The sequence below is a fragment of the Streptomyces sp. NPDC088817 genome (assembly GCF_044750345.1).
Classification (GTDB): Bacteria; Actinomycetota; Actinomycetes; order Streptomycetales; family Streptomycetaceae; genus Streptomyces.
Genome location: NZ_JBIVJN010000005.1, coordinates 336,995 through 393,792 on the forward strand (window position 1 = coordinate 336,995; position 56,798 = coordinate 393,792).

Genomic DNA, 56,798 nt, shown 5'->3' on the forward strand with positions numbered 1-56,798 from the left:
CCGCCGCGTCATGGTGCCCCCCACCACGGTCGTCGAAGAGGATCGCCACCACCACGCACGCGACGGCTACAGCGACGGCTACGGCCTCTGAGCCGCGTACCGGGCAGCTCCCGCGACCACGGCACATGACGGACAGTCGGTGACAGGCCCCAACATTCCCCTCCGCCCGCCCCCTCGTCGTGTTGTGTGAACATCGTGAAGACTTTCCGCCGTCGAAGTCGTCACGACGGGACACGACGGGGGGGGTGGCACGGCGGCGCCAGGGCCCTTCGGCGGTCAGCCCGCCGCGTGCTCGTCCATCCCGGCCAGGACGAGCGGCAGCCGGTCCGTCGCGCCCTCGGCGAGGCGGACCGGAACGCCCCAGTCCTGCTGGTGCACATGGCAGGCGGGGTACTCGTTCGCGGGGTCGTCGTCGCACGAGGCCGCCATCGCGGAGACGTGCAGGACACCCTCCGCGACGGCGGGGTTCAGCTCCAGCTCGCGGCACAGGTCGGTGTCCGCGCCCTCGCCCTTCAGCAGCAGCTCGGGCGGGGTCGAGGAGACCAGCAGCCGGGTCGAGGGCCCGTACCGGGTGTCGAGCTTCTGACCCGCCGGGGCCTGGAAGATCACGTCGAGGCGGAGGCTGCCGGGGGCGACCTCCGTGGCGGAGCGCTGGGTCCGGTGGGCGACCGCCTCGACCCGCACCGCCTCCTCCGGAAGACGCAGCCGGGTCAGCCGGTGCCGCGCCGACTCCACCACCACGATGTCGTCGCCGACGAGCACCGCGTCGCTGGGCTCGCGCAGATCGGTGGCGAGCGTCGTGACCTCGCCGGTCGCCGGGTCGTAGCGGCGCAGGGCGTGGTTGTAGGTGTCGCTGACGGCGACCGAGCCGTCGGGGAGCGCCGTGACACCCAACGGGTGCTGGAGAAGCGCCTGTTCGGCAGAGCCGTCCCGGTGCCCGAAGTCGAACAGACCCGTGCCTACGGCGGTGTGGACGTGCCCTTCGAGGTCCACCCAGCGCAGGGCGGACGTCTCGGAGTCGGCGAGCCACAGCCGGTCGGGCGTGGCCGCGAGACCGGAGGGCTGCGCGAACCAGGCCTCGGCGCCGGGCCCGTCGACGAGCCCCTCGTTCGTGGTCCCGGCCGTGACGGCGACGGTCCTGTCCTCCGGGTCGTAGGCCCAGAGCTGGTGCACGCCGGCCATGGCGATCCACACCTTGCCGTCCCACCAGGCCACGTCCCAGGGCGAGGACAGCTTCACGTCCAGGGCGGGGCCGGACGTGGTCTCGCCCTGCATCCACTGCTGTCCGGTGCCGGCCAGCGTCGTGGTCACGCCCGTCTCCGGGTCGAAGCGCCGCAGGGCGTGGTTGACCGTGTCGGCGACCACGACGGTGCCGTCCGGCAGGAGCGCGAGCCCCTGCGGCTCCTGGAACCGGGCCCGGTCCGGGCCGCCGTCGGTCATGCCCCGGCCGCCCTGGCCGATCCGCCGCACCACGGTCTCGCCGTCCTCCGCCAGCTCCACCAGCTGGTGCCGGGTGGTGTCGCTGACCAGGAAGTTCCCGGAGGGCAGCAGTAGCGCCTTGCCCGGGAAGCGCAGGGTGGTGGGCTCGGGCTCCGGCGGCACGTACGGCCCTCCCCCATTGCTTGAAGAGCATGGGAGGTACCCCCAGCCGCGGCGCAGGGTGCCCTTCGCCTCGTGCTCGGCCTCCAGCTCTTCCACCAGCCGCTCGATCGCGTGCGCGTGCCCCTCGCCGGCGTGCTGCGCGACGACGTAGCCCTCCGGGTCGATGACGACGAGCGTCGGCCAGGCCCGTACCGCGTACTGCTTCCAGGTGGCGAGCTCCGGGTCGTCGAGCACCGGGTGCTCCACCCCGTACCGCTCCACCGCGTCGACCACCGCCTGGTGCTCCGCCTCGTGCACGAACTTCGGCGAGTGCACCCCGACGACCACGACCGTGTCCCGGTGCCTCTCCTCCAGCTCGCGCAGCTCGTCCAGGACGTGCAGGCAGTTCACGCAGCAAAACGTCCAGAAATCCACAACGACGCACTTGCCGCGCAGGTCGGCGAGCGTGAGGTTCTTCCCGCCCGTGTTGAGCCAGCCGCCCTTGCCGATCAGTTCGGGGGCGCGTACGCGGGCGCGTCGGGGTGCCGTGTCGTTCATGGGACCAAGGGTGCCACCCGGCGGCGGTGGCCCACGCGGCACGGTGCCGTACGGGGCTTGTCGGACCGCCGGCGGCGTCGCGGGGGCGGAGCCGGGGAAGCGGTGAGGACATGAGATTCCTCGTACGCGACCGGATTTTCGGCATCGGTGACGACTACTGGATCGAGGACGAACACGGCCGCAAGGTCTTCCTCGTCGACGGCAAGGCGATGCGGCTGCGGGACACCTTCGAGCTGAAGGACAGCCATGGCCGGGTCCTGATCAACATCCACCAGAAGATGCTCGCGCTGCGGGACACGATGGTGATCGAGCGGGGCGGGGAGGCCCTGGCGAAGATCAGGCGCAAGCGGCTGTCGCTGCTGCGCAACCACTACCGGGTGTCCATGGTCGACGGCACCGAGCTCGACGTCAGCGGCAAGATCCTCGACCGGGAGTTCGCCGTGGAGTACGACGGCGACCTGCTCGCGGTGATCTCCCGGCGCTGGCTGAGCGTCGTGGAGACCTACGGCGTGGACATCGTGCGCGAGGACGCCGACCCCACGCTGCTGATCGCGGTGGCGGTATGCGTGATCCACCTGGCGGAAAAGGAACGCGAGGAACACTAGACGCCGAGGAGGCCGCCGAACGCCAGGACCTGTCCCGGCACCGAGGAGAACCCCGGGCGCCGGGATCCGTCCCGGCGCCGCGGAGAGTCCCAGGCGCCAGGTTCCGTCCCGGCGCCGCGGAAAAGTCCCGCCGCTAGACGTCGTCCTGGCGCCGAGGCGGTTTCAGGCCGAGGACGCGGTCCTTCAGGGCCGGGAACTGGTCGCGGGTGGACTGCACCCTCGTCGGGTCGAGGTCGACCGTGAGGATCTCCTCGTCGGGGCCGGCCTCGGCCAGTACCTCGCCCCAGGGATCCACCACGATCGAGTGACCTGCCTGTGGAACTCCGGCGTGCGTCCCGGCCGTTCCACAGGCGAGCACGAACGCCTGGTCCTCCACCGCCCGCGCCCGGGCCAGCAGCGTCCAGTGCGCACGCCGGCGCTCGGGCCAGCCCGCCGGGACCACCAGGGTCTGCGCACCCGCGTCGACGAGCCCTCGGAAGAGTTCGGGGAAACGGAGGTCGTAACAGGTCGCGAGACCCAGCGTGGTGTCCGGCAGAGGGACCGTCACCAGTTCCCGCCCCGCGCTCATCAGCACGGCCTCGCCCTTGTCGAAGCCGAAGCGGTGGATCTTGCGGTAGACGGCGGCCAGCTCGCCGGAGGGGGAGAAGACCAGGGAGGTGTTGTAGAGAGCGTCCGCGCCCGAGGCCGGGTCACCGTCGGACGCGCCGCGTTCGGGGATGGAGCCGGCGTGCAGCCACACACCCGCGTCGCTCGCCGCCTTGGCCATCGCCTCGTAGGTGGGACCCTCCAGCGGTTCGGCCTCGCGTTCGAACTCCTCGAAGGAGAAGGCCCCGGTGGTCCACAGCTCCGGGAGGACCACGAGGTCGGCCCCGGCCTGCTCGCACACCAGTGCGGCCACCCGCCGACGCCGCGAATCGACCGATTCGCCCTCATCCACGGCAATCTGGATCAGCGAAGCGCGCACACTACCACCGTCCTGGCACTCGAGTCGTCCCGACGGGCCTACGATCGTCACACGAAAGCACTGCCGGGCTGCCTCACAGCAGCGTAACTTGGGGGTACCCCCTGCTCGTAGCGGAGCGAGGACCTGGGGGAGTTCCAAGACAGCCGCCGACCGCAGCCACCTCCCACTGGCAATGCCACCACATCCTGCCCGTGTACCGACCGCCGAGGGGTCCCGTTCCGTGAGTCTGCATCCCACCCTCCAGCCCTACGCCGATGCCTGGACCCACTCCGTCGAGGCGATATCGGAGCTGATGCAGCCCCTGGTGGAAGCCGATTGGAACCGGCGCACCCCGTGCCCCGGCTGGTCGGTACGCGACGTGGTCTCGCACATCATCGGCATGGACTGCGAGATGCTGGGCGACCCGCGGCCCATCCACGCCCTGCCGCGCGACCTGTTCCACGTCACCAACGAGCACCAGCGCTACATGGAGATGCAGGTCGACGTCCGCCGCCACCACACGTCGCCGGAGATGACCTCCGAGCTGGAGTACACGATCATCCGCCGCAACCGCCAGCTGCGGAACGAGTCCCGCGACCCCGGCACCAAGGTGCGCGGCCCGCTCAGCGCGGAGATCACCCTCGAAGACGCCATGCGCTACCGGGCCTTCGACATCTGGGTGCACGAGCAGGATCTGCGCGTGGCCCTCGGCCGCCCCGGCAACCTCGACTCGCCGGGCGCCCTCGTCGCCCGGGACCATCTGCTGGCCGCCCTCCCGGACGTGGTCGCGGTCAAGGCGGACGCCCCGCGCAGCTCGGCGATCGTCTTCGACGTGCACGGCCCGGTGGAGTTCCTGCGCACGATCCGCGTCGACATCCAGGGCCGCGGCACCCTGGAGACGTCCCCCGCCCTCGGCCCGGCGGCGACCCTGGCGCTCGACTGGGAGACCTACGTACGCCTGGCCTGCGGCCGGACCACCCCGGAGGCGGTGGCGGACCGAGTGAAGACGGAGGGCGACCTGGACCTGGCGGAGGCGATCCTGCGGAACTTCGTGGTGACCGCCTAGGACCCGGTCGTGGCCGCACGGACGTGCGTCCCCGGGGCCGGCCCGGATCCCCCCTGCTCCAGGAGAGCCGGGGGGAGGCGCCCTTCGGGCTCCCACGCCCAGCCCGCCTCGCGGCGGCTCGACGCACCGTCACGCCGGCACGTGCACCGTCTCCACCCGGCTGGCGACCAGCCGCTCCCGCTCCCGGCGGGCCGCCTTCCTGCGCAGCCGCAGGATCTGGCTCACGCCCAGCGCCTGGAGCACGAACACCACCGAGAAGGCGATCCGGTAGTCGTCCCCGGTCGCGTCCAGCAGCACCCCGACCGCGAACAGCGTCGTCATCGAGGCCACGAAGCCACCCATGTTGGTGATGCCCGACGCCGTCCCCTGTCGCTCCGCCGGATTCGCCGGGCGCGCGAAGTCGAACCCGATCATCGAGGCCGGCCCGCACGCGCCGAGCACCAGGCACAGCACGACCAGCAGCCACACCGGCGCCCGTCCGCCGGGATACGCCAGCGTCACGGCCCACATGACCGAGGTCGCCGCCACCGTGCCGAGCGCGAGCGGCAGCCGTGCCGCGTGGTGCCGGGCGACGATCTGCCCGTAGACGAGTCCGACGGCCATGTTGGACACCACGACGAGCGTGAGCAGTTCCCCGGCGTCCGCCCGCGACATGCCCTGCGCCTCGACCAGGAACGGCAGCCCCCACAGCAGCAGGAACACCATCGCCGGGAACTGCGTGGTGAAGTGCACCCACAGTCCGAGCCGCGTCCCGGGCTCCCGCCAGGCCGCGGCGATCTGCCGGCGTACGTAGGCGGCGCCCTGGTGGGGCAGCGGCTCCGGTTCGTGGCCCTCGGGGTGGTCCTTGAGGAACAGCACCAGCAGGACCAGCACCACCGCTCCGGCCAGCGCGCTGCCCGCGAAGGCCGCGGTCCAGCCCACCCCGTGCAGCAGCCGGGCCAGCACCAGCGTGGACACCAGGTTGCCGGCCATGCCGACCAGTCCGGCCAGCTGGGCGACGAGCGGACCGCGCCGGACGGGGAACCACCGGGTGCCCAGCCGCAGCACGCTGATGAACGTCATGGCGTCCCCGCAGCCGAGCAGCGCCCGCGAGGCGAGCGCGGTGCCGTACGACGGGGAGAACGCGAAGCCGAGCTGGCCGGCCGTGAAGAGCACCGCGCCGATGGCCAGCACCTTCTTGGTGCCGAGCCGGTCGACGAGCAGGCCGACCGGTATCTGCATGCCCGCGTAGACGAGGAGCTGGAGGATGGAGAACGTCGACAGCGCCGATGCGCCCACGTGGAAGCGGTCGGCCGCGTCGAGGCCGGCGACGCCCAGGGACGTGCGGAAGATGACGGCGACGAAGTAGACGGCGACGCCGATGCCCCACACGGCGACCGCGCGCCGGCCGCCGGGCGGATCGCCGGGCAGCGCGGCAGGCGAGGAGACCGACGAGGACGAGGCGCTCACCGGACCTCACCCCGGGCGAGGTGGGAGAACCAGTTGACGTGCCGGTGCACGACGGCGACGGCCGCCTCCGCGTCCCCCGAGCGCAGCGCGTCCAGGATCTGCTCGTGCTCGGCGAGCGTCTTGGCGAGCCGGTCGGGGTGGGAGTGCATGACGGCGACGCCCATGCGCAGCTGCCGGTCGCGCAACTGGTCGTAGAGCCGGGACAGGATCTCGTTGCCGCCGCTGCGGACGATCTCGGCGTGGAAGCAGCGGTCGGTGACGGCGGCCGCGGCGAAGTCACCGGCGGCGGCCTCCTCCTTCTGCTTCAGCAGCAGTTCCTCGAGCCGCTCGATGAGCCCCGGCGGCGCGGGTACGGCCTTCCTGGCCGCGTGCTCCTCGACCAGTTGCCGGGTCTCGACCACGTCGGCGATCTCCTGTGCGGAGACCGGCAGGACGAGGGCGCCCTTCTTCGGGTAGAGCCTGATGAGCCCCTCGACCTCGAGCCGCAGCAGGGCCTCGCGCACGGGCGTGCGCGACACCCCGACGGCCTCGGCCAGCTCACCCTCGGTCAGCAGGGTGCCGCCCTGGTAACTGCGGTCCAGGACGGCTTGTTTGACATGCGTGTACACGCGGTCGGCGGCGGGGGGCTGTTTCACGGCCATGCTCATGCCCACAGCATAGATACAACACGTACGCAAGGTCCGGCCCATCCAGCATGCGGACCATACGGGCCCGACGGGAAATCCACCCCGGAAACCGCACAACCTTCCGCGGCACCTGCGAGTCAGACTGGTGCGGCCCCACCTTGTGGGCTCTCAACTCTGCCGCACCGCAGAGGAATTCGACATAATCGGGGTACCTCACTTGAAAACCGGCATCCAGGGCATCCGTATCCGCAGAGCCGCCGCAGTCGCCGTGACCGCGAGCGCCGTGCTCGCCGCCGGGGCCCTCACCGCGGCACCCGCGCAGGCCGTCGCCACGCCGTCGATCGTGGCCAAGGGCGGCTTCGTGATGGACGACGCGACCGGCAAGACCCTCTACGGCAAGACCGCGGACACCAAGCGCTCCACCGGCTCCACCACGAAGATCATGACCGCCAAGGTCGTGCTGGCCCAGCCGAACCTGAACCTCGACGCCAAGGTCACCATCCAGAAGGCGTACAGCGACTACGTCGTCAAGAACAACGCCTCCCAGGCCCACCTGATCGTCGGCGACAAGGTGACCGTCCGCCAGCTGCTGTACGGCCTGATGCTGCCCTCGGGCTGCGACGCCGCCTACGCGCTGGCCGACAAGTACGGTTCGGGCTCGACGCGCGACGCGCGCGTGAAGTCGTTCATCGGCAAGATGAACAGCACCGCCAAGAGCCTCGGCATGACGAACACGCACTTCGACTCGTTCGACGGCATCGGCAAGGGCAACAACTACTCGACGCCGCGCGACCTGACGAAGCTGGCGCGCAACGCGATGAAGAGCGCCAACTTCCGCGCGGTCGTGAAGACGAAGTCGTACACGGCCAAGACCGTCACCAAGACGGGCAGCATCCGCACGATGGGCACGTGGACGAACACGAACACGCTGCTCAGCAGCTACAGCGGGGCGATCGGCGTGAAGACGGGCTCCGGCCCGCAGGCCGGCGCCTGCCTCGTCTTCGCCGCCACCAGGAACGGCAGGACCGTCATCGGCACCGTCCTGGCCTCGTCCACGTACGCCCAGCGCGCCACGGACGCGACGAAGCTCCTGAACTACGGCTTCGCCCAGAAGGCCTGACCGCCGCTCACCGTCCTCACCGCCGAAAGGGCCCGCCGCTGAGACCAGCGGCGGGCCCTTCTCCTGTGCCGTGAGCCGTCAGGCCCAGGTGATCAGCTTCTTCGGCTGTTCCAGGACGGCGGCCACGTCGGCCAGGAACTTGGAGCCGAGTTCGCCGTCGACCAGGCGGTGGTCGAAGCTCAGGGCCAGCGTGGTGACCTGGCGGGGCTTGACCTTGCCCTTGTGGACCCACGGCTGGAGCTTGATCGCGCCGACCGCGAGGATCGCCGACTCGCCGGGGTTGAGGATCGGCGTGCCGGTGTCGACGCCGAAGACGCCGACGTTGGTGATCGTCACCGTGCCGCCCTGCATGGCCGCCGGGGACGTCTTGCCCTCGCGGGCCGTGGCCACCAGCTCGCCGAGGCCCTGCGCGAGTTCGGGCAGCGTCTTGGCGTGGGCGTCCTTGATGTTCGGCACGATCAGGCCGCGCGGGGTCGCCGCCGCGATGCCCAGGTTGACGTAGTGCTTCAGGACGATCTCCTGAGCCGCCTCGTCCCAGGACGCGTTGATCTCCGGGTTGCGCCTGATGGCGACCAGCAGGGCCTTGGCGATCAGCAGCAGCGGGTTGACCCGCAGCCCCTGCATGTCCTTGTCCTGCTTGAGCTCGTCGACCAGCCTCATCGTGCGCGTCACGTCCACCGTCACGAACTCCGTGACGTGCGGGGCCGTGAACGCCGAGCCGACCATCGCCGCCGCCGTCGCCTTGCGGACGCCCTTGACGGGGACACGGGTCTCGCGCGCCCCGTCGTACCCCACGGCGGGGGCCGGAGCCGCGGCCACCGGCGCGGGTGCCGCCGCCGGTTCGGGGGCCGTGGGTGCGGCCGGTGCCGCCACCGCCGCGTGCACGTCCTCGCGGGTGATGATGCCGTCCGGGCCGGACGGCACGACCGTGGCGAGGTCCACGCCCAGGTCCTTGGCCAGCTTGCGCACCGGGGGCTTGGCCAGCGGGCGGGGTCCGGCGGGCGCCGCGGCGGCCGCGGTGCCGTGCCCGTTCAGCTCCGCCCTGGGTGCCGTCGCCGCCGGGGCGGCCGCGGCCTCCGGGCCCTTGCGCGGGCGGCGCTTGGTGGAGGACACCGAGACGCCGTAGCCCACGAGCACCGGCTGGCGGGCCTGCGGCTTCTCCTCCCCGTCCGTGCCCGGCTCGGGCTTCGGCTCGGCCGCCGGAGCGGCCTGCGCCGGGACCTCGGCCGGAGCCGCGCCCGCGACCTGCACCGCGATGATGGACGTGCCCACGTCCACCGTGGTGCCCTCGGCGAAGTGCAGCTCGCGCACCACCCCGTCGTAGGGGATGGGCAGTTCGACGGCCGCCTTGGCGGTCTCGACCTCGCAGACCACCTGTCCGTCGGTGACCGTGTCACCGGGCTGGACGTACCACTTGAGGATCTCCGCCTCGGTCAGACCCTCGCCGACATCCGGCATCTTGAACTCGCGCACGGACGCATCGGTCATCGTCGTCACGAACCTCTCCCTCAGTACGCCAGCGAGCGGTCGACGGCGTCGAGCACGCGGTCCAGGTCCGGCAGGTAGGACTCCTCCAGGCGGGCCGGCGGGTACGGCGCGTGATAGCCGCCGACCCGGAGCACCGGAGCCTCCAGGTGGTAGAAGCAGCGCTCGGTGATCCGGGCGGCGATCTCCGCGCCGGAGCCGAAGAACACCGGCGCCTCGTGGACCACGACCAGACGGCGCGTCCGCTCGACCGAGGCCTGGATGGCGTCGAAGTCGATCGGGGAGACCGAACGCAGGTCCAGGACCTCCAGGGACTTGCCCTCCTCGGCGGCCGCGGCGGCGACCTCCTGGCAGAGCTTCACCATCGGGCCGTAGGCCGCCAGGGTCAGGTCGGTGCCCTCGCGGACGACCTGCGCCTTGTGCAGCGGGGCGGGGATGGCCTCGGTGTCGACCTCGGCCTTGTCCCAGTAGCGCCGCTTGGGCTCGAAGTAGATCACCGGGTCGTCGCTCTGGATGGCCTGCTGCATCATCCAGTAGGCGTCCGACGCGTTGGAGGGGCTGACGATCTTCAGGCCCGCCACATGCGCGAACAGCGCCTCGGGGGACTCCGAGTGGTGCTCGACCGCGCCGATGCCGCCGCCGTAGGGGATGCGGACGACGACCGGCAGCTTGACCTTGCCCAGCGAGCGCGCGTGCATCTTCGCGAGCTGCGTGACGATCTGGTCGTACGCCGGGAAGACGAAGCCGTCGAACTGGATCTCGACCACCGGGCGGTAGCCGCGCAGGGCGAGGCCGATCGCGGTGCCGACGATGCCGGACTCGGCGAGCGGGGTGTCGATGACGCGGCTCTCGCCGAAGTCCTTCTGCAGGCCGTCCGTCACCCGGAACACGCCGCCGAGCTTGCCGACGTCCTCGCCCATGATGAGGACCTTGGGGTCGTTGTCCAGGGCACGGCGCAGCGACTCGTTGATCGCCTTGGCCAGGGCCATATTTTTGAAAGTCACGGTCTCCGCAGCCATGTTCAGACCCCCTCTGCGTCCGTGAACGACGCCTGGTAGGCGGCGAACTGGGCGCGCTCCTCGTCGACGAGCGCATGCCCGTCCGCGTACACGTTCTCGAAGATGGCGAAGAGGTCCGGGTCGGGCATGGCACGGACCGCTTCGCGCACTCGCCTGCCCAACGCCTCGCTCTCGGTCTCGAGTTCCGCGAAAAATCCCTCGTCCGCGTGGTTTGCGGCCTCCAGGTGGCGGCGAAGGCGCAGGATCGGGTCCTTCGCCTCCCAGGCCAGGCGCTCCTCGTCGCCCCGGTACCGGGTGGGGTCGTCGGAGGTGGTGTGGGCGCCCATGCGGTAGGTGTACGCCTCGACCAGGGTGGGGCCCTCGCCGTTGCGGGCGCGCTCCAGCGCCCACTTGGTGACCGCGAGGCAGGCCAGCACGTCGTTGCCGTCGACGCGGACGCCGGGGAAGCCGAAGCCGGCCGCCCGCTGGTAGAGCGGGACCCGCATCTGCTTCTCGGTCGGCTCGGAGATCGCCCACTGGTTGTTCTGGCAGAAGAACACCACGGGGGCGTTGTAGACCGCGGAGAAGGTGAACGCCTCGGCCACGTCGCCCTGGCTGGAGGCGCCGTCGCCGAAGTAGGCGATGACCGCGGAGTCGGCGCCGTCCTTGGCCACGCCCATCGCGTAGCCGGTGGCGTGCAGCGCCTGGGAGCCGATGACGATCGTGTAGAGGTGGAAGTTGTTGCCGTTGGGGTCCCAGCCGCCGTTGTTCACCCCGCGGAACATGCCGAGCAGGTTGGTCGGGTCCACCCCGCGGCACCAGGCGACGCCGTGCTCGCGGTAGGTCGGGAAGACGTAGTCGTCCTCGCGGGTGGCGCGGCCGGAGCCGATCTGGGCGGCCTCCTGGCCGAGCAGCGAGGCCCACAACCCCAGTTCGCCCTGGCGCTGCAGGGCGGTGGCCTCGGCGTCGAAGCGGCGGGTGAGCACCATGTCGCGGTACAGGCCGCGAAGCTCGTCGGCGGTGATGCCGGCGACGTACTTGTCGTACTCGGCGTTCTTGACGCGCTCGCCTTCGGGCGTCAGCAACTGCACGAGTTCGGGGTCGGCGCCCTTCTTGGCGCCGGTACGGCGCCTGGTGCCGGCGGCTTTCGTGCCGGTCGCGCCGGCCTTGCTTCCGGCGCTGCGTCGCGATGTGCGCGCGGCAGTGCTCTCCACGGTCACGTGTGCTCCTCCGTCGGTCCGGCCCCGGGGTTGCCGGTAGCCAGTGCGGCTCACCTGTTCCGGACCACCGGGCACGGGGTGGGTGCCACTCGGCCGGGAACAGGCGTGACAGGTGCCCCGGCGAGCGCCCTGCAGCAGTCACGTTACCCAGTGCTCCACATTTCTGTGAAACCCCTCCTGACCTGGGCGTTTCCTTGGATTTCCAAGTATTTGCGCTTGGACGTCCAAGTACTTCGCCGGGCAGTCGGGGCAGCCGCTGGTCACAGCCGTGCAAGGGGGCCGGAACACCGGCACGTTATCCCGGTCACCCCCGAGTCGGGAAGGGTCGGCGAATGGCCGGAACTGCTCTTGATGGATGACCCCGCCCGGGGGACGGCGGAAGGCGACCCGGCGGGGGCCGAACGGGACCCGCTCCCCGGCGACGAGGGGGGACTCCGGCGGGGGCGCATCGGCGCGCGACAGGCGGTCGCGGGGCGGCATCGCGACCTCATGTGACCGAAAGCGACTACTGACGACTGTCTGTGACAAGCCCCAGCTCACGGCCTCCGGCGGTGCCCTAGCATCTGGCGCGTGCCGCGCCCATGTGTACCACCCCCCGTGTCTCACGCGCCCCCTCTGAGCGCCCTGATGCGCCAGTACGCCGCCGGTTCGCCGCTCACCTGTGAGCCGGTCGACCAGGGCCTGCTCAACCGCGGCTACCGGCTGCGCACGACCCGCGGCCGATATTTCCTCAAGCACCACTTCGATCCGGACACAGCCGATCCCGCCGCCATCGCACGCCAGCACCGGGCGACCCAGCGGCTGGCCGACCTCGGCGTCCCGGTGGCGCCGCCGCTCAGCGGCCGCGACGGGCGCACGGTCGCCGTCGTGGGCGGCCACGCCTACGCCCTGCACCCCTGGATCGACGGCGGGCACCGGCACGGCGGCCAGCTCACCACCCAGCAGTGCACCCGCCTCGGAGCGCTGCTGGGAGCCGTGCACGCGTGCCTGGAACGCGTGATGCCGCCCAAGGGCCGCACCCGCCCCGCCGAGAGTCCCCATCCCGTGCGGAGCGCCGACCCCTCCGACACCTTCGCCCTGATCGACGACCTGCTCGCACACGTCCGCCGCCACCGGCCCGCGGACGCCTTCGACGAACTGGCCCGGCACCGGCTCCTGGAGCGCCGCGCGCTCCTGGAACGGCACGCGGACCGGCGTCCGCCCCCGGGCGGGCCCGTGGGCTGGGTGCACGGTGACTTCCACCCGTTCAACCTGCTCTACCAGGGGGACGCCCCCGCCGCGATCGTCGACTGGGACCGGCTCGGCGTACAGCCCCGGGCGGAGGAGGCGGTGCGCGCCGCCGCGATCTTCTTCGTCCGGCCCGCCGGCACCCTGGACCTGCCGAAGGTCAGGGCGTACGCGCGCGCGTACCGGCGGGCGGCCGGCGCCACCCCGTCCGAGCTGGCGGCGGCCGTGCGCCGCGTGTGGTGGGAGCGCCTGAACGACTTCTGGATGCTGCGCTGGCACTACGAGCGCGGCGACACCCGCGCCGACCCGCAGTTCCCGGCCGCCTCGGCGCTCGCGGTGTGGTGGACGCGGGAGTACGGCGCGGTGTGCGGCGCGTTCGCGGAGTGACGCGCGGAGCGGCCCGTGGACGACGTGCAGGGTGGCGTACGGGGTGGCGTGCGGGATGACATCGGGAGAACCGGAGAAACACCGCGCGCGTGGAGCCCGTACGGCCCCACGCGCGCGTGAAGGATGATCGGTCCCGGCGGGACTCAGGCGCCTCCGCCGACGTTCCCCGCGGTCCCCGCGGAGGTACCGGCGGCGTCGCCGCCACCGCCGTCCCCGGTGCCGTCGCCCGGAGCGCCGCCGCTCGTGTCCGGGGGCGGCGACACGGACCCGGGATCGGCCGGTTCGCTGGAGGGCTGCGGGTCGGGCTGCTGGTTGGAGGTCTGCTCGCCGGACGGTTCGGACGGGGTCCACGACGGCCGGGACGACGGCGTGTACCTGCCCCAGCCGCCCCCGCCCGAACCGTAGCCCCGGCCCGTCGACGTGTCCGACGGCTGCTCGTTCGACGTGTCCGTCGGGGAGGCGGAGGGCTGCTCGTCGTCGGTGGACTGCGTGTTCGACGGCGACTTGGTGGTGTCGACGTCGCCGCTGGTGTCGCCACCGGTGGTCTGCAGTGCCAGTGCCACGCCCGCGGCGATGGCGATCACCGCGAGGACGGCCAGGATCCACAGCTTGCCGCGGCCGCTGCCCTTGTTGCCGTGCCCCTCGAAGCCGCCGTCGTCGCCGTTGCCGTACCCGGCGGGCAGGATCGTCTGGGGGATCTGCGTGGTACCGGAGCCGAGGTCGGTCGGGTGCGGCATCACGGTCGTGCCCGCGAAGCCCGCCGCCGGGGTGTTCCGGCCTTCGTGCGCCTCGACCGGGCCGGTGTTCCAGGTGCCGGTGTGGCCGCCCTGGTCGTACAGCATCTGCAGGCCGTACTGGACCAGCCCGCTCATCTCCTCGGCCGTCTGGAAACGGTCGTCGGGCTCCTTGGCCAGCGAGCGCATGACCAGACCGTCGAGTTCCGGCGGGCAGGTGCCGCCGACGACCTGCGAGGGCGGCACCGGCATGTCCTGGACGTGCTGGTAGACCACCGACAGCGGGGTCTCGCCGGTGAACGGGGGCCGCAGCGCGAGGAGTTCGTACAGCAGGCAGCCCGTGGCGTACAGGTCGGAGCGGTAGTCGACGGCCTTGCCGAGGGCCTGCTCCGGGGAGAGGTACTGCGGAGTGCCCATGACCATGCCGGTCTGCGTCATCGTGGTGGACGCGCCGTGCAGGGCGCGGGCGATGCCGAAGTCCATCACCTTCACCGCGCCGTTGTCGGTGATGATGACGTTGGCCGGCTTGATGTCGCGGTGCACGATGCCGTGCTGGTGCGAGTAGGCCAGCGCCTCCAGGACGCCGGAGACGATGATCAGCGCCTGTTCCGGGCCGGGCGCCTCCGCGTTGAGCAGCAGATCGCGGATGGTGCGGCCCTCGACCAGCTCCATCACGATGTACGGGACGGCCTGGCCGTTCGCCTGGTCCTCGCCGGAGTCGTACACGGCGACGATCGAGTGGTGGTTGAGTCCGGCGACCGACTGGGCCTCACGTGTGAACCGGGCCTTGGAGACGGGGTCCTCGGCCAGGTCGGCGCGGAGCAGCTTGACCGCCACCGTCCGCCCGAGGCGCACGTCCTCGGCGGCGAACACCTCGGCCATACCGCCCCGGCCGAGTCTGTGCGTCAGCCGGTACCGGCCGTCGCCGACCACGCCGTCGTTTCCCCACATCTCCGGCGCGTCCGACATACCGCCGCCACTAGCCTCGGGGTCGGACGGGCCCTGGGCGCGATGCTGCTGTGCCATCAGTCCTCGCCGTCGTTTCTGCCCGCGGTGCGCGCGGTGTTGTCACGGTCTCCGTCGGCCACGCTACAGGCTCCGCGGGGGCCGCCGGTCCAGGATCGTCGCGGTGAGCACCGCCGGAACCGGCCCGAGACGGACCGGCCATGAAACCCCCTGCGGGTGCCGTGGTGCAAATTCCGTGCACCAGCGGTACGCCCGCTGTAACGCTTCCGCGACGCTTCTTTCGCGTACGGTCACGGAACGGGCACTGAGCTTGACGTGTCAGTGCCCTGGGGCAGACTTGGCCGGGAATGACTCATTCGATCAACGAGGGCGCCCGACGGCCTAGTGGGGGACGGGGAGACATGAGCCAGGACGGCGCACACGGCCAGTATCCGGGACGGGCACTGGCCGGCGGCCGCTACCAGCTGCGCGACCTGCTCGGCGAGGGTGGCATGGCCTCGGTGCACCTCGCCTACGACTCCGTGCTCGACCGTCAGGTCGCGGTCAAGACCCTCCACACCGAACTCGGCCGCGAACAGGCCTTCCGCGAGCGGTTCCGCCGCGAGGCCCAGGCAGTGGCGAAGCTCACGCACACCAACATCGTCTCGGTCTTCGACACCGGCGAGGACGATGTGGACGGCATGACGACGCCGTACATCGTCATGGAGTACGTCGAGGGCCGTCCCCTCAGCTCCGTGCTGGAGGAGGACATCCGGCAGTACGGCGCGATGCCCGCCGACAAGGCGCTGAAGATCACCGCGGACGTGCTCGCCGCGCTGGAGATCAGCCACGAGATGGGTCTGGTCCACCGCGACATCAAGCCGGGCAACGTGATGATGACCAAGCGCGGCGTGGTCAAGGTCATGGACTTCGGCATCGCCCGCGCCATGCAGTCCGGCGTGACCTCGATGACGCAGACCGGCATGGTCGTCGGCACCCCGCAGTACCTCTCGCCGGAACAGGCGCTCGGCCGGGGCGTGGACGCGCGGTCCGACCTGTACTCGGTCGGCATCATGCTGTTCCAACTGACCACCGGGCGGCTGCCGTTCGACGCGGACTCGCCCCTGGCCATCGCGTACGCGCATGTCCAGGAGGAGCCGGTGGCGCCCTCCTCCGTCAACCGCTCGCTCCCTCCGGCGGTGGACGCGCTGGTCGCCCGCGCGCTGCGGAAGAACCCCAACGAGCGCTTCCCCAGCGCGGAGTCCATGCGCGCCGAGTGCCTGCGCGTGGCGGCCTCCTTCCAGGCGGCCGCGCCCAGCATCGTCCCCGGCGCCCCGACGGCGAACGGCGCGGGCGTCGGCTCGGCCGTCTTCCCGCCCGTCGACCAGACCGGCCCGGTGCCCCACGGCCAGGTGCAGACGCCGTACCAGCCGGCCCCGACGCCCAATCCCTACAGCTCCGGCACCCCCGGCTACGGCTACCCGCAGCAGCCCGGCTACCAGACGCCCGTCTCCTCGCCGTACGCGCAGCAGGCGCCGACCCCGCCTCCCTACGGCGTCCCGACCCAGCACACGCCCCCGCCGGGCGGTGCCAGTAACACCAGGCCCGTGGTCATCGGATCGGTCGCCGTCGCCGCCATGGCGGTGCTCGGCCTGGTCGTCGCCCTGATCATGGACAGCGGCAGCGGCAGCGGTGGCGGAGGCGACGAGGCCAAGGGCGGGGGCGGCGCGAGCGCGTCCACCTCGGTGGTCGAGGGCCACCGCGGGCCGGACACCTCGAAGACGATCAAGGCCGACGAGTGCAAGGAGCCTCGGAAGTCGTACCAGGACGAGAACAAGATCAGGCTGCCGGACTTCCGGTACAAGAACCTCAGGTCGGTCAAGGAGTGCCTCCAGGCCGCGGGCTGGAAGCTGAAGACGGTCGCCGTCGACGAGAACACGTACGGCCAGGACACGGTCCTCAACCAGTTCCCCTCGGCCGACACGGACGTCGACCCGGAGAACATGCCGGTGATCCAGCTCGACGTCTCGACCGGCAACCCTCCGTCGTCCTGACCGGATCCCGCCGAGCACGGCGGGCGGTCCCACACGTCGAAGGCCCCGGCAGTCCTGTCCTGCTGCCGGGGCCTTTCCACGTCCGTGTCACCAGGACGAGTGCGGGTGCGGGTGGGTGCCTACAGGTACGGTCCGCCCGAGCGGCCGCCGGTACGGGGGTCGTCGCCGACCTCGGCTCCGATACCCGGCGGGAGGGCACGGCGCATCTGCTCCAGCTGGGCGCGGGCGGCCATCTGCTGCGCGAACAGGGTCGTCTGGATCCCGTGGAAGAGCCCTTCCAGCCAGCCCACCAACTGCGCCTGCGCGATGCGCAGTTCGGCGTCGCTGGGGGTTCCCTCGTCGGTGAACGGCAGGGAGAGCCGCTCCAGCTCCTCGACGAGTTCCGGCGCCAGGCCGTCCTCCAGCTCCTTGACCGAGCTCGCGTGGATCTCCTTCAGCCGGACCCGGCTGGCCTCGTCCAGAGGAGCCACGCGCACCTCTTCGAGAAGCTGCTTGATCATGCTGCCGATCCGCATGACCTTCGCGGGCTGCTCGACCTGCTCCGTCACCGGGGTCTCACGGGAGTCGTCGTCCCCGCCGCCGAGCGCCATGCCGTCCTGGCCCACGACCAGGATCTGCGGATTCTCCGGCGACCGTTCGTTCCTCGGCATCTCCATGACCCCATTGTCTCGCATCCGCACCCTCGACTTCTGTGGCGCCCCCCACGGAAAGCGGTCCACCGCGTGGCCGAACCCGGAATGCCGGATTGATCCACTGATGTGACCGTGGTCGCAGGAACGATCCGATTCGCCGGTCAGGCATCGTGAGGGGGTCCCCGACGTGACTCCAGGGCTGCGCGCTCCGCTGCGCGCGACGGTACTGCTGATCACGCTGGCCGCGGCCGTCCCGGCCGGTGGCTCCGCCCGGGCGACGGCCGCCGCGCCCGAAGTGACCGTCGGCTTTCCGTTCTCGTCGGTCCACGGGACCTCACCGTCCGCCGCGCCGCCGTCCCCGTCCTCACCCCATTCCGCCTCCGCCTCCGCTTCTCCGCCCTCGCCGTCCCCGCCGTCCTCGGACCCGTCGCGGGCCGGGAGCCGTCCGGGTGAGGGGCGGCTGCGACCGGGGCGGCCACATGATCGGCCGCCGGAGCACGAGGACGACGACACGGACGGACCGGGAGAGCACGACCACCGCGACGAGGACGTCGGGAGCGACAGCGCGACTCCGGAGGCGCCGAGCGTTTCGCCGTCGGGTCAGGAGGCCGCTCCCCTGCCGTCCGGAACGGAAAGCCCTGGCGACCTGCCCGTCGCGCAGGACGAGATCGACACCGGGCCCGTTCTGCGGTATCTGCCGCTGGGCAGCGGGCTGGTCCTGATCGGCCTCGGTCTCGGCCTGGCGTTCATCGCCCTGCGTATGCGCCGGAGCTAGTGCGCCACCAGGAGCACCTTGCCGATGTGGCCGCTCTCCTCCACGATCCGCTGGGCGGCCGCGGCGTCGCTCATCGGGAGCTCCTGGTCGATCACCGGCCGGACATGCCCGTCGGCGAACAGCGGCCAGACGTGTTCGCGCACGGCGGCGACGATGGCCGCCTTCTCGCCGAGCGGGCGGGCGCGCAGCGAGGTCGCGCTGATCGCGGCCCGCTTGCTGAGCAGGGTGCCGAGGTTCAGCTCGCCCTTGCTTCCGCCCTGCATACCGATGATCGCGAGCCGGCCGTTCACGGCGAGCGCCTGGACGTTGCGGTCCAGGTACTTGGCGCCCATGTTGTCGAGGATCACGTCGGCGCCGTCGCCGTCCGTGGCCCGCCGGATCTCCTCGACGAAGTCCTGCTCGCGGTAGTTGATCAGGATCTCGGCGCCCAGTTCGGCGCAGCGTTCGAGCTTCGCCCGGGTGCCTGCGGTCACGGCGACCCTCGCGTCCACGGCGCGGGCGAGCTGGATCGCCATGGTGCCGATGCCGCTGGAGCCGCCGTGCACGAGCAGGGTCTCGCCGGGGCGCAGCTGGGCGACCATGAAGACGTTGGACCAGACGGTGCAGACGACCTCCGGCAGCGCCGCGGCCTGCGAGAGACCGACGCCGTCGGGCACGGGCAGCAGCTGACCGGCCGGAACGGCGACCTTCTCGGCGTAGCCGCCGCCCGCGAGCAGCGCGCACACCTCGTCGCCGACGGCCCAGCCGGACACTCCGGAGCCGAGCGCCGCGATCCGCCCGGAGCACTCCAGGCCGGGGTAGGGGGAGGCACCGGGCGGCGGGTTGTAGGAGCCCTGCCGCTGGAGGATGTCGGCCCGGTTGACGGCGCTCGCCGCCACTTCGACCAGCACCTCGCCCTCGCCGGGCACGGGATCCGGTACCTCGTCCCACACCAACGCCTCGGGCCCACCGGGTTCGGGAATCGTGATCGCATGCATGAGCCCGACGCTACTGCTTCGCCCGTGATGCCGCCGTCAGTCAGTCCTGGGGAAGCGGCCGGGTGTCCGGGGTGACCTTCGTTCCCGGTGTGGCCCGGACGATGGTGATCAGACGGTCGGTCAGCTCCAGCGCCCGTACGGACGGGTCGTCGAAGCCCAGCACCCGGTGCCCGCGCAGCACGCTGACCACCAGGTCGTCCATGTCCCGCGGGTCCTGGCCCACCTCGGCCTTTATGACGGGCCGTTCGACGATGTCCAGGCCGCTGCCCTGCTGGATGAGGTCCTCCAGGACCATGCTCGCGGCCGGGCTGAGCACGGACAGCCCGAGCAGCCGCCCCGCCGCGCTCGCGCTGGTGACGACGGCGTCGGCCCCGGACTGCTTGAGCAGCGGCGCGTTCTCCTCCTCGCGCACCGCCGCGACGATCTTCGCCGCCCGGTTGATCTGCCGGGCGGTCAGCGTGACCAGCACGGCGGTGTCGTCCCGCTGGGTGGCGATGATGATCTGGCGTGCCCGCTGCACCTCGGCCCGCAGGAGCACCTCGCTGCGGGTGGCGTCCCCGACCACGCCCGCGTAGCCCTCCGCCGTGGCCGCGTCGACCACCTTGGCGCTGGGGTCGACCACGACGACCTGCTGCTTCTTCAGCCCGGCCGCACAGACGGTCTGGAGCGCCGACCTTCCCTTCGTGCCGAATCCGACGACGACGGTGTGATCGCGCAAAGTGGACCTCCAGCGATTCAGACGCCATTCCTCACGGGTTCGCTCGGTGAGGACTTCGAGCGTGGTGCCGACCAGGATGATCAGGAAGATCACACGCAGCGGGGTGATGACGAAGATATTGGTGAGGCGCGCGCTGTCGCTGACGGGGGTGATGTCCCCGTATCCGGTGGTGGAGAGGGTCACCGTCGCGTAGTACGCCGCGGCAATGAGATCCATCGGGGCTTCTTTGGCACTGTCCTGGTATCCCTCGCGGTCGACGTAGACGATCACGACCGTCAGGAGCAGCACCAGGACCGCCAGGGACAGCCGTTTGCCGACCTGACGTATCGGGCGCTCCACCACTTTTCGGGGGAGCTTCACCCGATGGGTCACGAGATGCTCGTCCGCCTGGCGGGCGATCGCGTCATGGCCCGGAAGTTTCACGTGAAACACACCCCGATTCCGGCGGCGGCCCAGGGCAGGTCGAGGAGTTCGGCCTCCACGCCCGGCCGGGCACCACCCGGTGGTACGACTGCGAGGGCATCGGCCGCCGCGACACCGCGCAGCATGGCGGGGCCGTTGTAGTGCAGCGGAACGGCGCGGTCGCCGCGCAGCACCACGGGCACGAGCCGGGTGTCGTCCGGATGCCCGTGCACCACGTCCGTCAGCGGCAGCGTGTACGGCTCCGGCGCCGGTCGCGCGGCCAGCGTGCGCAGCAGTGGCTCGGCGAGCGTCAGCAGACCCGAGACGGCCGCGAGCGGGTTGCCGGGCAGGCCGACGAGGTGCTGGTTCTCCTTGGTGCGGGCCAGAAGCATGGGATGGCCGGGTCGCACCCGGACGCCGTCCACCAGCAGTTCGGCGTCGATGCGGCGCAGGGTGGGGTGGATGTGGTCGACCGGTCCGGCGGCGGTTCCCCCGGTGGTGACGATCACGTCGGCCTTCGACCCGGTGATCGCCCTGTGCAGGGCCTTGGCGTCGTCACCGATCCGGCGTATGCCCGTGACCTCGGCGCCCAGCGCCCGCAGCCACGGCGGCAGCATCGGGCCGAGCGCGTCCCGGATCCGTCCGTCGTGCGGCAGGCCCCCGGTGAGCAGTTCGTCGCCGAGCACGAGGACGTCGACGCGGGGAAGGGGGACCGTGGTGAGGGTGTCGTACCCGGCGGCCGCGGCCAGCCCGAGCACCACCGGGGTCACCAAGGTGCCGACGGGCAGCAGCTGGTCCCCGCTGCGGCACTCCTGGCCGCGCGGGCGGATGTCCTTGCCGTGCCCGGACTCCTCGGTGGCGTAGAGCCGGCCCTTGGCGTCGATGTGGCCGTGTTCGCTGCGCAGCACGGCCGTGCTGTCCTGCGGGACGCGGGCACCGGTCGCGACGCGTACCGCCTCGCCGTCGGTCAGCGGCTCGGGCTCGTCGTGCCCGGCCAGGACGCCCTCGTCGCGTACGTCCCAGGGGCCGGGGCCGGCGACCGCCCAGCCGTCCATGGCGGAGGTGTCGAAGGAGGGCAGGTCGCACAGGGCGGTCAGGGGCGCGGCCAGGACCAGTCCCAGGGCGGCGTCGAGGGGCACCGGGACGGGAGCGCGACGGGCGCCTGCGCGGGCCGCTCGGGCGGCCGCCTCGCGGGCCCGCGGCCAGGCGATGGCCCGGTCGTGGACTTCCTGGGAGTGCGGGTGACCGGCCTCGGCGCTTCCGTGCTCCCCGCGGGAGGAGGAGACGGGGGTGCCGCCTCGGCTCGCCCGGCCCCGGGCGGGCTCAGGAGCACGCCGGCTGCTGCCTTCGTTCACCAGGGCGAGCGCCTCCTCCACGTCGAAATCCTCGGCGGCGTCGGTGTCCTCGGCGTGGCTGCCGACCCGCGCGCCACGGGCGGGCATCAGACGTCCGGGCGGGTGTCGGGCGTGGCGTCGGGCGCCACGTCGGGCTCGCCGGTGCCGCCGGTGGTCTCCTCCGCCCAGCGCAGGGCGAGGGCGGCGGCCTTGCGGGAGGCCTCGGCGACGGCCTCGGGGCCACCCTTGCCCTGCGCGGCCGCGTATCCGACGAGGAAGGTGGTCAGGGGTGCCGCGGGGCGGGCCACGCCGTGGGCGGCGTCGCGGGCGAGGTCGAGCAGGGCGCGGGTGTCGACGTCCAGCTCGATGCCCAACTCGTCCTTGACTGCGGAAATCCATTCATCCAACACGTGCCCATGCTCCCTGATGCGTGCCCTGGCGATGGCGATGTCGTCCCAGGTGTCGCAGTCGAAGGACGCGACGTCGTCGGGGACGCGGGTGAGGTCGAGCGCGGCGGTCAGCCGGCGCAGTGGCAGCCCGGTGAGGTCCCCGCCCCCGGCGGGGCCGTCGGACGCGGTGCGGGCGAGCGCGGCCAGCGCGCGGCGCAGCGCCTGCGCGCGGTACGCGGCCACGAGGGGCTGGTCGCGGCCGTCGGCGTCGGTGACCAGCACGCCGTCGGACCGGTCGGCCCGCAGGGCCGTCAGCAGCCGCCGTACCGTGTCGCGTTCGAGGAACGGCAGGTCGGCGGAGAGGACGACGACGTGGTCCGCTGTGGTGTGGCGCAGCCCGGCGTCGAGCGCGGCGAGCGGTCCGGCGCCTGCCGGTTCCTCGCGTGCCCAGCGCACCGGCCGCGCGGTGGGGCGGGGGTCGGCGACCACCACCGTCGTGTCCGCGTCGGAGCAGGCGTCGAGCACACGGTCGAGCAGGGCGCGGCCGCCGACGCGCAGGCCGGGTTTGTCCGCGCCGCCGAGCCGCCGGGCGGCTCCCCCGGCGAGCACGACGGCGTCGTGGGCGAGGGGCTCGTAGGAGGTCACCCCCCGAGTATGCGTCCCGCCCGCGATCAAGGGGAACGCGGGCGGGACACTGTCGTCACAGCGTGCGCAGGAGCACCGCCGGCTGTTCCACGCAGTCGGCCACATACCGCAGGAAACCGCCCGCCGTACCGCCGTCGCACACCCGGTGGTCGAAGGTCAGCGAGAGCTGCACGACCTGCCGCACCGCCAGCTCGCCCTCGTGCACCCACGGCTTGGGGACGATGCGGCCGACGCCGAGCATGGCGGCCTCCGGGTGGTTGATGATCGGCGTGGAGCCGTCGACGCCGAACACGCCGTAGTTGTTCAGCGTGAAGGTCCCGCCGGTGAGTTCGGCCGGGGTGAGGCCGCCGGCGCGGGCCACCTCGGTCAGCCGGGCGAACTCGGCGGTCAGCGACTCCGCGTCACGCGTGTGCGCGTCCCGCACGACCGGGACGACGAGTCCGCGTTCGGTCTGCGCGGCGAAGCCCAGGTGCACGGCGTCCAGCCGGACGATCTCCTTGGCCTCCAGGTCCACCCGCGAGTTGAGCTCGGGGTAGCGGGCGAGGGCGGCCGTGCAGATCCGGGCCAGCAGCGCGAGCAGGGAGATCTTCTGTCCCCCGGCGGCGTTCATGGCGGTCCGGGCGCGCATCAGCTCCGTCGCGTCGGCGTCCACCCAGCAGGTCGCGTCCGGGATCTCGCGACGGCTGCGGGAGAGCTTGTCGGCGACGGCGCCGCGCACTCCCTTGAGCGGAACACGGGTGCCGGAACCCTGCGCCGGCCCGGTCGCGGGCGCGGGAGCAGTCGCCGCGTCGGCGGTCCTGCCGCCTGCCGCGCCGGCCCTGAGCACGTCCTCGACGTCGGCGCGCAGGATCAGCCCCTCGGGCCCGGAGCCCGACAACTGCCGCAGGTCCACGCCGTTCTCCCGCGCCAGGCGGCGCACGAGCGGCGAGATCACGGGGACCGGACCGTCGGCGGGCCGCTCCGCCACCACGGCGGCCCGAGCCACCGGGGTCGCCGGGGCGCCCGTCGTACGCGCCGTCCCGTTGGCGGCCGGTGCCGCGGGCGCCGAAGGCGCCGCGGCGCCGCTCGTACCCGGGCGCGAGCCCTGCGTCATCGGTGCAGGGCGCACCCTGCGGCGGCGCGCCGGAGGCGCACCCGTGCCGTACCCGACCAGGACGTTGCCGGAGCCCTCGGTGTCGCCACCGGTCTCAGCGGCGTCCTGCTCCCCGACCGCGACCGTCAGCAGGGGCGCGCCCACGGGCAGTTCCGCGCCCTCCTCGCCGAAGCGGGCGGTGACCACGCCGGCGTAGGGGCAGGGCACCTCGACCATCGCCTTGGCCGTCTCGACCTCCACGACCGGCTGGTCGATGGCGACCACGTCGCCCACCTCGACCAGCCAGCGGACGACCTCCGCCTCGGTGAGCCCCTCGCCGAGGTCGGGGAGCCTGAACTCCAGCACCTGTGCCATCAGCTCTCCGCCTCCCACTGCAGACGCGCCACGGCGTCCAGGATCCGGTCGACGCCGGGCAGGTGGTGCCGCTCCAGCATCGGCGGCGGGTAGGGGAGGTCGAATCCGGCCACACGCAGCACCGGCGCCTCCAGGTGGTGGAAGCAGCGCTCCGTGACCCGGGCCGCGATCTCCCCGCCCGGGCCGCCGAACCCGCCCGACTCGTGCACGACGACCGCGCGTCCGGTGCGCCGCACCGACGCGCACACCGTCTCGTCGTCGAACGGCACCAGCGAGCGCAGGTCGACGACCTCAAGATCCCAGCCCTCGGCCCGCGCCGCCTCGGCGGCTTCGAGGCAGACGGGCACGGAGGGGCCGTACGTGATCAGCGTGGCGCTCCTGCCGGTGCGCCGCACCACCGCGCGGCCCACCGGCTCGACGGTCTGCGGGTCGTCCGGGTTCCAGTTGTCCTTCGACCAGTACAGCCGCTTGGGCTCCAGGAAGACGACCGGGTCGTCGGACGCGATGGAGGCCCGCAGCAGCCCGTAGGCGTCGGCGACGGTCGCGGGCATGACGACATGGAGCCCCGGAGTCGCCATGTAGTACGCCTCGGAGGAGTCGCTGTGGTGCTCCACCCCGCCGATGCCGCCGCCGTAGGGGATGCGGATGGTGATCGGCAGGGGCATCCGGCCGCGGGTGCGGTTGCGCATCTTGGCGACATGGCTGGCCAGTTGCTCGAACGCCGGGTAGGCGAAGGCGTCGAACTGCATCTCGACCACCGGGCGCAGCCCGTACATGGCCATGCCGACGGCGGCGCCGAGGATGCCGGCCTCGGCCAGCGGGGTGTCCGTGCAGCGGTCCTCGCCGAACTCCTTGGCGAGGCCGTCGGTGATGCGGAAGACACCGCCGAGGGTGCCGACGTCCTCACCCATGACGTGCACGGAGGGGTCGGCGGCCATCGCGTCGCGCAGCGCGCGCGTGAGGGCCTGGGCCATGGTGGCCGGCTTGAGCGCGACGGTGGTCATCGGGCCGTACCTTCCTGCGATTCGGCCTGGAGCTCGGCGACCAGCTGGTCGCGCTGCTCGCGCAGCTGCGGGGTCGGCTCCGCGTACACGTGGGCGAACAGGTCCATGGGGTCGAGCGGCGCGTCCTGGTTCATGCGCTCACGCAGCCGCGCGGCCATCGCCTCGGCGTCCTCGCGGGCGGCGCTGACACCGTCCTCGTCGAGCAGGCCGCGCCCGGTCAGCTCCCGCTCGAGGAGCTGGACCGGGTCGTGCTCGCGCCAGGCCTCGACCTCGGCGTCGCCGCGGTAGCGGGTGGCGTCGTCGGCGTTGGTGTGGGCGTCGATGCGGTAGGTCACCGCCTCGATCAGGGTGGGTCCGCCTCCCGCGCGCGCGTTCCGCACGGCGTCGGCGAGCACCTCGTGCACGGCCGCGGCGTCGTTGCCGTCGACCAGGCGGCCCGGCATGCCGTACCCGACGGCCTTGTGGGCCAGGGACGGTGCCGCGGTCTGCTTGGCGAGCGGGACGGAGATCGCGAAGCCGTTGTTCTGCACGAGGAAGATGACGGGTGCCTGCCAGACGGCGGCGAAGTTCAACGCCTCGTGGAAGTCGCCCTCGCTGGTGCCGCCGTCGCCGATCATCGCCAGCGCGACCACGTCGTCGCCCTTGAGACGGGCGGCGTGGGCGAGGCCGACGGCGTGCGGAAGCTGGGTGGCGAGCGGCGTGGACAGCGGGGCCACCCGGTGCTCGTAGGGGTCGTAGCCGGTGTGCCAGTCGCCGCGCAGCAGCGTCAGGGCCTCGACGGGGTCCACACCGCGGGCCACGACGGCGAGCGTGTCGCGGTAGCTCGGGAAGAGCCAGTCGCGCTCCTCCAGGGCGAGCGCGGCGGCGACCTCGCAGGCCTCCTGGCCGGTGCTGGAGGGGTAGACCGCCAGGCGGCCCTGCTTGGTCAGGGCGGTGGCCTGCGTGTTGTAACGGCGACCCAGGACCAGCTGCGCGTACAGCCGCCGCAGCAGCTCCGGATCGGCCTTCGCGGCCGCCTCCGTCCCCAGGACGCGGTAGGGCTCCGCGTCGGGCAGCAGCGGCGCGGGGTCGGTACGGGGCTGCCAGGCGGGCGGCGGCGAAGGCCGGTACGCGCCCCGCTGCTCCATGACCGTCATGACGGCACCTCCTCGTGGGAGCGGCTACGAAGGGCGCGTCGGGTGTGACACGCCCCACCTACCGATTGTTCGGTCGCCGGCACATTTTGGCTACAGGCGGGCCCAGGCTGTGGACAATCGGTTCTCCACAGCCTGAGATGTACGCACTACGTCCACAACGGAAAGGCGGGGGGACATGGCACCTGAACAAATGGCCGAGAACGCCGAGACCGCCGAGAACAGGAACGGCGCCGTACCGCCGCCGCGCCCGCTGGACGCGATCGACCAGGACATCCTGCGCATGCTCCAGACGGACGGGCGCGCGTCCATACGGTCCGTCGCCGAACGGGTCCACGTCTCGCGCGCCAACGCCTACGCCCGGATCAACCGGCTCATCGAGGACGGCGTCATCCGCGGCTTCGGCGCCCGCGTCGACCACGAACGCGCGGGACACGGCACGTCCGCGTACATCACGCTGAAGATCGTCCAGAACACCTGGCGCACCGTGCGCGAGCAGCTCAGGCAGCTCCCCGGCGCCCACCACATCGCACTGGTCGGCGGCGACTTCGACGTGCTGCTGCTCGTGCACACCCCGGACAACCGGGCGCTGCGGGAACTGGTCCTCACCCGGCTCCAGGCCATCCCCGAGGTGCTGAGCACGCGCACGCTGCTGGTGTTCGAGGAGGAGGACCTGGAGCCTCAGGGGTGAGGCCGGCGCGGGATCAGTCCTTGCGCAGCCCCGAGAACACCAGCCGCGTCACCGCGTCGGCGACCTCGCGCTCCGACATGCCACGCCCGTCGGGCCGGTACCACTCCACGATCGAGTTGATCATCCCGAAGACGAGCCGGGTCGCCAGCCGCACCTCCACGTCGGCGCGCACGTCCCCCTCCTCGGCCGCCGCCCTCAGCAGATCGGCCACCCGGTGGTCGAAGTCGCGGCGCCGCTCCAGCGCCCAGCGCTCGGTCTCGGTGTTGCCGCGCACGCGCAGCAGCAGCGTCACGTAGGGCAGTTCGCCGATGAGCACCTCGACCATGCGCCGCACCACGTACTCCAGGCGCTCGGCGGCGCGCCCCGCGCACGCGTGCTCCTCGTCGAGGATGCCGAACAGCTCGTCCAGCGCCCGGCTGACCGCCCGGCGCAGCAGTTCCTCCTTGCCGGCGACGTGGTGGTAGATCGACGACTTGGAGATGCCGGCCGCCCTGGACAGGTGCTCCATGGAGGTGCCGTCGTAGCCGCGCTCGTTGAAGACCCGGACGGCCACGGACAGCAGTGTCTCCGGGGTGTACGTGTCGCGCCTGGCGGTGGTCATGGGGTGCCCTCCCGCTTGTCGGTGGCGTAGGCGTGGCGATACAGCGCGAGCGACGGCGCGTAGCGGCCGGACGGCTCGCACTCCTGCAGGTTGTCCAGCACGGAGCAGGCCCAGGTGCCGCCGAGTCTGCGGCTCCACTCGAAGGGTCCGAGCGGGTAGTTGACGCCCAGGCGCATCGCGGTGTCGACGTCCTCCTCGGTGGCCACGCCCTTGGCGACGGCGTCGTGCGCCAGGTCGACGATCCGGGCGACCGTGCGGGCGACGATCATGCCGGGGACGTCCCCGATGACGCTGACCTTCTTGCCGAGCGCCTGGAACAGGCCGATGGCCTCGGCGACGGTCCTCGGGGAGGTGTCCTGGGAGGCGGACAGGGCGATCCGGGTGGCCCTGCGGTAGTCGAGGGCGAGGTCGAAGTAGACGACGTCCTTGAACTCCACGGAGGTCTGCCCGTCGGCGAGCACGAGCTGGCCGCCGCCCGGCAGCACCAGGCGGGTGCCGTGGTCCTCGTCCTCCTCGCGGACCTGGATGCCCGCCTCCCGGATCATCGCGAGCAGCTCCGAGGCGGGCCCGAGGTCCCCCTCGGCGACCACGTGGGCGGGCGCCGCCTCCGGCTCCGCGGTGTGCGGCTCGGGGCGCTCGGCGCCGTCGCGGTGGTCGTACCAGCCCCGGCCGCTCTTCCTGCCGAGCCGGCCGGACTCGACCAGGCGGCGCTGGGCGAGCGACGGCGTGAAGCGCACGTCCTGGAAGAACGACCGCCACACCGAGTGGGTGACGGACTCGTTGACGTCCTGCCCGATGAGGTCGGTCAGTTCGAAGGCGCCCATCCGGAAGCCGCCCGACTCGCGCAGGACGGCGTCGATGGTGGCGGGGTCGGCGCCCTGGGACTCGTACACCGCGAAGGCCTCGGCGTAGAAGGGCCGGGCGATCCGGTTGACGATGAAGCCGGGGGTGTCCGCGCAGGCCACGGGGGTCTTGCCCCAGGCGCGGGCCGTCTCGTACGCGCGCGTGGCCGACGTGACGTCGGTGGCGTACCCGGAGACCACCTCGACCAGCGGCATCAGCGGGGCCGGGTTGAAGAAGTGCAGGCCCACGAGGCGGCCCGGGACGCGCAGCGCGCCGCCGACGGCCGTCACCGACAGGGAGGAGGTGTTGGTGGCGAGCAGGCAGTCGTCGCCGACGACGCCCTCCAGCTCCTTCAGCAGCTCCTGCTTGACGTCGAGCCGCTCCAGGACGGCCTCGACGACCAGCGCGCAGTCGGCGAGTTCCGTGAGATCGTCGGCGGCCAGGAGCCGGGCGCGGGCGGCATCCCGTTCGGCCCCGGTCAGCCGGTCCTTCTCGACGAGCCGGTCGAGCCGGGTGCCGATCGCGGCGGCCGCCTCCCTGGCCCGCCCGGGCACGGCGTCGTACAGGCGTACGGTGTGGCCCGCGACCAGCGCGACCTGGGCTATGCCCTGGCCCATGGTGCCGGTGCCGACGACGGCCACGGGACTGCTGAGGTCGAGTGCTGTCATGTGCGCGATCCTCCCGCACGGCGCCGTTCACGGATGCGGCGGACCCCTTGTACCGACCGATCGTTCGGTTACTCTAACTCTGACCGCCTGTCCCTGCCCATGGCCGTGACCATGGAGATGCCAGATCACGGGCTCGACGACGAGCTCTTGAGACGAGGAGTTGGTCCCGCATGGCCGCCGAACTGACCGCACACGACCTGATCGCCAGGCATCGGCCCACCCTGGACCAGGCGCTGGAGGCGATCCGCACCCGCGCGTACTGGTCGCCCCACCCCGAGCACCCCAAGGCCTACGGGGACAACGGCAGCCTCGACGCGGCCGCCGGCAAGGCCGCCTTCGACGCCGTCCTGAACACCCGCCTCGACCTCGGCCAGCCCGGCACGGACGACTGGGTGGGCGGAGAGGTCTCGCCGTACGGCATCGAGCTGGGCGTGAGCTACCCGCACGCGGACATCGACGTGCTGCTGCCCGCCATGAAGGCCGGCCAGCGGGCATGGCGGGACGCGGGCGCGGAGGCGCGCGCCATGGTGTGCCTGGAGATCCTCAAGCGGATCAGCGACCGGACGCACGAGTTCGCGCACGCGGTCATGCACACCTCCGGCCAGGCCTTCATGATGGCGCTCCAGGCGGGCGGCCCGCACGCCCAGGACCGCGGCCTGGAGGCGGTGGCCTACGCGTACGTGGAGCAGGTGCGCACCCCCGACACCGCCGAGTGGACCAAGCCGCAGGGCAAGCGCGACCCGCTCGCCCTCACCAAGCAGTTCACCGCCGTCCCGCGCGGCATCGCGCTGGTCATCGGCTGCAACACCTTCCCCACCTGGAACGGCTTCCCGGGCCTGTTCGCCTCCCTCGCCACCGGCAACGCGGTCCTGGTCAAGCCGCACCCGCGCGCGGTGCTGCCGCTCGCGCTGACGGTGAAGACCGCCCGCGAGGTGCTCGCCGAGGCCGGCTTCGACCCGAACCTGATCGCGCTGACCGCCGAGCGGCCCGGCGAGGGCATCGCCAAGACGCTCGCCACCCGCCCCGAGATCAGGATCATCGACTACACGGGCTCGACGTCCTTCGGCGACTGGCTGGAGGCCAACGCCCGCCAGGCGCAGGTCTACACCGAGAAGGCCGGCGTCAACACGGTGCTCGTGGAGTCCGCCGGCGACTACAAGGGGATGCTCGCCAACCTGGCCTTCTCGCTGTCCCTGTACAGCGGCCAGATGTGCACCACCCCGCAGAACCTGCTGATCCCCCGAGAGGGCATCCGCACCGACCAGGGCCACAAGACCTTCGACGAGGTGACCGCCGACCTCGCCAAGGCGGTGGACGGCCTCCTCGGCGACGACGCACGCGCCAACGCGCTGCTCGGCGCGATCGTCAACCCGGACGTCAAGGCCCGTCTGGAGGCCGCCGCGGGCCTCGGCGAGGTCGCCCTCGCCTCCCGCGAGATCACCAACCCGGACTTCCCCGGCGCGGTCGTCCGCTCGCCGGTGATCGTGAAGCTGGACGGCTCCAAGCCGGACGCCGAGGCCGCCTACATGAACGAGTGCTTCGGCCCCGTCTCCTTCGCCGTCGCCGTCGACTCGGCCGCCGACGCGGTGGAGCTGCTGCGCCGCACGATCCGCGACAAGGGCGCGATGACGGTGGGCGCGTACACGACCGACGAGGAGGTCGAGGAGGCGGTGCGGGAGGTGTGCCTGGAGGAGGCCGCCCAGCTGTCGCTGAACCTCACCGGCGGGGTGTACGTCAACCAGACCGCCGCCTTCTCCGACTTCCACGGCTCCGGCGGCAACCCGGCGGCCAACGCGGCCCTCACGGACGGCGCGTTCGTCGCCAACCGCTTCCGCGTGGTGGAGGTCCGTCGGGAGGCGTAGAGAGGCCAGGCCCCGGTCCCGCTCAGGACGCGGGTGCGCCCCCGGTGGCGCTCCAGTGGTACAGCGTCATCGCCACACTGGTGGCGAGGTTGTAGCTGGAGACCTGGGGGCGCATCGGCAGCGCCAGCAGGTGGTCGGTGCGCGAGCGCAGTGCGGCGGACAGTCCGCTGCGCTCGGAGCCGAAGGCGAGCACGGCGTCGTCGGGCAGCTTCACACCCCGGATGTCCTCGCCCTCCGGGTCGAGCGCGAACAGCGGCCCGCGCGGGAGCTCGTCGACGTCCAGCCGCTCCACCGCGGTCGCGAAGTGCAGCCCCGCCCCGCCGCGCACCACGGTCGGGTGCCAGGGGTCCAGGATGCCCGTGGTGACCACTCCGGTCGCCCCGAAACCGGCGGCCAGACGGATCACCGCCCCCGCGTTGCCCAGGTTGCGCGGCTGGTCCAGGACGACGACCGGCGCGCTGCGCGGCGCGTGCGCCAGCGTGCGCAGGTTGGCCTCGCGCGACGGCCGTACCGCGAGGGCCGCCACGGCGGTGGGATGCGGGCGCGGCACCAGGGAGGCGTACGTCTCCCGCGGCACCTCGCTCAGCAGGCCGTCCAGCGTGTCCCGCACGTCCGGCGCCAGCTCGGCGGCGAGGGCGAGCGCCGCACTCCGGTCGGCGGTGACGGCCACCGGCACCTCGGCCCCGAAGCGCAGGGCGTGCTTGAGGGCGTGGAAGCCGTCGAGCAGCACGGAGCCGCCGGCCAGCCGGTGCCAGGCGCGTACGGGATCGCTCATGCCGGGAAGCCTACGCGGGCGGGCCCGGCCTCCTCCGGGGAGCGCGGGTCCGGCACCGGGGGCCGGTCCCCGTCCCGCCGCGGTCGCGTACGCGCGCGTGCCGCCAGTGCGCCCAGGCGGCGCAGGAACGGCGTCGGCAGGAACACCGCGTCCGCCGCGATCATCGCCAGCGAGAAGAACGGCAGCCCCAGCACCACCGCGATCGCGGCGTGCTCGGTCATCATGACCGCCAGCAGGACGTTCTTCACCCGTCGGTTGAACAGCGTGAACGGGAAGGCGACCTGCGCCATCACCGTCCCGTAGGTCACCAGCATCACCAGTGTGCCGCTGGCGGACAGCAGACCGGCCAGGGCCGGCCAGGGCGAGAAGTAGTCCAGGTGGAGCGGGTAGTAGACGGCGGTGCCGTCCTGCCAGCGCGAGCCCTGGATCTTGTACCAGCCGGCCGTGGCGTAGATCAGGCAGGCCTCCGCCATGATCACGAGCAGGGCGCCGTTGTGGACGACGCGGGCGACGACGTCGAGCAGCATCCGCGGCTGCGCCGAGCGCGCCCACCGCCCTGCCGCCCACCACAGGGCCAGGCCCAGCCACACCGTCCAGAGCACGACGGGCACGAACGCCTCGCCCTGTACCCGGCCCGCCGCGGTGACCACGGCGAGGAACAGCCCCAGCACACCCCACAGGACGGGGCCGGTCCGGTCGGGCACCCGCTCCCCGCGCGCGTGTGCCTCCCGTACCCGCTCGGCCCGGCGGGCGTCCAGCGACCAGACCTGGCCGCAGCGGGTGAACACCAGGTACAGCGACATCAGGTGCAGCACGTTGTCGCCGCCGTCGCCCACGAAGACGCTGCGGTTCTGCAGGGAGAGCACGCCGACCATGAAGACCACGGAGGTCGTTCGGGTGCGCCAGCCCAGGGCGAACAGCAGGCTCGCCAGCACGGCCAGCGCGTAGCAGGTCTCGAACCAGAGGTTCCCGCGGAACCACAGCAGGGCCGTGAAAGCGCCGTTGTCCGAGGCCAGTTGCTGCGCCAGGTTCCAGCTCCACGGGCCGTCGGGGCCGTAGAGCTGATGGCGGTGGGGGAACTCCCGCAGCAGGAACAGCAGCCAGGTCAGTGCGAAGCCGATGCGTATGACGGCGCTCTGGTAGGGGCCGAGGGCCGCCTCGGTGACCCGGGCGATCCCGCGCGAGAACGCGAGCGTGAGACGGTTCACCGCACGCCTCCCCGGGCCTCGCCGGCCGGCACCGTCCACCAGGGCAGCGTGCGGTAGGCCGGCTTGCCCGTCGTCTTCTCGCTGCTCCACGGGGGCGGGGGCACGTTGCTGGTACGGCTGCGGACCTGGACGCGTTCGAGGACGCCGCCCGCGTCGGCCGCGCCACCGCGTTCCAGGCGCAGCACCACGATGCGGCGCAGGTACTGCTCGGCCAGGGCGCCGCGCAGGCCCACCGGCCGGTTGTCGGCGTCGTGGGCGGCGCCGTAGAAGTCCCAGGCGCGGCGCAGCTGGTTCTGCTGGGTGTGGCTGGGCAGCAGGTTGCCGTCGATGGCCCGGCCGTCCTCGGCCGACAGGTCGTACCAGCCGGTGGTACGGGTACCGCCGTCCGCCGTTCCGACCTCGGCGCGCACCTGGACGGCGACGTTCTGCTGCAGCGGGTTCGGCGCGAACAGCTTCCAGTTCTGCTCGAACTCCGGGTAGATCCACCCGTCGACGGCCTCGGCGTGCTGCCTGTTCACCGTGTTCGACGGCGTGACGTGCAGAAACACCATCCCGAGATGCACGCACACCGCGACAGCGACCACCACGAGCGCCACCACCGCACCCACCTGATACGGCACAGCCAACGCGGCCACCCCGGAGGGAGGCGCCGCCGGGCCGCCGGGGGCGGGATCGGCAACCGGGGGTATGGGCCCGGCAGCCGGCGCGCTCCCGGCCTGACCGACGACACCCACGACGCCCTCGCCCGGCCCGTTGGCGGCTTGGCCGCCCCGATCGCTGCCGTCCGACCCGTCAGCGGCCGGTGGGCCGCCGGTTGGGTTGTCGGCGAGCCCGTCCGTGGACCGAGAGGCCGTGTCCGTACGAGGTTGGCCGTCGGCGGCCGTCAGGCCGTCCGTTGGGTCGTCGGCGGGGCCTGCAGCGGGCCGGGAGGCCTCGTCCGGGCAAGGTGGACCGTCGGGGGCCGTCAGGCCATCCGCTGGCTCGTCGATGGGCCCGTCCGTGGGCCGGGAGGCCTCGTCCGAGCAAGGTGCGCGGTCGGTGGCCGTCAGGCCATCCATTGAGTCGGCGCCGGAGCCGGCTGCAGGCCGGGAAGCCTCGTCCGCGCGAGGTCGGCCGTCGGTGGCCGTCAGGCCGCCGGTTGGGTCGTCGACGGGGCCGCCCGTGGACCGGGAGCCCTCGCGCGGGCGAGGCAGGCCCTCGGGGGCCAGCGGACCGTCCCTTGAGTCGTCGACGGAGCCGGCCGCCGACCGGGAGGCCTCGTCCGGGTGGGGGGCGTCCAGGTCGCTGGGGGCGCGTGAGGCGGTCGAGTCGTCGTCGTGCGCGTTCATCCCGCCCCGTTTCCGCTCCCGGTCCGTCCCGCGGCCGCCGCCCGGCCGCGGGGCGCCGTACCGCCGCGCGCACCGCTTCCCGGCGCCGTAGCGGAACGGTACTCAGGGCCGCCCTCCGGGCACACCCCCGGGGCGTACCGGGCTCTCACGCACGTCCGCCCGTCCCCCGGTGTCCGACGCTCCGTCAGGCACCCCTGGATTCATCGGGCTCGCGGGCCCCGGGTGGTCAAGGGGTCACACCACCTGGCCGGGCTGCCCCTCGTCGGTCACCACGGGACGGCCCGAGGCGGCCCACACCTGCATGCCGCCGTCGACGTTCACCGCGTCAACTCCCTGCTGGACGAGGTACATCGCGACCTGCGCCGACCGCCCGCCGGAGCGGCAGATCACATTGACCCGCCCGTCCTGGGGCGCCGCCTCGGTCAGTTCGCCGTACCGGGCCACGAACTCGCTCAGAGGGATGTGCAGCGCCCCCTCGGCGTGACCCGCCCGCCACTCGTCGTCCTCGCGGACGTCCAGCAGGAAGTCGCCGTCCTCGAGGTCCTGAACGCCGACCGTGGGCACACCAGCTCCGAAATGCATACCGCGACGCTACCCGAAGCCCGCCGGAGGGATCCGGCACGGACCCGGCACCCGGTCACGCACGAGTGACACGGGTCACTCCTGGCCCATCAGCCCGGCGAGCTCCGCCTCCCGCTCCGCGATCTCCTTGCGCAGCTGCTCGGCGACCTCGTCGAGGAGACGGTCCGGGTCGTCGGGGGCCAGCCGGAGCATCCCGGCGATCGCGCCGTCCTCCAGGCCCTTGGCGACCAGCGTGAGCACTTCCTTGCGCTGGGCGAGCCATTCGAGGCGGGCGTAGAGCTCCTCGCTGCGGCTCGGCGGCCGCTCCTTGGGCTTCGGCCCGGCCTCCCACTCCGCGCCCAGCTCCCGCAGCTCGTCCTCGGCGCCACGCGCGTAGGCGGCGTTGACCCGGGTGAGGAAGTCCTCGCGCCGCTGGCGCTCGCCGTCGTCCTGCACCAGGTCCGGGTGGGCCTTGCGGGCCAGTTCGCGGTACAGCCGGCGGGCCTCCTCGCTGGGGCGCACCTTCTGCGGGGGCCGCACGGGCAGATCGGTGAGCATCGCGACGCCCTCCGGATACAGCCCGTCGGAGTCCATCCAGCCGTTCAGCAGCTCGTCCACCCCGGGGATCGGCTGCAGATCGGCCCGCGCCTCCTGCGCCTTGCGCAGGTCCTCGGGGTCACCGCTGCGCGCGGCCCTGGCCTCGGCCGCGAGTACCTTCAGCTCCTCCAGCCGGGCGTAGAGCGGTCCGAGTCTCTGCTCGTGCAGCCGGGCGAAGTTCTCGACCTCCACTCGGAAGGTCTCCACCGCGATCTCGAACTCGATGAGCGCCTGTTCGGCGGCCCGCACGGCCCGCTCCAACCGCTCCTCGGGCCGCGCCGAAGCGCCCTCGGACGTCGCCCGGTCCGCCCCGGCGACGTCACCCTGCTCAGCTTCCGGGGTCGTCACCCGACCAGACTAGTGCCCCGCGCGCCGCGCCCGGGCCCACCGCCACGACGGCCGCGCCGCCCGACCCTCGCACACCCCTGGTCCATCACGTGAGATACCTCACGCGCCGGGACCCGGTCGACGTGTGCGCTCCCTCACATCCGTCGGCACAACGAAAAACGGGCCCCACCGTGACTTCCGTCACTGGCGGAGACCCGTTCATCGGTATCTCATGGTGCGCGAGGGGGGAGTTGAACCCCCACGCCCTTGCGGGCACTGGAACCTGAATCCAGCGCGTCTGCCTATTCCGCCACCCGCGCATTGGGTGTGTCCTCCGGCTCCGTTCCCCTGGGGGCCCGGCGCCTTCCGACATGCAGAACATTAGCACGCCCCGGACGGCGGATTCACATCCCTTTCCCCAGGGCAGGCGCACGGCAACGGCCGTGGCCGGCCCGCCCGCCACGCGGCCCGCCGGCCCCGGACGGCGCCACCCGGACAGAGTCCCGTTCCGTATCGAGGGACGCGCGTTCACGTATCAACCTCGTACCGGTCACACCCGTCTGCCCAGGAGCCGGGCAAGGTCGGCCGCCGGGTGCGGGACACTGGTCTGCGACCCCCTCTACGATCCTGGGCAGAAGTACCGAGCGACACCGGGCACGCGACAGGCGTCGACACCCGCCGACAGGGCCGACAGGGGGAACCAGCCGATTCACCGGCGCGTGGATACGATCAGTAAGCAGTACCAGGCAAGCAATACGCAGCACGACCGCAAGACCCGCAGCGACGGCAACTACGGAGGAGGTGCCCCATGGGAGTCCTGAAGAAGTTCGAGCAGCGTCTCGAAGGTCTGGTCAACGGCACCTTCGCCAAGGTCTTCAAGTCCGAGGTCCAGCCCGTGGAGATCGCGGGTGCGCTCCAGCGCGAGTGCGACAACAACGCGACGATCTGGAACCGCGACCGCACCGTCGTACCCAATGACTTCATCGTGGAGCTCAGCGCCCCCGACTTCGAGCGTCTGAGCCCCTACTCCGGCCAGCTCGGCGACGAGCTCGCCGGCATGGTGCGCGACTACGCCAAGCAGCAGCGCTACACCTTCATGGGGCCGATCAAGGTCCACCTGGAGAAGGCCGAGGACCTGGACACCGGTCTGTACCGGGTGCGCAGCCGCACGCTCGCCTCCTCCAGCAGCCAGCAGGCGCCCCAGGCCCCCTCGGCCGGCCCGGCCGGCCGTCCCGCCGCCCCCGGCGGATACGGCTACCCGCCCGCCGCGGGCCCCTCGGCGGCGCCCCCCATGCCGGCCGCGCCGCCGCCCGGCGCCCGCCCCGGCGGCTACGGCTACCCGCCGGCCGCCCAGCGCCCCGCGCCCGCCCCGGCGGCCGGCGGCCACACCCGCTACTGGATCGAGATCAACGGCAGCCGCCACCAGATCTCCCGCCCGACACTCGTGCTCGGCCGCAGCACCGAGGCCGACGTGCGGATCGACGACCCCGGCGTCTCCCGCCGGCACTGCGAGATCCGGACCGGAACGCCCTCGACGATCCAGGATCTCGGGTCCACCAACGGCATCGTGGTGGACGGGCAGCACACCACCCGCGCTACGCTCCGCGACGGCTCGCGGATCGTCGTGGGCAGCACCACCATCATTTACCGGCAAGCCGAAGGGTGAAGCGGGGGCAATGTCAGAGCTGACCCTCACGGTCATGCGGCTGGGTTTCCTGGCCGTACTGTGGCTGTTCGTGATCGTGGCCGTGCAGGTCATCCGCAGCGACCTGTTCGGTACGCGCGTCACCCAGCGGGGGTCCCGCAGGGAGACCGCCCGGCCGCAGCAGGCCGCGCGCCAGGCCGCGGCGCCGCCGCAGCAGCGCGGTCAGCAGGGCGGTGGCCGCCAGCGTCGCAACGCCCCCAGCAAACTCGTGGTGACCGAGGGCATCCTCACCGGCACCACCGTCGCGCTGCAGGGCCAGACCATCAGCCTGGGCCGCGCGCACGACTCCACGATCGTGCTGGACGACGACTACGCCTCCAGCCGCCATGCCAGGATCTACCCGGACCAGGGCGGCCAGTGGATCGTCGAGGACCTCGGATCCACCAACGGCACATACCTGGACCGGACCCGGCTGACGACCCCCACACCGATCCCGCTGGGCGCGCCGATCCGCATCGGCAAGACCGTCATCGAGCTGCGGAAGTAATACGACTAATGAGCGAGCGGAGCGAGCACGCAACGGCGGCCGGCACCCCGGGCCCCGGCGCGCTCCCGACCGGAGGGTGGGCACCGTGCGGATGTACCCGGAGCCGACGGGCGAGGTGCGCATGAGTCTGTCACTGCGCTTCGCCGCCGGATCGCACAAAGGCATGATCCGCGAGGGCAACGAGGATTCCGGCTACGCCGGACCGCGGCTGCTCGCGATCGCCGACGGAATGGGCGGCCAGGCCGCCGGCGAGGTCGCCTCCTCCGAGGTGATCTCCACCATCGTCGCCCTCGACGACGACATCCCCGGCTCCGACATCCTCACCTCGCTCGGCACCGCCGTGCGGCGCGCCAACGACCAGCTGCGCGCCATGGTCGAGGAGGACCCGCAGCTGGAGGGCATGGGCACCACGCTCACCGCCCTGCTGTGGACCGGTCAGCGCCTCGGCCTGGTGCACGTGGGCGACTCGCGCGCCTACCTCCTGCGCGACGGCGTGCTGACCCAGATCACGCAGGACCACACCTGGGTGCAGCGCCTCGTCGACGAGGGACGCATCACCGAGGAGGAGGCCACCACTCACCCGCAGCGCGCGCTGCTCATGCGCGCCCTCGGCAGCGGCGAACACGTCGAACCCGACCTGTCCATCCGCGAGGTGCGCGCCGGTGACCGCTACCTGATCTGCTCCGACGGCCTCAGCGGCGTCGTCTCCCACCAGACGATGGAGGAGACCCTCGCCGGCTACCAGGGCCCGCAGGAGACCGTGCAGGAACTGATCCAGTTCGCGTTGCGCGGCGGCGGCCCCGACAACATCACCGTGATCGTCGCCGACGTCCTCGACCTGGACACCGGCGACACCCTCGCCGGGCAGCTCTCCGACACCCCGGTCGTGGTCGGCGCGGTCGCCGAGAACCAGAACCACCTGCACGACAACGGCATCATGCAGACCCCCGCCGGACGCGCCTCGGGCCTCGGCCGCCAGGTGCCCGGACAGGGCGGCGGTGGCGGCGAGTTCGGCCCGCCCGGATCCGGCGGCGACACCGCCGGCTACGCCCCCGCGGGCGACTACGGCGAGGACGACTTCGTCAAGCCGCGCAAGAGCCGCAGATGGCTCAAGCGCTCCTTCTACAGCGTGCTCACGCTCGCGGTCCTCGGCGGCGGCCTCTACGGCGGTTACCGCTGGACGCAGACGCAGTACTTCGTCGGCGCCAACGAGGAGCACGTCGCCCTGTACCGGGGCATCAGCCAGGACCTGGCGTGGCTGAAGCTGTCGAAGATCCACACCGACCACCCCGAGATCGAACTCAAGTACCTGCCGCCCTACCAGCAGCAGCAGGTCAGAGCGACGATCACCGCGGGCGGTCTGGCCAACGCCCAGAAGAAGGTCGACGAGCTGTCCGTGCAGGCCTCCGCGTGCAAGAAGCAGGCCCAGCGCCGCACCGCCGAGGACAAGAACGGCGCCAAGGCGGAGGAGGGCCAGGCGGGCGGCACCACGGGAACCACCCGCACCGCCTTCACGTCCAAGGCGACGCCGGCGCCGAACCCGTCGACGACCAAGTCCCCGTCCTCCCCGTCCACGTCCGCCACCGCGTCCACTCCCAGCCCCGGCCCCACTCTCTCGGAGGAAGAGCAGAAGGTCGTCTCGCTGTGCGGTAAGCAGTAGGCAAGCCGTGAGAGGCCCTGTCACACGATGAGCAGCACTACCAACCCGTCGACGCACCACACGTCCACGATCGGCGCGATCGGCGCGCCCAGCCGCCGCAACACCGAGCTCGCGCTGCTGGTCTTCGCCGTCGTCATCCCGGTGTTCGCCTACGCCAACGTGGGCCTGGCCATCAACAGCCAGGTGCCCGCGGGCCTGCTCAGCTACGGCCTGGGCCTCGGTCTGCTGGCCGGTGTCGCGCACCTCGTCGTCCGCAAGTTCGCCCCGTACGCGGACCCGCTGCTGCTGCCGCTGGCCACGCTGCTGAACGGGCTCGGACTGGTCGTCATCTGGCGCCTGGACCAGTCGAAACTGCTCCAGGCCATCGACCAGGCGGGAACGGCCGCGCCGCGGCAGCTGCTGTACACGGCGCTGGGCATCGCCCTGTTCGTGGTCGTGATGATCTTCCTCAAGGACCACCGCGCCCTTCAGCGCTACACCTACATCTCCATGGTCGGCGCGCTGATCCTGCTGCTGCTGCCGCTCGTACCGGGCCTCGGCGCCAACATCTACGGCGCCAAGATCTGGATCTCGGTCGCCGGATTCTCCATCCAGCCCGGTGAGTTCGCCAAGATCGTGCTCGCCATCTTCTTCGCCGGTTACCTGATGGTGAAGCGGGACGCGCTCGCCCTGGCCAGCCGCCGTTTCATGGGCCTGTACCTGCCCCGCGGCCGTGACCTCGGACCCATCCTGGTCGTCTGGGTGATGTCGATCCTCATCCTGGTCTTCGAGACCGACCTCGGCACCTCGCTGCTGTTCTTCGGCATGTTCGTCGTCATGCTGTACGTCGCCACCGAGCGGACCAGCTGGATCGTCTTCGGTCTGCTGATGTCCGCCGTCGGCGCCGTCGGCGTGGCCAGCTTCGAACCGCACGTCCAGCAGCGCGTCCAGGCCTGGCTCAACCCGATGAAGGAGTACGCGCTCAGCCAGAAGGGCGTCGGCGGCCACTCCGAGCAGTCCATGGAAGCGCTCTGGGCGTTCGGTTCCGGCGGCACCCTCGGCTCCGGCCTCGGCCAGGGCCACTCCGACCTCATCAAGTTCGCCGCCAACTCCGACTTCATCCTCGCCACCTTCGGCGAGGAGCTGGGCCTGGCCGGCCTCATGGCCATCCTGCTGATCTACGCCCTGATCGTGGAACGCGGCGTGCGCACCGCGCTGGCCGCCCGCGACCCCTTCGGCAAGCTGCTCGCCGTCGGCCTGTCCGGCGCCTTCGCGCTCCAGGTCTTCGTCGTGGCCGGCGGTGTGATGGGCCTCATCCCGCTGACCGGTATGACGATGCCCTTCCTGGCGTACGGCGGTTCCTCCGTCCTCGCCAACTGGGCCCTGATCGGCATCCTGATCCGGATCAGCGACACCGCCCGCAGACCGGCACCCGCGCCCGCCTCCAACCCCGACGCCGAGATGACCCAGGTGGTCCGCCCGTGAACAAGCCCCTGCGCCGAATCGCGATCTTCTGCGGTCTCCTCGTCCTCACCCTGCTCATCCGTGACAACTGGATCCAGTACGTCAAGGCGGACACCCTCAAGAACGACAAGCACAACCGCCGCGTCACCATCGCCCGTTACGCCACCCCGCGCGGGGACATCATCGTCGGCGGCAACCCGATCACCGGGTCGGTCGAGACCAAGAGCAACGGGCTCAACGACCTCAAGTACAAGCGCACGTACAAGAACGGCCCCATGTGGGCGCCCGTCACCGGCTTCGCCTCGCAGTCCTACGGCGCCGACAAGCTGGAGAGCGTCGAGGACGGCATCCTCACCGGCAACGACGACCGGCTGTTCTTCCGCAACACCCTGGACATGATCACCGGCAAGCCCAAACAGGGCGGCAACGTGGTCACCACGCTCAACGCGGCCGCGCAGAAGGCCGCCTACGACGGCCTGAAGAAGGTCGGCGGCAAGGGCGCCGCGGTGGCCCTGGACCCCGCCACCGGCAAGATCCTCGCCCTGGCGTCCTACCCGTCCTACGACCCGTCGTCGTTCGCCGGCAGCTCCAACAAGGACGCCGAGGCCTGGAACAAGCTCCAGAAGACGGCCGACCCCAACGACCCGATGCTGAACCGGGCACTGCGCGAGACCTACCCGCCGGGCTCCACCTTCAAGGTGGTCACCGCGGCCGCCGCGCTGGAGAACGGCCTGTACAAGTCGGCGGACGAGGCCACCAACTCGCCGCTGCCGTGGATCATGCCGGGCACGACGACGCCGCTGCAGAACGAGGGCAACATCCCCTGCGAGAACGCCACCATGCGCACGGCGCTGCGGGTGTCCTGCAACACCGTCTTCGGCAAGATCGGCGCGGACCTCGGCAACGACAAGATGCTCGAGGAGGCGAAGAAGTTCGGCTTCGACAGCGAGCAGTTCACGCCGGTGCGCAGCAACGCCTCGGTGTTCTCCGACGACATGAACGCGTCGCAGACGGCCCTGTCCTCCATCGGCCAGTTCAACACCGCCGCCACCCCGCTCCAGATGGCCATGGTCGCCTCCGCCGTCGCCAACGACGGCAAGCTGATGAAGCCGTACATGGTCGACAAGCTGCAGTCGCCCAACGTGGACACCCTGGAGCAGACGGAGCCGCAGGAACTGAGCCGGCCGCTCAGCTCGCAGAACGCCCAGATCCTCCAGTCGATGATGGAGACCGTCGTCAAGGACGGCACGGGCCAGAACGCGAAGATCAACGGCGTCACGGTGGGCGGCAAGACCGGTACCGCCCAGCACGGCGTCGACAACAGCGAGAAGCCGTACGCCTGGTTCATCTCCTACGCCAAGCTCGCCGACGGCAGCTCGCCGGTCGCCGTGGCCGTGGTGGTCGAGGACAACAACGCCAACCGCGACGACATCTCCGGTGGCGGCCTTGCGGCGCCCATCGCGAAGGACGTCATGGAGGCGGTCATCAGCGCCAGGCAGTGAGCCCTGTCACGTCCCCTTCACATCGGTGCACGTTGCGATACCGGTCCTGTATCGGGTGACGGGCTTGGCCAGGTCACACAGAGCGAGCCGGGTACGGTAGGCCCGGACAGCAGCCTCCGGCGGCACAAGGGTGCCGGTCGGGACCGACGGAGAGGGCTGGTAGGTAGCTATGGAAGAGCCGCGTCGCCTCGGCGGCCGGTACGAGCTGGGCCATGTGCTCGGCCGTGGTGGCATGGCGGAGGTGTACCTCGCGCATGACACCCGGCTGGGACGCACCGTGGCGGTGAAGACGCTCCGCGCCGACCTGGCGCGCGACCCTTCCTTCCAGGCCCGGTTCCGCCGGGAGGCCCAGTCGGCCGCCTCGCTCAACCATCCCGCGATCGTCGCGGTCTACGACACGGGCGAGGACTACATCGACGGGGTCTCGATCCCGTACATCGTGATGGAGTACGTCGACGGCTCCACGCTCCGTGAACTGCTGCACAGCGGCCGCAAGCTGCTGCCGGAGCGGTCCATGGAGATGACCATCGGCATCCTCCAGGGCCTGGAGTACGCCCACCGCAGCGGCATCGTCCACCGCGACATCAAGCCGGCCAACGTCATGCTGACCCGCAACGGTCAGGTCAAGGTCATGGACTTCGGCATCGCCCGCGCCATGGGCGACTCCGGCATGACCATGACCCAGACCGCGGCCGTCATCGGCACCGCCCAGTACCTCTCTCCCGAGCAGGCCAAAGGCGAGCAGGTCGACGCGCGCTCGGACCTTTACTCGACGGGTTGCCTGCTCTACGAGCTGCTGACGGTCCGCCCGCCCTTCGTGGGCGACTCCCCGGTCGCGGTGGCCTACCAGCACGTCCGCGAGGAGCCGCAGCCGCCGAGCGTCTTCGACCCCGAGATCACGCCCGAGATGGACGCGATCGTGATGCGGGCGCTGGTCAAGGACCCCGACTACCGCTACCAGTCCGCCGACGAGATGCGCGCCGACATCGAGGCCTGCCTCGACGGCCAGCCGGTCGCGGCCACGGCCGCCATGGGCGCGGTCGGCTACGGCGGCTACCCCGACGACCAGCCGACCACCGCCCTGCGCTCCGACGCCGGAGCCGCGGGCGCGACGACGATGCTGCCGCCCATGAACCCGGACGACGGCGGCTACGGCTACGACGACCGCCCCGACCGGCGCCGTCAGAAGAAGTCCAACACCTCGACGATCATGCTGATCGTCGCCGGCCTCCTGGTCCTCGTCGGCGCGATCTTCATCGGCATGTACGCCTTCAGTGGCAACAACGCCAGCAACGACAAGGTGCCGGTGCCCAACTTCGTCGGCCAGACGAAGAACGAGGCCCGGGAGTCGGCCAGGAACGCCAGCATCGAAGTGGCCTTCACCCAGGACACCTGCGACGACCAGCCCAAGGGCAAGGTCTGCTCGCAGGACCTCAAGTCCGGTGAGGACATGAAGAAGGGCGAAACGGTCAAACTGGTGCTGTCGACCGGGGCACCGAAGGTGACGGTTCCCAGTGTCCGCGGCCTGAGCTTCGAGGCGGCGCAGTCCCAGTTGGAGGATCTGGGCCTCAAGGTCGACAAGAAGACCCAGGAGTCGGACCAGGATCCCGATGTCGTCATCGACCAGGACGTCAAGGGCGACACGAAGGTGGAGAAGGGCTCCACCGTCACGCTCACGGTCGCCACGGAGAAGAGGCAGGTCGCGGTTCCGGACGTCTCGGGCAAGACCTGCCAGGAGGCCCAGCAGCTGCTTCAGGGCAGCAACCTGAACAGCACATGCAGTGAGGTGCCGACCGAGGACCCCAACCAGGACGGCAAGGTCGTCCAGACGGTCCCGCCCATCGGCCAGCAGGTCGACAAGGGATCGAGCGTCAACATCCAGATCGGCAGGCTTCAGCAGCAGAAGAAGCGGGTGCCCAACGTCCGCGGCCGTACGGTGGCGGAAGCCAGGCAGATGCTCGCGGCAGAGGGCTTCACCAACGTCCAGTTCGCCGATGGCAGCAACCAGGACGACAACGCGGTGGTCTTCAAACAGGATCCGGGCGAAGGCCAAGAGGTCGACGACCCCGGCAACACCCAGATCACGCTGACCACCTTCGGTAACGGAGGCAACAACAGAGGCAACGGCGGCTTCTTCGGCGGCTGATCACCGACGCTCAGAGCCCCGGCTCCCCTCCGACAAGGGGGGCCGGGGCTCCGTCGTACCCGGGTCGGCTCAGCGCAGTTCCGCCGGCGGGGTCCGCTGGGCGTCGACCTTCTCCGTGCGGACCAGCTCGCCCCAGACCACGTAGCGGTAGCGGGAGGTGTACACCGGCGTGCAGGTCGTCAGGGTGATGTAGTGGCCGGGCTTCTTGACGCCCGACTCCTCGGGGACCGAGGACAGGACCCGGACGTTGTACTTGGAGGTCTCCGGGAGGATGTCGTAGACCTTGTAGACGTACCACTCGTCCTTGGTCTCGAAGACGACCGGATCGCCCACCCGCACCTTGTCGATGTTGTGGAACTTCGCGCCGTGACCGTCCCGGTGCGCGGCGAGGGTGAAGTTGCCGGCCCTGCCGGACGTCGGAAGGGTCGCCTTGACGGGGTCCACGTAGTAGCCGGCCACCCCGTCGTTGAGCACCTCCGTCGACGTGCCCTTCTCGACCAGGACCTCTCCGTTGTGCATGGACGGCACGTGCAGGAAGCCGATCCCGTCCTTGGTGTCCAGCGCTCCGGGCCCGCCGGGCGCGGACTGGGCCCACTCGTCGCGGACCTTGCCGCCCTCCCGGTCGGCCTTGCGGTCCGCCAGGACGTTCGTCCACCACAGGGAGTAGACGACGAACAGGCCGAGGACCAGCCCCGCCGTGATCAGGAGCTCACCGAAGACGCTGACGGCGAAGGCCAGCGGGCCGGTCCCCCGGCGGCGCCCGCGGCCGGCGCCCGACCCGTCACCGTGCCCTTCGCGGCCGTCGGTGTGCCCTGCCGTGTCGTCCGTGGTCGCTGCCACTGTTCATCCGCCCTTTAACTGACGAGCGCATCCGGCTTGCCCTTGCTGCGCGGCCGTTCCTCGACCATCTTGCCCCAGACGATCATCCGGTACTTGCTGGTGAACTCCGGGGTGCAGGTGGTCAGCGTGATGTAACGGCCGGGCCCGGTGAAGCCCGACCCCTGCGGAACGGGATCGAGGACGCTGATGTTGGCCGGGGAGGTCACCGGCAGGATCGACGCCATCTTGTAGACGAAGTACGTGTCCTGCGTCTCCACGACGATCGCGTCGCCCGGCGAGAGCTTGTTGATGTACCGGAACGGCTCACCGTGCGTGTTGCGGTGGCCCGCCAGCCCGAAGTTGCCCGTCTTCGCGTCCGGCATCGCCGTGTTGAGATCGCCCTTGCCGTAGTGCCCGACCATGCCCTTGTCCAGCACGTTCGCCTTGCTGGTCCCCTCCGCGACGGGCACCACCACGTCCAGCTTCGGGATGTGCAGGAGGGCGAAGCCCTGCCCCGGCTCGAACGTCCCGGGGCTGCGCTTGCCGCTCGCCCAGTCGTCCTGGAGCTGGTGCGCCTCGCTGCCCGCCTGCGCGTGCGCCCGGACGTTCGTCCACCACAACTGGTAGGTGACGAAGAGGAGCATCACGACGCCGGTGCTGATGAACAGCTCGCCGACGACCCGGCTGGCGATCACGGCCGGGCTCGCCCTGCGCGCCCTCGCCTGCCGCCGCGCCTCCATCCGGGACAGCGGCGCCGACGAGTCCGGCGGGCTCTCCTCCTCCGGCTGCGGTCCGCCCGTCGCCCCACGACGGCCGTGACGGCGCCTGGAGGCCTTTCTGCGGGCCGCGCGCCCGCCCGGTGAGGGCGAGGGGGCCTGAGTGGCGGAAGACGCGCCAGGCGGCGGTTCCGGGATCCGCAGCGCCATTGTCTCGTCGTCGGCGGGAGGCGGATACGCCGTAGCGTGGCCCGAGGACCCGTACGGCACCTCCGCCGCGCCCTGCGGGGCCGTGTTCCGCGCGTTCTGCTGGGGCGCCGCCCCCGGCTGCCCGTAGGACGCGGCATAGGGGTCCTGGGGCGCGCCCTGCGCCCCGACGCCGTACCACTCCTCGAACGCGTCCGGCGCCCCGTACGACTGCTGCCCGTACGAGGTGTCCGTCTCGCGCTCGGGGCGCAGCGCGGTCACGCCGTGGCCCTGCCCACCACCGGGGCGAGCCCCGCCGACCTCGCCACGGCCTCCTCGTCGCCGCACTCCGCCAGCCAGTTGGCCAGCATCCGGTGCCCGTGCTCGGTCAGCACCGACTCGGGATGGAACTGCACGCCCTCGACGGGGAGTTCACGGTGCCGCAGGCCCATGATGATGCCGTCGTGCGTGCGCGCCGTGACCACCAGCTCGTCGGGCACGGTCGCCGGCTCGGCGGCCAGGGAGTGGTAGCGGGTCGCCGTGAAGGGGGAGGGCAGTCCCGCGAAGACGCCCGTGCCCTCGTGCTCCACCAGCGAGGTCTTGCCGTGCAGCAGCTCGGGCGCTCGGTCCACCACGCCGCCGTAGGCCACCTGCATCGACTGCATCCCCAGGCACACACCGAAGACGGGGACACCGGTCGCGGCGCAGTGCCGGACCATCTCCACGCAGACGCCGGCCTGCTCGGGCGTGCCCGGACCCGGCGAGAGCAGCACGCCGTCGAAGCCTCCCCCGCTCTCGGCTGCGCTCGAGCGGGAGGTGCCCCCATGCGCGTACGCCGTCGACACCTCGTCGTTGCGCAGCACCTCGCACTCGGCCCCCAGCTGGTACAGGTACTGGACCAGGTTGAAGACGAAGCTGTCGTAGTTGTCGACGACGAGAATCCGCGCACTCACTGGTTGTCCACCGTCACATCGTTGAAGGGAAGCAGCGGTTCGGCCCACGGGAAGACGTACTGGAACAGGGCGTAGACCACGGCCAGGACGAGCACCAGTGAGATCAGCGCCTTCACCCACGCGTTCCCCGGCAGATGCCGCCAGATCCAGCCGTACATGCCGTCCCTTCCGTCTCCCACGGCACCAGACTCACGCCGTACGCCACCAGACTAACGGCGCGGCGCCCGAGGTTTCCCGGCCTCCGTGAGCCGTGCGGAAACCGCCTGTGCCCGGACGTACGTGGCAACAGCGTCGATCACCTCAACGAGCGCGGACACGGTTTTGCACGGCCCTTTGTCGATCCGATACGCGAACCGGGCCGTTCCGTTCACCAGTACGACTACTGCACGGGCTTCGCGTAGTGCAGGTCCACCGTGCCCGAGTAGCCGGGCAGGGTCGCCGTTCCGTCGTCGGTGACCTTCCAGCCCAGGCCGTAGACGTTGACGTACACCATGTAGTTCTGGATCGCCGGGGAGTCCGCGAGCGCCTTCTGGAGCTTCGCCGGGTCGCCGACGGCCGTGATGCTGTACGGCGGCGAGTAGACGCGGCCCTGGAGGATCAGCGTGTTGCCCACGCAGCGCACCGCGCTGGTGGAGATCAGCCGCTGGTCCATCACCTTGATGCCCTGGGCGCCGCCGTTCCACAGCGCGTTGACCACGGCCTGGAGGTCCTGCTGGTGGATCACCAGGTAGTCGGGCTGCGGCTCGGGGTAGCCGGGGAGCTTCGCGGTGGCGTCGGGCGGGGCGTCGTTGAGCGTGACCGTGATCGCCCTGCCCGTGAGCTTCCGCGTGCCCGCGCTGCTCTCCAGGCCGGTCAGCCTGCCGTCCTGGGGCTTGCCGCCGTCGTCGCGCGCGGCGAGGGACTCGATGTCGTCGCGCAGGGCGGCGTTGGACTCGTCGAGCTCCTTGTTCTTCCGGCTGCGTTCCTGGACGAGGTCGGACAGCTTCAGCAGGGACGTGTCCGTGCGGATGTTGGTGCCCTTGGCCGTGTTGAAGCTGGTGAAGAAGATCAGCCCGGCGAGGGCGAAGACGGCCACGGTCATGATCCGCACGGGTCTCGGGCGGCGCGTGCGGGCCGGGCCGGCACCCGTCCCCGAGAAGTCGGCGGAATTGGTCAACGTACCCTTATCTCCTTCGGCGCCGCGGAAGCACTACGCTAACGGACGTCCGGGGGAGTGCTCAGTGTGCCCTTGTACGCTGCTCCGGAGCCAGCCCAGTTCCCTGCGCGGCCACCAGCGCATCGACAGGAGAGACCCTCGTGCCGAAGTCACGTATCCGCAAGAAGGCCGACTACACGCCGCCGCCCGCCAAGCAGGCGGCGACCATCAAGCTGGAGGGCCGCGGCTGGGTCGCGCCCGTCATGCTGGCGCTGTTCCTCGTCGGACTGGCCTGGATCGTCGTCTTCTACGTGACCGACGGCTCACTGCCCATCGAGGCCCTCGGCAACGTGAACATCGTCGTGGGCTTCGGTTTCATCGCCGCCGGGTTCGCCGTCTCCACGCAGTGGAAGTGACGTCGTCCTCCCGGTGAACGCAGCTCTGCCCACGACTATCCGCTGAGTTATCCACAGGCCAGGGAAAATTTCCACATGCAGCCTGGGGAAAACGCTGATGATCTGTGGATAACCCGTCTGCCGTTGACACCGGTACGACTGTCACACCGCTCCTCCAGAGCGCGCACGCCCCCTGCCTGACCTGCAACAACACAGGTCATCGGCAGGGGGCGCACCCATTCCCGCACGCTATGCACAAGATCCGACACCGGCTGTGGACAACGGGCGCTCTCAGGTGAGCTGAATCGTTCTGAGCACCGTCAACACGACGACGACCGCCAGCACCAGCGCGCACGTGCCGTACTGCACCAGGTCCCGCCGCTCGCGCGGGGCGTGCACCATCGCGTACCCGACCGCCACACCGGCGACCAGACCGCCGATGTGCGCCTGCCAGGCGATGCCGCTCCAGCTGAAGGTGAAGATCAGGTTGATCACCAGCAGGGCGATGATCGGCCGCATGTCGTAGTTGAGCCGGCGCATCAGCACCGCGGTGGCGCCGAACAGGCCGAAGATGGCCCCCGAGGCGCCGAGCGAGGCCTGGCTGGGCGAGGCGAGCAGGTAGGTCAGCGCTCCGCCCGCGAGCCCGGAGACGAAGTACAGCGCCAGATAGCGCAGCCGGCCCAGGGCCGCCTCCAGGGGGCCGCCCAGCCACCACAGGCTCAGCATGTTGAAGCCGATGTGCCAGATCTCCTGGTGCGTGAACATCGAGGTCACCAGGCGGTACCACTCGCCGTCCGCGACACCCGAGGTGGCGGTGAAGGGCGCCGGCGGCCAGGCGCCGATCAGGACCAGGTCCCCCAGGAGCGAGGAGTCGACGTTGACCGCGACGAACACCGCGACGTTGATCCCGATGAGGATCTTGGTGAGCAGCCGGGGGTCGGCGGTCATGGTGCCGCCGGCCAGCGTGCGGGGCCGCGACGCGGCGGGCGGGTGGCCGGTGCCGGAGCCGCCTCGGACGCAGTCCGGGCACTGGAAGCCCACGGCGGCGTCGACCATGCACTCGGGGCAGATCGCCCGGTCGCAGCGGACGCAGCGAATGCCGGTCTCGCGACCCGGATGGCGGTAGCAGGCCGGCAGGCTGTGGGCGTCCGGCGGCCCCTGGTCCGCCGGGTCCTGGCCCGCCGGGCCCGTCGGGCTGCCTGGTGCCTGGTCCATGGGGCTCCCCTCGATTCGTCCTGCTCGTCCTGCTGTCCTGCTGCCCGGCTCGTCCTCCGCGAAGCACGGCCGCGGCTGCTCGTGGGCAACGCACCGCCCCGCCCATCCTTACGGACAAGCGGGGCGTTTGGTTCCCTCGCGGGGCTGTCGGGACGAGCCCTTGACTCAGCCTTCGCGGGTCTCGACGACGACCGACTCGATGACGACGTCCTTGAGCGGGCGGTCGGTGCGCGGGTTGGTCTGCGCGGAGGCGACGGAGTCGATGACCTTCTGGCTGGCCGGGTCGGTGACCTCGCCGAAGATGGTGTGCTTGCGGTTCAGCCACGACGTCGGGGCGACCGTGATGAAGAACTGCGAGCCGTTGGTGCCCGGACCCGCGTTGGCCATGGCCAGCAGGTAGGGCTTGTCGAAGGCGAGGTCCGGGTGGAACTCGTCCTTGAACTGGTATCCGGGACCGCCGGTGCCGTTGCCCAGCGGGTCACCGCCCTGGATCATGAAACCGCTGATCACCCGGTGGAAGACCGTGCCGTCGTAGAGCTTCGCCCTGGACTTCTCGCCGGTGGCGGGGTGGGTCCACTCACGCTCGCCCGTGGCGAGTTCGACAAAGTTCCGGACCGTCTCGGGAGCGTGGTTCGGCAGGAGCCGGACCTCGATGTCGCCGTGGTTGGTCTTCAGGGTGGCGTAGAGCTGCTCAGCCACGATCTGCCTTCCGTTGTCTTCCTGTGACTCCCCGATCCTCGCACGGCCCGCGCCCTGCGTCGCCCGGCGCCCTGTTCCGGGGGGAGATCCGTCGATTCGGTTGCGGAGAACCGGGCGAGTCCTTCCGGGCGGGAGCGCGGCGCGCCGATCCGTGGCATTGTCGACGACAAGCTCCTTTTGCGCCGCATTCATCCCTGTCGATTTCGTCCCCTGTCGATTCGGCCCCTGCCGCACGTGCCCGCCTTCCCGGCGGACTTCCGGCCGGCGGGGCCGGCGCGGCGCCCACGGGCGTCACCCGTGACCCGGATGCCCGGTCGCACATGCCACCGGGCCCGTCGGCAGGCATGATCCGTAAAAGGGTGGAAAGTCGAATTACCGTACGCCACCGAGGAGGAGGAACCCGTGACCCGCATCGACAGCGTGCGCGCCGCGACCGGCTCGGCGAAGGACAGCGTGCTGCACGCCGCGGAAGTGGTGGCGCCCTACGCCGACACAGCCAGGGAAAGGGCCGCGCACTACGCGCACGAGGCACGCGTACGGCTCGCGCCGAAGGTGACGCTGGCCGCCGACCAGGCCCGCGTCCAGTACGGCGCCCATGTCGCACCCCGGATGGAGCAGGCCCGCACCCAGGCCATGGCCCATGTGCCGCCGAAGGTCGACCAGGCCGCCCAGGAAGCCGCCGAGCGGACGCGCCGGGCCGCCCGTCAGGCCGCCGAGTACTCCCGGCCGCGGATCGAGCAGGCGATGGCCGCTGCGGCGCCGGTCGCGGACGAGGCCGCCGCGCGCGGAGCCGCCGCACTGGTGGCGCTGCGCGGTCAGGTCCCGGCCCGGAAGATCCAGAAGCTGGCCCGCACGCAGCAGCGGCGTGCGCGGGCCGGGCGCGTGGTGAAGCTGCTGGCGCTGGCGGGCGCGCTCGCCGGCGGTGCCTTCGCCGCCTGGAAGTGGTGGGACAAGCAGGCCAACCCCGACTGGCTGGTGGAACCGCCCGCCGCTACGGAGGTGCCCGAGTCGGGCCGGCTGACGTCCGTGGACGGCACCGGCCAGTCCGTGCTGGACCCCGAGGTCCAGGCGAAGGAGGACGAGGAGACGTCGGACCGCGACGAGTAGGGCCGGGCCGCCCCCGGAGACGAAAGAGCCCGCCTGACCGGTGTCTCCGCTGGTCGGGCGGGCTTTTTGACGCGTTCACACGGTTCCCGGTCCTACGAGCGGGTAGGTTGAGGTCGTCCGGGCACCGACAAGGTTCGAGGGGGGCACATGCTCGACGGAATCACCGGAACCGTCGCCATCGGCGTCACGGTGGCGTTGGCGGTCGCCGGCGAGCGGGCCTCGAAGAAGCGCGAGAAGGCCTTCTGGGAGCGCTACGGCTCCTTCGAGGGATTCCGGGGCCAGGTCGACGAGGAGAAGATCCAGCGGGTGCGCGAGGAGCAGGGCTACGTCGCCGCCATCAAGGCGGTACGGCGGACCTACCCGTACGTCTCGCTCCTCTTCGCGAAGCGCTACGTGGAGGAACTCCCGGCGTAGCCGTCGCCGCGCGCGGGCCCCGCGCACGCATGAAGAATGCCCCCTGATACCGCGTTTCCGCAGATCAGAGGGCATTTCACTGGTGGAGCCTAGGGGAGTCGAACCCCTGACATCTGCCATGCAAAGACAGCGCTCTACCAACTGAGCTAAGGCCCCGGAAGACAGCATCCGGCCGGAGGATCCGTCCACCGGTCGGGTGCCGCAGACCAGAGTACCGGGTCACCCCCCGGATCTCGCAAAAAGATTGGGGCTCCCCGCGGCCGACCACTCTCCGTAAGATGCTCCGCGTGGTTCGCTACAGCGAACCGCGGTACTTGGGGAAGCGATGGGGAGACGCAATGGACGCCGCACAGCAGGAAGCCACCGCAAAAGCGCGGGAACTGCAGCGGAACTGGTACGGGGAGCCGTTGGGGGCGCTCTTCCGCAAGCTGATAGACGACCTCGGGCTCAACCAGGCCCGGCTGGCGGGGGTCCTGGGACTGTCCGCCCCGATGCTGTCGCAGCTGATGAGCGGCCAGCGCGCCAAGATCGGCAATCCCGCGGTCGTCCAACGCGTTCAACTTCTCCAGGAACTGGCGGCCCAGGTGGCGGACGGCAGCGTCAGCGCGGCCGAGGCGACCGAGCGCATGGAGGAGATCAAGCGGTCGCAGGGCGGCTCGGTGCTCAGCAACACCACGCACACGTCGAACACTTCGGGGGCACCGACGGTCAAGCGGGTGGTCCGCGAGATCCAGTCGCTGCTCCGCTCGGTCGCGGCGGCCGGTGACATCATCGACGCCGCGAACACCCTCGCCCCCAGCCACCCCGAACTGGCGGAGTTCCTCCGCGTGTACGGCGCCGGCCGCACCTCGGACGCGGTCACGCACTACCAGTCCCACCAGAACTGACACCGCGGGGGCCGTATCGCGCGTCGGGTCGCGTGCCGAGGGGGATGCGAGGGGGGACAGCCTCAGGGGGAGGAGCGACGCACAGCCATGGGTGAGGTCTTCGCCGGCCGGTACGAACTGGCCGACCCGGTCGGGCGCGGTGGAGTCGGCGCGGTGTGGCGGGCCTGGGACCACCGCCGTCGCCGGTACGTGGCCGCCAAGGTCCTCCAACAGCGCGACGCGCACTCCCTGCTGCGCTTCGTACGGGAGCAGGCGCTGCGGATCGACCACCCCCACGTGCTCGCGCCGGCCAGCTGGGCCGCCGACGACGACCAGGTCCTGTTCACCATGGACCTGGTGGCCGGCGGCTCCCTGGTCCACCTGGTCGGGGACTACGGCCCACTGCCCCCGGCATTCGTCCGCACCCTGCTCGACCAGTTGCTGTCGGGCCTCGCGGCGGTGCACGCGGAAGGTGTCGTGCACCGTGACATCAAGCCCGCCAACATCCTGCTGGAAGCCACCGGTACCGGCCGTCCCAGGCTGCGGCTGTCGGACTTCGGCATCGCGATGCGGCTGGGCGAACCGCGGCTGACGGAGACCAACCTGGTGGTGGGGACACCGGGTTACCTCGCTCCCGAGCAGATGATGGGCGCCGAACCCGACTTCCCCGCCGACCTGTTCGCCACCGGTCTGGTCGCCCTCTACCTGCTCCAGGGCGCCAAGCCGGACGCCAGAGCACTCGTGGAGTATTTCGCCGAGCACGGAACTCCCGGTGCGCCCAAGGGTGTTCCCGAGCCGCTGTGGCAGGTCGTGGCGACCCTGCTGCAACCCGATCCGCAGGCCAGGTTCCGTACCGCGACGGGTGCGCGCAAGGCTCTCGCCGCGTGCGCCGAGCTTCTGCCGGAGCCGGGCCCCGACGACGAGCTGATCGAGATCTTCGACCAACTCGGCACCCTGCCACCGGGATTCGGCCCCGAGGGCCCGCTCACCCGGAGCCCTGGGGTGACGGTCGGTCGGACGGGGGCGTCCGGTGGGGCTGGCTCGGCCGGTGTGGCCGGTGTGGCCAATCCCACCCGTTCAGCCGGTCCCGCCGGTTCAGCCGGTTCAGCCGGTCCCGCCGGTTCCGCTGGTGCGGCCGGTGCCGTCGGTTCAGCCGGCGCGGTCGGCGGTTCCACCGGTTCCGGCGCGGTCGGCGGTTCCGGCGGTTCCGGCGCGGTCGGCGCGGTCGGCGGTTCCGGGATTCCCGGTGCCGGGGCCGGCGCTTCCGGCAACGGCGGTTCCGTGGCATCCGGTGCCGGCACCGCTTCCGGTACCGGGAGCGTGCCGGACCCGCGTCTCGATCCCCGGGAGGGGACCGGGCCGGCGCCGAGCACGGACGGCGGCGGTTCGCCGTCGGAGCCGCCCCAGCCCTCCACCATGTCCGACACCGGCAGCTTCCACCTGCCACCGCCCCTGACCGCCACCCCGTCGGCTGAGGTCCCACCGCCTATGGGCGCTCCCCCGCAGGCTGTTCCCTCCCACGCCGCGCCCCCGCGAACCATGCCCCCGCAGACCGTCCCCCCGGCACCGGCCGCCCCGCCCTCGTCCGACCCCTCGTCCGGCGACGTGCCCCTCGAACCCGCGGCCCGACCCCCGTTCCAGTCCGCGCCCCGACCCGCGGCCCACGTCTCCCCTCACGACCCCACCCACGCGCTGCCCTCCCCCGATCCGCGGCAGCGCGCCGATGCCTCCACCGCTTCCTACACCGCCCAGTCCCCGCAGGTTCCCGCTCCGGCGCGGGGGGTCTCACGCCACCGCGCCGGACGGCCCCGCCGCCCCGGCCCGCCCGCGACGGTGGCGGTCCCGCTGCTGCTCCTCGCGCTGGCCTGCTACACCGTCGGCTTCTGGGCCCTGAGCCGTCTGTAGGGCGCGCCACGAGCCGATCCCAGCCCGCCCCCGGCGATCGCGGCCCCCGCGCCCCTCCCGCCGCCCTACAGGACTTCGGCCCTGCGCCGGGCGACCACGGTCCACACCCCGAGGACGGTCAGCAGGACCGTTCCCGCGCCGATCCCGCCGACGGCGAGCGCCCGGAGCGCCGCGGAGTCGTCCGCCGCCCCGGCCGGGGTCGCCGCGACCCGGTCGTGGGCGGTGACCTCGAAGAGCTGCCCGGGTTCGGACCGGCCCGCGTAGTCCGGACCCGGCTGCGCCGTGCCGTCCACCCGTACACGCAGGAGCAGGCCGTAGGGCCCCTCTCCGAAGGAGTCGGCGGTCTGGGCGGCGAGGTGCACGACCAGGTAGTGGAGTCCGGCGAACCGCATCCCCTTGACCTGGGCGGCGAAGCCGCGGCGGTTGGCGTGGGTGACGGGCGGCACGGGTGCGAGGGCGGCGGACGCCTGCCGGCCGCTGTAACCGGCGTACGCCTCCTCGACGTATCCGCGCACCGGGTTGTAGAGCGACAGGGTCAGCGCGCCGTTCACATAGCCGCTGCCGCCGCTGGAACTGCCCAGCTCGACGCCGGCGTTCAACTGCTGTCCCCAGTCGACGGGGACCTTGTAGAAGAGGGTCTGGCCGGGGCGGATCCGGGTGCGCCACACGCCCTGCCCGACCGTGCTCGCCGCGGCGAACCCGGCGCCGCCGGCCCGTTCGGCCGCCTGGCCGGTGACCGGCTCGGGCGAGGCGGAGTTCCAGGACTCGGGCGCGCTCGTGGCCCCGGCGTCTTTCAACGGCGGCTCCGAGGCGACAGCGAGCTCCAGGGGCCAGGTGTCGGACGAGGATCCCTTGGCGCCTAGGCGTTCGACGAGGACGTAGTACGACCCGGCACCCTGGCACAGGGGGCGCCCGGAGGAGACCTCACGCGCGCCCCACGCGGCGACGGGATGCGGGCTGCGGCTCGGGCCGAAGCGGGCGGTCTGCGCGGAGCAGGAGGCGCCGCGGTCGTCCTGCACCGAGATCCTGAGGCCGTCGGTGGCCGCGACCGCGGTGCCGGCTCCGGGCACCGCCGTGGCGGAGACGTAGGCGGTGGAGGTGGCGTCCAGGTCGAGGCGGTAGTAGAGCCTGCCGCTGCCCGGCAGGGAACTCCTGTAGGTGCGGCCCGGCTCAAGGCGTACGGCGTCCGTGGTGCTCGTGGCTCCGGCCACGGACCGGGCACCGTCGGTGAAGGCGTACGGGTCCGGCTCACCGGCCGCGAGGGCGCTCGGCCCGGGGCCGGCCGCCGCGAGGCACAGGGCCGCCACGGTCACGGCCAGGCGCGCGGCGAGGTTGTGCGAGAGGCGTCGGCCGCGCCGATCACGCCGTGAGCGCCCTGCCGTCGCCTGCCGTCCCGCCCCACGCCGAACCATCCCGCGCCACCCCTCGCGTTCCGTCCCTCCGGACGTCGCCCATCATTCCCCGGGGGCCGCTGCGCCATCCGTGCGTTCCCCGGGCGCACACGCGACAACGGTCCCAGGAAGCGACGCC

At 71.7% G+C, this 56,798-nt stretch carries 50 protein-coding genes, 2 tRNA genes and 1 pseudogene (1 of these 53 cut by a window edge); 20 read left to right on the plus strand and 33 right to left on the minus strand.

Features of this window, described 5'->3' with window-relative positions; translation table 11 throughout:
- A protein-coding gene (locus ACIP4X_RS12165; RefSeq protein ID WP_358733172.1) for a DUF6458 family protein crosses the window boundary here: on the plus strand, positions 1-91 show its final stretch. The gene continues 158 nt to the left of window position 1, outside the view; 91 of the gene's 249 nt are visible here — the last part of the coding sequence; its start codon lies beyond the left edge, outside the window; the stop codon is at positions 89-91.
- Positions 92-276: 185 nt separating this feature from the next.
- Here ACIP4X_RS12165 and ACIP4X_RS12170 read toward each other — a convergent pair whose 3' ends face one another.
- The gene (locus ACIP4X_RS12170) at positions 277-2,139 is read right to left on the minus strand and encodes an NHL domain-containing thioredoxin family protein (RefSeq protein WP_401348036.1); all 1,863 of its coding nucleotides are present in this window, start codon (positions 2,137-2,139) and stop codon (positions 277-279) included.
- A 110-nt stretch (positions 2,140-2,249) separates the two neighbouring features.
- On the opposite strand from ACIP4X_RS12170, the gene ACIP4X_RS12175 reads away from it, so the two are divergent.
- On the plus strand, positions 2,250-2,744 hold the full coding sequence (locus ACIP4X_RS12175; protein ID WP_358733176.1) for an LURP-one-related family protein: 495 nt from the start codon (positions 2,250-2,252) through the stop codon (positions 2,742-2,744).
- A 133-nt stretch (positions 2,745-2,877) separates the two neighbouring features.
- On the opposite strand, the gene ACIP4X_RS12180 is transcribed toward ACIP4X_RS12175, so the two are convergent.
- Complete coding sequence (locus tag ACIP4X_RS12180; RefSeq protein ID WP_358733178.1) at positions 2,878-3,708, minus strand: carbon-nitrogen family hydrolase; 831 nt, start codon at positions 3,706-3,708, stop codon at positions 2,878-2,880.
- 220 nt (positions 3,709-3,928) lie between these two features.
- On the opposite strand from ACIP4X_RS12180, the gene ACIP4X_RS12185 reads away from it, so the two are divergent.
- Positions 3,929-4,753 (plus strand): maleylpyruvate isomerase family mycothiol-dependent enzyme, encoded by an 825-nt coding sequence (locus ACIP4X_RS12185; RefSeq protein WP_358733180.1) that lies wholly within the window; start codon positions 3,929-3,931, stop codon positions 4,751-4,753.
- A 129-nt stretch (positions 4,754-4,882) separates the two neighbouring features.
- Here ACIP4X_RS12185 and ACIP4X_RS12190 read toward each other — a convergent pair whose 3' ends face one another.
- Both ACIP4X_RS12190 and ACIP4X_RS12195 read right to left on the minus strand, forming a co-directional pair.
- Complete coding sequence (locus tag ACIP4X_RS12190) at positions 4,883-6,202, minus strand: MFS transporter (RefSeq protein WP_358733182.1); 1,320 nt, start codon at positions 6,200-6,202, stop codon at positions 4,883-4,885.
- Positions 6,199-6,849 (minus strand): GntR family transcriptional regulator, encoded by a 651-nt coding sequence (locus ACIP4X_RS12195; RefSeq protein WP_358733184.1) that lies wholly within the window; start codon positions 6,847-6,849, stop codon positions 6,199-6,201. The genes ACIP4X_RS12190 and ACIP4X_RS12195 overlap by 4 nt, the downstream gene beginning before the upstream one ends.
- Positions 6,850-7,045: 196 nt before the next feature.
- Between ACIP4X_RS12195 and ACIP4X_RS12200 the strand changes: the two genes are divergently transcribed.
- On the plus strand, positions 7,046-7,948 hold the full coding sequence (locus ACIP4X_RS12200; protein ID WP_358733186.1) for a serine hydrolase: 903 nt from the start codon (positions 7,046-7,048) through the stop codon (positions 7,946-7,948).
- Between the two features lie 78 nt (positions 7,949-8,026).
- Here the strand turns inward: ACIP4X_RS12200 and ACIP4X_RS12205 are convergent, their stop codons facing one another.
- Genes ACIP4X_RS12205 through pdhA (ACIP4X_RS12215) form a run of 3 tightly spaced genes read right to left on the minus strand, consistent with a single transcriptional unit; the run spans position 8,027 to position 11,651 of the window.
- Positions 8,027-9,445, minus strand: a complete 1,419-nt coding sequence (locus ACIP4X_RS12205; RefSeq protein WP_358733188.1) for a dihydrolipoamide acetyltransferase family protein — start codon at positions 9,443-9,445, stop codon at positions 8,027-8,029.
- Between the two features lie 11 nt (positions 9,446-9,456).
- Positions 9,457-10,452: an alpha-ketoacid dehydrogenase subunit beta gene (locus ACIP4X_RS12210; protein WP_358733190.1), complete on the minus strand. Its 996-nt coding sequence runs from the start codon at positions 10,450-10,452 to the stop codon at positions 9,457-9,459.
- Between the two features lie 2 nt (positions 10,453-10,454).
- Positions 10,455-11,651, minus strand: a complete 1,197-nt coding sequence (pdhA, locus tag ACIP4X_RS12215; protein ID WP_358733192.1) for a pyruvate dehydrogenase (acetyl-transferring) E1 component subunit alpha — start codon at positions 11,649-11,651, stop codon at positions 10,455-10,457.
- 597 nt (positions 11,652-12,248) lie between these two features.
- Between pdhA (ACIP4X_RS12215) and ACIP4X_RS12220 the strand changes: the two genes are divergently transcribed.
- Entirely contained in the window at positions 12,249-13,265 is a 1,017-nt protein-coding gene (locus ACIP4X_RS12220; protein ID WP_358733194.1) for a phosphotransferase, read from the plus strand.
- A gap of 143 nt (positions 13,266-13,408) precedes the next feature.
- Here the strand turns inward: ACIP4X_RS12220 and ACIP4X_RS12225 are convergent, their stop codons facing one another.
- Complete coding sequence (locus ACIP4X_RS12225; RefSeq protein WP_401348045.1) at positions 13,409-15,025, minus strand: protein kinase; 1,617 nt, start codon at positions 15,023-15,025, stop codon at positions 13,409-13,411.
- A 341-nt stretch (positions 15,026-15,366) separates the two neighbouring features.
- Here ACIP4X_RS12225 and ACIP4X_RS12230 point away from each other — a divergent pair, with 341 nt between their 5' ends.
- The gene (locus tag ACIP4X_RS12230) at positions 15,367-16,998 is read left to right on the plus strand and encodes a protein kinase domain-containing protein (RefSeq protein WP_358733198.1); all 1,632 of its coding nucleotides are present in this window, start codon (positions 15,367-15,369) and stop codon (positions 16,996-16,998) included.
- Positions 16,999-17,117: 119 nt separating this feature from the next.
- On the opposite strand, the gene ACIP4X_RS12235 is transcribed toward ACIP4X_RS12230, so the two are convergent.
- Complete coding sequence (locus tag ACIP4X_RS12235; protein ID WP_358733200.1) at positions 17,118-17,654, minus strand: bacterial proteasome activator family protein; 537 nt, start codon at positions 17,652-17,654, stop codon at positions 17,118-17,120.
- 163 nt (positions 17,655-17,817) lie between these two features.
- On the opposite strand from ACIP4X_RS12235, the gene ACIP4X_RS12240 reads away from it, so the two are divergent.
- A complete protein-coding gene (locus tag ACIP4X_RS12240) occupies positions 17,818-18,405 on the plus strand; it encodes a hypothetical protein (protein ID WP_391459329.1) in 588 nt (195 codons plus the stop codon).
- Here ACIP4X_RS12240 and ACIP4X_RS12245 read toward each other — a convergent pair.
- Genes ACIP4X_RS12245 through pdhA (ACIP4X_RS12275) form a run of 7 tightly spaced genes read right to left on the minus strand, consistent with a single transcriptional unit; the run spans position 18,402 to position 26,457 of the window.
- Positions 18,402-19,382 carry a zinc-binding dehydrogenase gene (locus tag ACIP4X_RS12245; protein ID WP_391459328.1) on the minus strand — a complete coding sequence of 327 codons (981 nt, stop codon included), beginning with the start codon at positions 19,380-19,382 and terminating at the stop codon, positions 18,402-18,404. The two genes, ACIP4X_RS12240 and ACIP4X_RS12245, sit on opposite strands and share 4 nt — an antisense overlap.
- Positions 19,383-19,422: 40 nt before the next feature.
- Complete coding sequence (locus ACIP4X_RS12250) at positions 19,423-20,523, minus strand: potassium channel family protein (RefSeq protein ID WP_358733205.1); 1,101 nt, start codon at positions 20,521-20,523, stop codon at positions 19,423-19,425.
- Complete coding sequence (locus ACIP4X_RS12255; RefSeq protein ID WP_401348051.1) at positions 20,520-21,944, minus strand: molybdopterin molybdotransferase MoeA; 1,425 nt, start codon at positions 21,942-21,944, stop codon at positions 20,520-20,522. Before ACIP4X_RS12255 ends, ACIP4X_RS12250 begins: the two co-directional genes overlap by 4 nt.
- Positions 21,944-22,870: an NTP transferase domain-containing protein gene (locus ACIP4X_RS12260; protein ID WP_401348053.1), complete on the minus strand. Its 927-nt coding sequence runs from the start codon at positions 22,868-22,870 to the stop codon at positions 21,944-21,946. The genes ACIP4X_RS12255 and ACIP4X_RS12260 overlap by 1 nt, the downstream gene beginning before the upstream one ends.
- A gap of 55 nt (positions 22,871-22,925) precedes the next feature.
- Complete coding sequence (locus ACIP4X_RS12265; protein ID WP_358733210.1) at positions 22,926-24,317, minus strand: dihydrolipoamide acetyltransferase family protein; 1,392 nt, start codon at positions 24,315-24,317, stop codon at positions 22,926-22,928.
- On the minus strand, positions 24,317-25,321 hold the full coding sequence (locus tag ACIP4X_RS12270; RefSeq protein WP_358733212.1) for an alpha-ketoacid dehydrogenase subunit beta: 1,005 nt from the start codon (positions 25,319-25,321) through the stop codon (positions 24,317-24,319). Before ACIP4X_RS12270 ends, ACIP4X_RS12265 begins: the two co-directional genes overlap by 1 nt.
- Positions 25,318-26,457: a pyruvate dehydrogenase (acetyl-transferring) E1 component subunit alpha gene (gene pdhA, locus ACIP4X_RS12275; RefSeq protein WP_358733214.1), complete on the minus strand. Its 1,140-nt coding sequence runs from the start codon at positions 26,455-26,457 to the stop codon at positions 25,318-25,320. The genes ACIP4X_RS12270 and pdhA (ACIP4X_RS12275) overlap by 4 nt, the downstream gene beginning before the upstream one ends.
- A gap of 175 nt (positions 26,458-26,632) precedes the next feature.
- Between pdhA (ACIP4X_RS12275) and ACIP4X_RS12280 the strand changes: the two genes are divergently transcribed.
- Positions 26,633-27,145, plus strand: a complete 513-nt coding sequence (locus tag ACIP4X_RS12280; RefSeq protein WP_358733215.1) for an Lrp/AsnC family transcriptional regulator — start codon at positions 26,633-26,635, stop codon at positions 27,143-27,145.
- A gap of 13 nt (positions 27,146-27,158) precedes the next feature.
- On the opposite strand, the gene ACIP4X_RS12285 is transcribed toward ACIP4X_RS12280, so the two are convergent.
- Together ACIP4X_RS12285 and ACIP4X_RS12290 are read right to left on the minus strand one after the other, a co-directional pair.
- Positions 27,159-27,746 carry a TetR/AcrR family transcriptional regulator gene (locus ACIP4X_RS12285; RefSeq protein ID WP_358733217.1) on the minus strand — a complete coding sequence of 196 codons (588 nt, stop codon included), beginning with the start codon at positions 27,744-27,746 and terminating at the stop codon, positions 27,159-27,161.
- Complete coding sequence (locus ACIP4X_RS12290) at positions 27,743-29,257, minus strand: 3-hydroxyacyl-CoA dehydrogenase (protein WP_401348059.1); 1,515 nt, start codon at positions 29,255-29,257, stop codon at positions 27,743-27,745. The genes ACIP4X_RS12285 and ACIP4X_RS12290 overlap by 4 nt, the downstream gene beginning before the upstream one ends.
- Before the next feature lie 170 nt (positions 29,258-29,427).
- Here ACIP4X_RS12290 and paaN point away from each other — a divergent pair, with 170 nt between their 5' ends.
- A complete protein-coding gene (paaN, locus tag ACIP4X_RS12295) occupies positions 29,428-31,119 on the plus strand; it encodes a phenylacetic acid degradation protein PaaN (RefSeq protein ID WP_358733220.1) in 1,692 nt (563 codons plus the stop codon).
- 22 nt (positions 31,120-31,141) lie between these two features.
- Here paaN and ACIP4X_RS12300 read toward each other — a convergent pair whose 3' ends face one another.
- The 6 genes from ACIP4X_RS12300 to ACIP4X_RS12325 all read right to left on the minus strand — a co-directional run bounded on the left by ACIP4X_RS12300 (position 31,142) and on the right by ACIP4X_RS12325 (position 36,235).
- The gene (locus ACIP4X_RS12300; protein ID WP_358733222.1) at positions 31,142-31,894 is read right to left on the minus strand and encodes a TrmH family RNA methyltransferase; all 753 of its coding nucleotides are present in this window, start codon (positions 31,892-31,894) and stop codon (positions 31,142-31,144) included.
- Positions 31,891-33,102, minus strand: coding sequence for an HTTM domain-containing protein (locus ACIP4X_RS12305; RefSeq protein ID WP_391459315.1), 1,212 nt, complete (start codon positions 33,100-33,102; stop codon positions 31,891-31,893). Before ACIP4X_RS12305 ends, ACIP4X_RS12300 begins: the two co-directional genes overlap by 4 nt.
- A complete protein-coding gene (locus ACIP4X_RS12310) occupies positions 33,099-33,722 on the minus strand; it encodes a DUF5819 family protein (RefSeq protein ID WP_401348133.1) in 624 nt (207 codons plus the stop codon). Before ACIP4X_RS12310 ends, ACIP4X_RS12305 begins: the two co-directional genes overlap by 4 nt.
- Positions 33,723-34,664: 942 nt before the next feature.
- Complete coding sequence (locus tag ACIP4X_RS12315; RefSeq protein ID WP_358733304.1) at positions 34,665-34,994, minus strand: rhodanese-like domain-containing protein; 330 nt, start codon at positions 34,992-34,994, stop codon at positions 34,665-34,667.
- Positions 34,995-35,087: 93 nt separating this feature from the next.
- Positions 35,088-35,936, minus strand: a complete 849-nt coding sequence (locus ACIP4X_RS12320; protein WP_401348064.1) for a hypothetical protein — start codon at positions 35,934-35,936, stop codon at positions 35,088-35,090.
- A 212-nt stretch (positions 35,937-36,148) separates the two neighbouring features.
- Positions 36,149-36,235: transfer RNA gene (locus ACIP4X_RS12325), tRNA-Leu, on the minus strand.
- 488 nt (positions 36,236-36,723) lie between these two features.
- Between ACIP4X_RS12325 and ACIP4X_RS12330 the strand changes: the two genes are divergently transcribed.
- The 6 genes from ACIP4X_RS12330 to pknB all read left to right on the plus strand — a co-directional run bounded on the left by ACIP4X_RS12330 (position 36,724) and on the right by pknB (position 44,858).
- Positions 36,724-37,581 carry an FhaA domain-containing protein gene (locus ACIP4X_RS12330; protein WP_391459313.1) on the plus strand — a complete coding sequence of 286 codons (858 nt, stop codon included), beginning with the start codon at positions 36,724-36,726 and terminating at the stop codon, positions 37,579-37,581.
- Between the two features lie 10 nt (positions 37,582-37,591).
- Positions 37,592-38,107, plus strand: a complete 516-nt coding sequence (locus tag ACIP4X_RS12335) for an FHA domain-containing protein (RefSeq protein WP_358733228.1) — start codon at positions 37,592-37,594, stop codon at positions 38,105-38,107.
- Between the two features lie 121 nt (positions 38,108-38,228).
- On the plus strand, positions 38,229-39,767 hold the full coding sequence (locus tag ACIP4X_RS12340) for a Stp1/IreP family PP2C-type Ser/Thr phosphatase (RefSeq protein ID WP_358733230.1): 1,539 nt from the start codon (positions 38,229-38,231) through the stop codon (positions 39,765-39,767).
- A 27-nt stretch (positions 39,768-39,794) separates the two neighbouring features.
- On the plus strand, positions 39,795-41,231 hold the full coding sequence (locus ACIP4X_RS12345; protein ID WP_358733232.1) for an FtsW/RodA/SpoVE family cell cycle protein: 1,437 nt from the start codon (positions 39,795-39,797) through the stop codon (positions 41,229-41,231).
- Complete coding sequence (locus ACIP4X_RS12350; protein ID WP_358733233.1) at positions 41,228-42,712, plus strand: penicillin-binding protein 2; 1,485 nt, start codon at positions 41,228-41,230, stop codon at positions 42,710-42,712. Before ACIP4X_RS12345 ends, ACIP4X_RS12350 begins: the two co-directional genes overlap by 4 nt.
- A gap of 169 nt (positions 42,713-42,881) precedes the next feature.
- A complete protein-coding gene (gene pknB, locus ACIP4X_RS12355) occupies positions 42,882-44,858 on the plus strand; it encodes a Stk1 family PASTA domain-containing Ser/Thr kinase (RefSeq protein ID WP_391459309.1) in 1,977 nt (658 codons plus the stop codon).
- Positions 44,859-44,927: 69 nt separating this feature from the next.
- Here pknB and ACIP4X_RS12360 read toward each other — a convergent pair whose 3' ends face one another.
- From ACIP4X_RS12360 to ACIP4X_RS12380, 5 genes and pseudogenes are all read right to left on the minus strand, one after another.
- A complete protein-coding gene (locus tag ACIP4X_RS12360; protein ID WP_391459307.1) occupies positions 44,928-45,698 on the minus strand; it encodes a class E sortase in 771 nt (256 codons plus the stop codon).
- A 14-nt stretch (positions 45,699-45,712) separates the two neighbouring features.
- Positions 45,713-46,861: a class E sortase gene (locus tag ACIP4X_RS12365; RefSeq protein ID WP_391459305.1), complete on the minus strand. Its 1,149-nt coding sequence runs from the start codon at positions 46,859-46,861 to the stop codon at positions 45,713-45,715.
- The gene (locus ACIP4X_RS12370) at positions 46,858-47,532 is read right to left on the minus strand and encodes an aminodeoxychorismate/anthranilate synthase component II (RefSeq protein ID WP_358733239.1); all 675 of its coding nucleotides are present in this window, start codon (positions 47,530-47,532) and stop codon (positions 46,858-46,860) included. Before ACIP4X_RS12370 ends, ACIP4X_RS12365 begins: the two co-directional genes overlap by 4 nt.
- Positions 47,529-47,737: pseudogene (locus ACIP4X_RS12375) on the minus strand (hypothetical protein). Before ACIP4X_RS12375 ends, ACIP4X_RS12370 begins: the two are co-directional and overlap by 4 nt.
- A gap of 174 nt (positions 47,738-47,911) precedes the next feature.
- On the minus strand, positions 47,912-48,688 hold the full coding sequence (locus ACIP4X_RS12380) for a DUF881 domain-containing protein (protein ID WP_358733241.1): 777 nt from the start codon (positions 48,686-48,688) through the stop codon (positions 47,912-47,914).
- A 140-nt stretch (positions 48,689-48,828) separates the two neighbouring features.
- On the opposite strand from ACIP4X_RS12380, the gene crgA reads away from it, so the two are divergent.
- Positions 48,829-49,083: a cell division protein CrgA gene (crgA, locus tag ACIP4X_RS12385; RefSeq protein ID WP_391459302.1), complete on the plus strand. Its 255-nt coding sequence runs from the start codon at positions 48,829-48,831 to the stop codon at positions 49,081-49,083.
- 270 nt (positions 49,084-49,353) lie between these two features.
- Here crgA and ACIP4X_RS12390 read toward each other — a convergent pair whose 3' ends face one another.
- Both ACIP4X_RS12390 and ACIP4X_RS12395 read right to left on the minus strand, forming a co-directional pair.
- Complete coding sequence (locus ACIP4X_RS12390; protein WP_391459301.1) at positions 49,354-50,277, minus strand: rhomboid family intramembrane serine protease; 924 nt, start codon at positions 50,275-50,277, stop codon at positions 49,354-49,356.
- 165 nt (positions 50,278-50,442) lie between these two features.
- On the minus strand, positions 50,443-50,976 hold the full coding sequence (locus ACIP4X_RS12395; RefSeq protein WP_358733245.1) for a peptidylprolyl isomerase: 534 nt from the start codon (positions 50,974-50,976) through the stop codon (positions 50,443-50,445).
- A gap of 402 nt (positions 50,977-51,378) precedes the next feature.
- Here ACIP4X_RS12395 and ACIP4X_RS12400 point away from each other — a divergent pair, with 402 nt between their 5' ends.
- Together ACIP4X_RS12400 and ACIP4X_RS12405 are read left to right on the plus strand one after the other, a co-directional pair.
- Positions 51,379-52,083, plus strand: coding sequence for a DUF5324 family protein (locus tag ACIP4X_RS12400; protein ID WP_358733247.1), 705 nt, complete (start codon positions 51,379-51,381; stop codon positions 52,081-52,083).
- A 147-nt stretch (positions 52,084-52,230) separates the two neighbouring features.
- Complete coding sequence (locus ACIP4X_RS12405; protein ID WP_401348076.1) at positions 52,231-52,497, plus strand: hypothetical protein; 267 nt, start codon at positions 52,231-52,233, stop codon at positions 52,495-52,497.
- 80 nt (positions 52,498-52,577) lie between these two features.
- Here ACIP4X_RS12405 and ACIP4X_RS12410 read toward each other — a convergent pair.
- Positions 52,578-52,653: transfer RNA gene (locus tag ACIP4X_RS12410), tRNA-Ala, on the minus strand.
- Positions 52,654-52,835: 182 nt separating this feature from the next.
- On the opposite strand from ACIP4X_RS12410, the gene ACIP4X_RS12415 reads away from it, so the two are divergent.
- Both ACIP4X_RS12415 and ACIP4X_RS12420 read left to right on the plus strand, forming a co-directional pair.
- Entirely contained in the window at positions 52,836-53,384 is a 549-nt protein-coding gene (locus tag ACIP4X_RS12415) for a DNA-binding protein (RefSeq protein ID WP_326803266.1), read from the plus strand.
- Between the two features lie 87 nt (positions 53,385-53,471).
- Positions 53,472-55,268, plus strand: a complete 1,797-nt coding sequence (locus ACIP4X_RS12420; RefSeq protein WP_401348080.1) for a protein kinase — start codon at positions 53,472-53,474, stop codon at positions 55,266-55,268.
- 65 nt (positions 55,269-55,333) lie between these two features.
- Here the strand turns inward: ACIP4X_RS12420 and ACIP4X_RS12425 are convergent, their stop codons facing one another.
- A complete protein-coding gene (locus ACIP4X_RS12425; RefSeq protein ID WP_391459290.1) occupies positions 55,334-56,680 on the minus strand; it encodes a hypothetical protein in 1,347 nt (448 codons plus the stop codon).
- Positions 56,681-56,798 lie beyond the last annotated feature (118 nt).

Coding starts and splice junctions, on each gene's coding strand:
- ACIP4X_RS12340 (WP_358733230.1), top strand. CDS start 38,229: ATGAGTCTGTCACTGCGCTTCGCCGCCGGATCGCACAAAGGCATGATC.
- ACIP4X_RS12195 (WP_358733184.1), bottom strand. CDS start 6,849: ATGAGCATGGCCGTGAAACAGCCCCCCGCCGCCGACCGCGTGTACACG.
- ACIP4X_RS12170 (WP_401348036.1), bottom strand. CDS start 2,139: ATGAACGACACGGCACCCCGACGCGCCCGCGTACGCGCCCCCGAACTG.
- ACIP4X_RS12235 (WP_358733200.1), bottom strand. CDS start 17,654: ATGGAGATGCCGAGGAACGAACGGTCGCCGGAGAATCCGCAGATCCTG.
- ACIP4X_RS12285 (WP_358733217.1), bottom strand. CDS start 27,746: ATGACCACCGCCAGGCGCGACACGTACACCCCGGAGACACTGCTGTCC.
- ACIP4X_RS12210 (WP_358733190.1), bottom strand. CDS start 10,452: ATGGCTGCGGAGACCGTGACTTTCAAAAATATGGCCCTGGCCAAGGCG.
- ACIP4X_RS12255 (WP_401348051.1), bottom strand. CDS start 21,944: ATGCCCGCCCGTGGCGCGCGGGTCGGCAGCCACGCCGAGGACACCGAC.
- pdhA (WP_358733214.1), bottom strand. CDS start 26,457: ATGACGGTCATGGAGCAGCGGGGCGCGTACCGGCCTTCGCCGCCGCCC.
- ACIP4X_RS12390 (WP_391459301.1), bottom strand. CDS start 50,277: ATGGACCAGGCACCAGGCAGCCCGACGGGCCCGGCGGGCCAGGACCCG.
- ACIP4X_RS12225 (WP_401348045.1), bottom strand. CDS start 15,025: ATGGCACAGCAGCATCGCGCCCAGGGCCCGTCCGACCCCGAGGCTAGT.
- ACIP4X_RS12345 (WP_358733232.1), top strand. CDS start 39,795: ATGAGCAGCACTACCAACCCGTCGACGCACCACACGTCCACGATCGGC.
- ACIP4X_RS12415 (WP_326803266.1), top strand. CDS start 52,836: ATGGACGCCGCACAGCAGGAAGCCACCGCAAAAGCGCGGGAACTGCAG.
- ACIP4X_RS12425 (WP_391459290.1), bottom strand. CDS start 56,680: ATGGTTCGGCGTGGGGCGGGACGGCAGGCGACGGCAGGGCGCTCACGG.
- ACIP4X_RS12280 (WP_358733215.1), top strand. CDS start 26,633: ATGGCACCTGAACAAATGGCCGAGAACGCCGAGACCGCCGAGAACAGG.
- ACIP4X_RS12420 (WP_401348080.1), top strand. CDS start 53,472: ATGGGTGAGGTCTTCGCCGGCCGGTACGAACTGGCCGACCCGGTCGGG.
- ACIP4X_RS12335 (WP_358733228.1), top strand. CDS start 37,592: ATGTCAGAGCTGACCCTCACGGTCATGCGGCTGGGTTTCCTGGCCGTA.
- ACIP4X_RS12290 (WP_401348059.1), bottom strand. CDS start 29,257: ATGACAGCACTCGACCTCAGCAGTCCCGTGGCCGTCGTCGGCACCGGC.
- ACIP4X_RS12405 (WP_401348076.1), top strand. CDS start 52,231: ATGCTCGACGGAATCACCGGAACCGTCGCCATCGGCGTCACGGTGGCG.
- ACIP4X_RS12270 (WP_358733212.1), bottom strand. CDS start 25,321: ATGACCACCGTCGCGCTCAAGCCGGCCACCATGGCCCAGGCCCTCACG.
- pknB (WP_391459309.1), top strand. CDS start 42,882: ATGGAAGAGCCGCGTCGCCTCGGCGGCCGGTACGAGCTGGGCCATGTG.
- ACIP4X_RS12230 (WP_358733198.1), top strand. CDS start 15,367: ATGAGCCAGGACGGCGCACACGGCCAGTATCCGGGACGGGCACTGGCC.
- ACIP4X_RS12330 (WP_391459313.1), top strand. CDS start 36,724: ATGGGAGTCCTGAAGAAGTTCGAGCAGCGTCTCGAAGGTCTGGTCAAC.
- ACIP4X_RS12245 (WP_391459328.1), bottom strand. CDS start 19,382: ATGCATGCGATCACGATTCCCGAACCCGGTGGGCCCGAGGCGTTGGTG.
- ACIP4X_RS12175 (WP_358733176.1), top strand. CDS start 2,250: ATGAGATTCCTCGTACGCGACCGGATTTTCGGCATCGGTGACGACTAC.
- ACIP4X_RS12265 (WP_358733210.1), bottom strand. CDS start 24,317: ATGGCACAGGTGCTGGAGTTCAGGCTCCCCGACCTCGGCGAGGGGCTC.
- paaN (WP_358733220.1), top strand. CDS start 29,428: ATGGCCGCCGAACTGACCGCACACGACCTGATCGCCAGGCATCGGCCC.
- ACIP4X_RS12300 (WP_358733222.1), bottom strand. CDS start 31,894: ATGAGCGATCCCGTACGCGCCTGGCACCGGCTGGCCGGCGGCTCCGTG.